Raw genomic sequence first — 54,048 nt, forward strand, 5'->3', positions numbered from 1 at the left:
GAGGCCTTGGCCTCCCGTTTGCACTGCTTCAAATCGATTTTTTAGCGTGCCAGCTTGGTCAACACCCGCTTAAGCAGACGAATACGCGGCTCTATGCTGTCCAGCAGCAGGAACTCGCTCTCCGAGTGGAAGCCGCCCCCCATGGGGCCAAAGCCATCAAGCGACGGTACCCCGGCGGCCGCGGTGAAGTTCGCATCCGAGCCGCCGCCCGCCTCTAGCCAGTTGAAGGGGATCCCCTCCTCCTGCCCGGCGGCCTCCACCAGCGCCATCAGCGCCTGGGTATCTGCGTTCGGGCGCATGGCCGGCTTGAAGGTCTGGCGCTCCACCTCGACCCGGCAACCGGCCAGGAAGGGATTCTTGGCCATGAAGCCGAGCCGGTCGTTCACGGCGGCGGCTTCCTCATTGCTCCAGAAGCGCAAGTCGACGATGGCTTCGGCAAAGTCCGGCACCACGTTGACCCCGGTGCCACCCTGCACCACCCCCACGTTCATGGTGGTGCCGGTCTCCATGTTCACCTGCTCATTGATGGCCAGCACCCAGTTCGCGAGTTCGGTGATGGCGGAAACGCCTTCGGCCAATGCAGAGCCCGCGTGGGAGGCCTTGCCGTGGAAACGGATGCGGTACTTGGCGTTGCCCTTGCGGGCGCTGATGAGATCCCCGCTCGGGCGAGCCGCCTCGGCCACCAGCACACAGGTGCTCGAGGTGGCTTTTTCCACCAGCCACTCCTTGGACCAGGGGGAGCCTATCTCCTCGTCGCAGTTGCAGCACACCAGCACCCGGAGCTTGGCCAGCACAGCCGGATCCATGCCCTTGAGCGCATACCAGGTGGAGAGCAGGCCGCTCTTCATGTCCGACACACCGGGGCCGAAGGCCTGATTGCCCTCGACTTTAAGCGGCCGCTTGGCGGCGGTCCCTTCCGGGAACACCGTATCCATGTGGCCCACCAGCATCACGTCGTAGTGAGTGGCGCCTGGGGCATTGGTGATCTCGAGGCAGGGACCGCACTCGTCGGCGAACTGGTGGCGCACCACCTGCCAGCCGATGGCCTGGTACTTCTCGGTCATGATGTCGGCGACCCTGGCGACCCCGGCCGGGGTGCGGGTGCCGCAATCGAGATTGATCAGCGGCGCGAGGTCCGCCAGATAGGCGTCCAGGGAAAAGTCGTTGCGTGAATCTGTCATCATCGTCTCCATGTCGTGGGAAGGCAGGCCTCCCATCCAATAGCCGAGTGAAAAGAGCGGACGGCCAGAGCCGTCCGCCAGCTGATTACATAAACAGCAGATAGTTGAGCGCCAGCGCCGTCACCAAGGCGCCGGCCATGGGCACGCTGGTGCGCTTCACCACCACGAAGGGGGAGACCTTGGCGATGCCGGCGCAGGCGATGAGCACGGCGGCGATAGGGGAGATGCTGCGGCCGATACTGGAGGCGAGCTGCATCGGCAGCAACATGGTCACCGCCGGTACCCCGAACTTGGCCGCCACCGCGGGGGCCAGGGTGGAGAAGCTCAGGAAGGCGGCGTTGCCGGAGCCCATGATGACCGCGGCCACCATGATGAGGCCCACCATCACCAGCGTCATCAGGCCGCTGCCGATACCGGCATTGCTGGCGGAATGCAGCAGGGTATCGATGGCGCCGATGGCCTTGAGGGACTCGGCGAACAGTTCGGCGCAGACGATGAGCGCCACTACGGGGCCGAACACCTTGCCCATGCCGTCGAGGAAGCTCGAGAGCCCCGCAAAGGAGGTGCGCACCGAGCGGCTACGCAGCAGCTCGCACAGCATGCCGATGAACACCGACAGCAGCATGGCCACCTCCACGCTCATCTTGATGTTATCCACCAGGAGCTTGGAGAAGGTCATCATCAGCACGAAGGGGATGATGGGCAGCAGGGCATACCAGGTCGGCGCCTTCACCTCGTCGGTGCCCTGCTCGTCGAGCTCCGCGTGATCGCCGCGGTGCTGGGCGGGATCCCAGCCATCCTTGCGGTCACAGTGACGCTGCCAGAAGAAGTGCAGCACCATGGTCACCAGCAGCATGGGGGCCACCAGCCAGATCTGGTAATCCACGAAGTAGCTGGTCGGATCCATGCCGGACTGGCCGGCGGAGAAGATGGCGTTGGTCTGGGTCGGGCCAATCTCGAACGCCTGAGAGGTGGCGATGACGCCACAGGCGGAGGCCGGGCTGATGCCGAGGTTGCGCATCACCGGGTACATGGTGACCATCAGCAACAGACCGAGGCCGGTGGCGGAGGTGACGAACAGGGAGACGAACACCGCCACCAGATAGCAGATGGCCAGCATCAGGTAGCTGGACTGGATGCCCGCCACCGGTTTGACCGCTACCCGCACCAGGGCCTGGGAGGCTCCGATGTGGGACATGTAGGTGGCAAAGCCCGCCACCGCCATGATGGTGAGGCCAAGCCCCGCCGCCCGGTAGGAGAAGATCCCCTTGAACACCTCGAACAAGTCGAACAGGGCAAACCCGGTGCTCTTGTCGGCGGGCAGGATGGGATGCAGCCCGAGCCAGTAGGCCAGGGTGAACAGGCTCATCCCCGCCAGCGCCAGCACGGCCTGCGGGTTGTAGTCCTTGACGATGCCGTAGACCACGGCCATCAGCACGAACAAGACGAATAAGAGTTCCAAAATGCGCTCCTGATAAGGTTATCGAGGTGCGAAATCTAGTGGCGAGGCCGGGCTTTCCCATTGATCCCTATCAATAAAGATGACTTGAACAGATACTTACAGCACAAAATTCCACTTAAATCACAAAAAATAGACTTTAAAACCACTTTATAGCCACTAGAATTCCGTTACGTAGCAGCCAAGCCAACAACCTCAACTTTTTTTGCTTTGGATCAACATCCAGCGCAGTTGAACTGGCCAAGATGCCCATCGACACAACGCGACCATTTCGCACCGGAGAGAGTTATGACAAACCTGGCCACCGTAGAGAGCACCCATTGCGACTACAAGCTGTGGGACATCCTCATCGAGTCTGCAAAGGAGCGCACCACCATTCGCTACTCCAAGCTGGCCAAACAGGCCGGGCTGGAGGGCAGCCAGGACGAGCTGCGCACCCTGCTGCAGCGCATCCGCATGTATTGCACCGAGCACGAGCTGCCGACCCTCTCCGCCATAGTCGTGGACGACGTGGGCAAGTACGCCGGCCTCTCCTCCAGCCTGCCCAACGCCCCCTGGGAGCGTGCCCGGGTATTCGATTACCAGTGGCCCCTCTCGCCATAAGCCAAAAAACCGAGCATAGATCCTACAAAACGCGCCCACCGGCGCGTTTTGTGTTTTCAGGGCCGTCTCAAGGCAGCTGAACGGACGGCAGAAAAACGCTGGCGGCGGGGCGTCGCCGTTGCCATCACGGGATCGGAATGCCAGAATCGGGGCTTCGCGTGTTGTCACGCCTTTGTATTTCGGGCTCAGGCCCCGCGATTAAGGATCCCCATGGCCACCACCCTCTATGGCATCAAGAACTGCGACACCATCAAGAAGGCCCGCAAGTGGCTGGACGAGGCAGGCGTCGACTACCGTTTTCACGATCACCGCGCCGATGGGCTAGAGCCAACGCAGCTGGATCTGTGGCTCGAACGCCTCGGCTGGGAAGCCCTGCTCAACACCCGGGGCACCACCTTTCGCGCCCTGCCGGACGAAGACAAGCAGGGACTCGACAACGGCAAGGCCCGCGCCCTGCTGCTGGCCCAGCCCGCCATGATCAAGCGCCCGCTGCTGGACAAGGACGGCGAGCTGCACCTGGGCTTCAAGGCCGATCACTATCAATCCCTCTTCCCTCGTTAAACTTTTCTGTTAAGGAACGCCGATGTCGGATGTCATCGCACTGGCCAAGGATCTGATCCGCCGCCCCTCAGTTACCCCCCTGGACGAGGGGTGCCAGACCCTGATGGCGGCGCGCCTCGAGCGTCTGGGCTTCGTCATCGAGCCCATGGTGTTTGAAGATACCACCAACCTGTGGGCTCGCCGTGGCAGCGAAGGCCCGCTGTTCTGCTTCGCCGGTCACACCGACGTGGTGCCGGCCGGGCCGCTCGACAAGTGGCACACCCCGCCGTTCGAGCCGACCATCCAGGACGGCGTGCTGTACGGCCGCGGCGCCGCCGATATGAAAGGCTCCTTGGCCGCCATGGTGGTGGCCACCGAGCGCTTCGTGGCCCAGCATCCGGATCATTCGGGCTCCATTGCGTTTCTTATCACCTCCGATGAAGAGGGTCCCTTTATCAACGGCACCACCCGGGTGATCGACACCCTCGAGGCGAGAGACGAGAAGATCCGCTGGTGCATCGTCGGCGAGCCCTCCTCCACCCAGGAAGTGGGTGACGTGGTGAAAAATGGCCGCCGCGGCTCCATCACCGGCGATCTGCTGGTGCGCGGAGTGCAGGGCCACGTGGCCTATCCCCATCTGGCGGACAACCCCATCCACCGCGCGGCGCCCGCCCTGACCGAGCTGGCCGCCACCGTCTGGGACGAGGGCAACGCCTTCTTCCCCCCCACCAGCTTCCAGATTGCGAACATCCAGGGGGGCACCGGCGCTTCCAACGTCATCCCGGGCGAGCTGCAGGTGCAGTTCAACTTCCGCTTCAGCACCGAGCTGACCGATATAGAGATCCGCCAGCGGGTCGAAGCCCTGCTCGATCGCCATGGTCTCGACTATGCGCTGAACTGGACTCTGTCCGGCCAGCCCTTCCTGACCGGCACCGGCGCCCTGCTGGAGGCAGCAGTCGGGGCCATCGAGAGTGTCAATGGCCAGCGCCCGGCCCTGCTGACCACCGGTGGCACCTCTGACGGGCGCTTTATCGCCCCCACCGGTGCCGAAGTCATCGAGCTCGGGCCCGTCAACGCCACCATCCACAAGGTGAACGAGTGTGTGAAGGCGAGCGATCTCGATCTGCTGGCCGACATGTACCAAGGGGTGCTGGAGCGGTTGCTGCCATGACTCAGGATCAACTGCTGGGGCTGGACGAGAGCCACCTCATCCTGGTGGGGCGCGGCCCCCATCGCCTGACCGTCGCCACCGCGGCGGCCTTCAACGACATGCAAGTGGCCGCCGCCTACGCCGGTCACAATCTACAGCCCGCCTCCAGCTGGCGCGGCTTCGATCGTCAGCTCGCCATCTGGAACGGCAAGTGGCGCGGCGAACGTCCGCTGCTGGACGCGGCGGGCCAGCCGCTCGACGCGCTGCAACTCAGCGAGACCGAGCGGCTGCACGCCATCCTGCGCTGGAGTGCCCTGCCCGGCACCAGCCGCCATCACTGGGGCACGGATCTGGACATCTACGATCCGGACTGTCTGCCTGCCGCCACCAAGCTGGCGCTGGAGCCCTGGGAATATGAGGAGAACGGCTGGTTTAGCGACCTGAGCGACTGGCTCGGCGATCACATGAACGACTTCGGCTTCTTCCTGCCCTACGCCAAGCCGGCGGGGGAGAGCGATGGCGTCGCCTACGAACCCTGGCACATCAGCTTCGCGCTGGAAGCCGAGGAACAGCAACTTGATCCGGATGCACTGGCGCTTTGCCTGCAGCAGGCGGATATTGAAGGCAAGTCGACCGTACTGGCCCATCTCGACGAGATCATGGCCCGTTATGTCACCCCCTGTCTCGACGCGAGGAATCGCTCATGAAGACGGGGTATATTGAAGGTAAATTGACCATGCTGACCCGGCTCGACGAGCTCCTGGTCAGTGTTGACGTCACCCCCTGCCGCGACGAGAGGAGAAACTCATGAGTCTGTGGTTATGGATAGGCCTGCCGCTGCTGTTCCTGCTCGGCCTGTTTCTCAATGCCATCAAGGACATGAAACGGCTCGAGAAGCAGTTGCCCAAATACCGGGACAAGATCCGCGAAGTCAAAGACGACGAAGACGACTAAAGGCGACTAAATCCCGCGCAGGGGCCCGCTGGCGCCCCATTGCCCTCCTCCCCGGGGAGGGCAACCTTATTCCCCCACTCCCCCTTTTTGCTCCCCTGATCGACATTTTCGCAGACCCTGGCCGCCACACTTCACTGCTCTTTTTTGACCAGGAAGCCGCGGCGGACCTGGCCAGAAAAACAGCACGTAAAATGTAAAAAACTGCAAATTAATGCACAATTAAGCCACACAAGGCGACCCAAACTGCATATAATGTGCCTGTTTTGCATTCTGCTATTATTTTGCATTCTGCTATAAGGAGCTCGCCTTTGGATGCCACCACCATCAACAATTTCTTCTTTATCGGTGCCTTGTTGGTGGGATGCAGTGTCCTGTTAAGCGCGCTCTCCTCCCGTGTCGGTATCCCCATTCTGGTTATCTTCCTCGCCGTCGGCATGCTGGCCGGTGAGGATGGTCCTGGTGGCATCCATTTTGCCGATTATTCGGTCGCCTACCTGGTGGGCAACCTGGCGCTCGCCATCATCTTGCTCGACGGCGGCATGCGCACCCGGGTCTCCTCCTTTCGGGTCGCACTCTGGCCCGCCTTGTCGCTCGCGACCGTCGGGGTGGCCATCACCACCGGCCTGACCGGCCTCGCCGCCGCCTGGCTATTTGATCTCAACCTGATGCAGGGCATGCTCATCGGCGCCATCGTCGGCTCCACCGATGCGGCGGCGGTGTTCTCCCTGCTCGGCGGGCGCAGCCTGAACGAGCGGGTCAGCGCCACCCTGGAGATAGAGTCCGGTAGCAACGATCCCATGGCGGTGTTTCTCACCGTCACCCTGATCGAGGTGCTGGCGACCCAGCAGCAGGGGCTGGACTGGACCTTCCTGCTGCTGCAACTGGTCAAGCAATTTGGGCTCGGCGCCGGCCTCGGCCTTGGCGGCGGCTGGTTGCTGTGGCGCCTCATTAACAGCGCCAAGCTGGCCCCCGGCCTCTATCCCCTGCTCACCGTCAGCGGCGGCCTGCTGATCTTCGCCATCACCACGGCGGTGGGGGGCAGCGGCATTCTCGCCATCTACCTCACCGGCCTGCTGATCGGCAACCTCTCCCTGCGCAGCCGCAGCTCCACGCTGGCGGTGCTGGACGGGCTGACCTGGCTCAGCCAGATCGGCATGTTCCTGGTGCTGGGGCTGCTCGTCACCCCGAGCAACCTGCTGCCCATCGCCCTGCCCGCACTGGCGCTGGCGATGTGGATGATCCTGTTTGCCCGCCCGGTGTCAGTCTGGATTGGCTTGCTGCCGTTTAAAAACTTCGCCCCACGCGAGCGCTGGTTCATCTCCTGGGTGGGGCTGCGCGGCGCCGTGCCCATCATCCTGGCGGTCTTCCCCATGATGGCCGGGCTACCCAACGCCCAGCTCTACTTCAACGTTGCCTTCTTCGTGGTGCTGGTCTCCCTCATCCTGCAGGGCAGCTCGCTGCCGCTGGCATCGAAGCTGGCACGGGTCGAGGTGCCGGCGCCGCCCTCTCCCATCACCCGCTCCGGGCTCGAGATCGATCTCGACAGCCAGTGGGAAACCTTCGTCTATCGCCTGAGCGCCGAGAAGTGGTGCATCGGCTCCCCCCTGCGGGAACTGCGGATGCCGGAGGGCACTCGCATCTGCGCGCTGTTCCGGGGTCAGGAGCTGCTGCACCCCTCGGGTAGTACCCGCTTGCAGTCCGATGACATCCTCTGCGTCATCGGCCACGAGCGCGATCTCCCCGCCCTCGGCCAGCTGTTCAGCCAGGCGCCCGAGCAGGATCTGGGCCCGCGCTTCTTCGGTGACTTCCTGCTGGAGGCGGCCGCCAAGCTGGTGGATCTCGCCCCGCTCTATGGGCTGGATGTGAGCGAGGCGGCGGATCAGACACTCGGTGACTTTATCGCTGGCCAGTTGGGCGATAATCTGGTGGTCGGTGACCACTTCGCCTGGCAGGGTCTGCTCTGGACGGTGGCGGAAATGGAAGAGGGTGAACCGCGCAAGATAGGGGTACGCTTCCTGGAAGAAGATCCGGTTTAAGGCGCCTGTCTGGTCCGCTTAAATCACCGCCGCCAAGAGCCTGCTGCCGACACGGGGTGAATAGCGGCGCAGTCACCGCTCTTTGTAGTGATAATAAGGTTCAAAGCAGCACATCTTTCTGATCCACGGATTTTCGCAAGACGGTGGACAGGTTTTTAGCGAGAAGGGAGTCGATTATGCCTTACCAAACCCTGTTGTCAGGTCTCACCCCTCCCTCGCCCAAACTGGGCCTGATCGAGGGCTTCTTCGGCAAAGGCTGGAGCTGGGAGGCCCGCGCCCGTTACGCCCAGTGGCTGCCCCGTCATGGCTACGGCTTCTACATCTACGCGCCAAAAGAAGATGGCTATCTGCGCAAGCACTGGGCCCAGCCCTGGCCCGCACAGCAGCTCGACGATCTGCGTCGCCTGGCCCAGCAGTGCCGCGACAACGGCCTCGCCTTCGGGGTGGGCTTAAGCCCCATGGGCGCCCATCACGACTATCCTCACAAGCGCGCCGCGCTGCTGGAGAAGGTGCGGCTCATCGACGAGGCGCTGCAACCGGACATACTGGCGGTGCTGTTTGATGACATGAAGGGGGACACCCCGGATCTCGCCCACTGGCAGCTCACCATAGCCCACGACATCGCGGCCCACAGCAAAGCCAGCCGGCTGCTGTTCTGCCCCAGCTACTACTCCACCGATCCCGTGCTGGAGAAGGTGTTCGGCGCCATGCCGCCCCACTACCTGCAGGATCTCGGTCAGGGTCTGGACAAGGGTTTTGACATCTTCTGGACCGGTCCCAAGGTCTGCTCCAGCGAGTACCCGGCGGCGCACCTCAAACAGGCCGCCGACTGGCTGCACCGCAAGCCCTTCCTGTGGGACAACTACCCGGTCAACGACGGCAGCAAGGCCAGCAGCTTCCTGCACCTGCGCGCCTTCGAGAACCGCACCGAACTCGGCGATCTGGTGGCGGGCCACGCGGTCAACCCCATGAAGCAGGCGGCGCTCTCGGTGCTGCCGCTCGCCACCCTGCCGGTGAGCTACAAGCTCGGCAAGCAGTACGATCCGGACAAGGCGCTGCACGCCTCCCTCAACGCCACCTGCGGCCCGCAGATCTCCGCCATGATCCAGGCAGACCTGCCGCTGTTCCAGGACATCGGCCTGGCCCAGCTCACCCCGGAGCAACAGACCTATCTCAAGGCTCGCTACCTGCCGTTCCAGGATCAGATCTGCGTGAGCGAGATCTTGCGCTGGCTGGCGGGGGAATATGTGTTCGATCCGGACTGTCTGACCGACTAACCAGCGCCGCCAGCCACCCACGAAAAAGGCCACCTCCCTGCCCGGCAGAGAGGTGGCCTTTTTGCATTGCTCGCGCTATCAGAAGCGGTTCACGACCTGTCACGAGAGGCAGTCAGCAAGGTGAAGAGCAGCGCAGGAACCGGAGCGTATACACATACGTGAGCCATTTGTTTCACATAGGTGAGCAGCACATGAGCCTTGATCACGGCCTCGCAGTAAGATCGTGAACAGGTTCTCAGCCGAAGGCCAGCCAGACGCCCACAAACAGCATCAGGGAGCCGGCGATGCGGTTCATCAGGGTGACGTTGCCGCTTTTGGCGAGGAAGTGGCGCAGGGTGCGGCCACCGCTCGCGTAGAGCAGCAGGCAGCTGAACTCGATGACCAGGATCAGGGTCACCAGGGCGCCTATCTGCGGCGCCATCGGCTTGGCCGCATTGATGAAGGGCGGCAACAAGGAAACCATGAAGGCCCAGCCCTTGGGGTTGGCGATGGCGGTGACAAAGCCCTGCAGTGCCAGCCCGAGCGGCTTGGTCTGCTGGCCGGCCGACAGGTCCGCCGGTATGGCCATCTTGCCCTTAGCCTGCCACATCTGGATGCCGAGCCAGACCAGGTAGGCGCCCCCCACGTATTTGAAGGCCGAGAACAGCGCCGGGTAGTTAAGCATGACGGCCGCCACCCCCACCACGGAGAGCACGGACACCAGGCCGACCCCGATGAGTTCCCCCCACATCATGTGCAGGGTACGGCGCACCCCCAGGCTCATGCCGAGGGTCATCGCCAGGGTCATGCACATGCCCGGGGTGACGGAAACGAAGAAGAACGTGGGAATAAACAGCGCCAGAATAGCGGGATCAATCCAGTGGGACACACTACACCTCCATGATAACAAGCCTTCAATCTTGCCCATCCGCCTCTTTTCACACAAGAAAAAACCTTTTCCAGCGGCGGATTTCAGTCATAACAACTCGCTCAGCCCGCCAAGGCAAGCGCCGACCGTCAGCCACTGTCACAGCGCGCCTCAAAATGGCACTTATCACCGCGCCGCGGCCATCACAGGCAAGCCCGCCTCGACATCCCCACGACAGAGCGGGCAACCCGCCACGGGTTGTCAGAAGACCGGCTGTTTTAAACGACTTTTTGGGCATTGGGCGCCATTAGGGGCTGGGCTCTATCCGCAAATATGGGTATTGTAGAGGCACGCCATTCCCCCTCACCTAGAGAACACCATGAGCCCGAAGTTCAAGAAACCCGCCTTTATCTGTCTGGGCCTGATCGCCCTGCTCTCCGCGCTCTGGCTCGACTATTACCTGCCGGAACACACCATCGCCACCATCACCGGGGTTGAGGTGAAGCGCACCGACAAGGACGGCCCCATCAGCCAGAAAAATCCGGCAGATGGCCCCACCGTGGATGTCTATTACATCTACACCGAGCGCCCCGGCGAGAAGATCCGGGTGTTCCGCAATGAAGATACCCTGTGGGGCTGGCCCTTCTACTTCAAGTTCAATGCCGCCGACGTGCAGGCCAAGGCCAAGTCCATGGAGTTCGAGAAGCGCCTGGCCATCATCACCTCCTACGGCTGGCGCGTGAACATGTTCTCCCTGTTCCCCAACGTCACCAAGATCGAGAGCACCCAACCTGACGCCTCTACCTGGAGCTTCTTCCGCTGGTTCTGGTTCGGCATCTGGGCGCTGGTGATGGGCAAGGCTGCCATCGCGACCTGGCGTTACTTCGACCGGCTGGAAGATGAGATATGAAGAAGCCGCTATGCCTCGGGGGTCACTCATGAGTGAGCCAAGCAAGACAAAATCGAGCTTCTACCGCCGGCTCTATGTCGCTCATCTGATAAGCCAAGGCACCGATACCATCCCTGCCATCATGGCAGCGACCGGTATGCCGAGGCGCACCGCCCAGGATACGCTAAGTGCCCTGGCGGAGCTCGACATCCTCTGCGGCTTCGAGCAGACCGAGGGGGCGCGCCATCTACAGGGTCACTATCGCATCAGTGACTGGGGGCCCATCAACCCGGATTGGATTGCGGCCAATCTGCCCGTCATCAAGGAAACCCTCGGCTATCCCTGAGGGTCTATCTCATCAGCTAGAGATGCAATAACGAGAGGGGAGCCATGGCTCCCCTCTCTGTTGTCTGACGGTAGATAGTTCAGCCCATCTTGTGGCTCGCCCCTATTCCGGGAACGGCTCTTCGGGCAGCGACTCCTCCATCTCCCCCTTGGTGCAATCGATAATGGAGCGTTTGGGGTTGTTGGGGTCGCGTAGCAGCAAGGGAGCCTCGCCCCGATTGTGCTTCTCCTCGTCGGTAAACTCGCTGCCATAGGCGTTGTGAGTCAGCCGTCTGGCATTGGCGATGGGGGTGTCGACAAAGAGCGCATGCACCTCGAAGGTCGACGCCGGCACGAGAAAACCGGTGATGGGCAGGCCATGCAGCTCCTGGTGGGTCTTGTACCAGGCGAAGCCATCGGTAGTCTTGTAGGGTGTGAAGGTCTTGAGCTGCGGATCTGAAGCCTCCCCGCTCTCGCTGTCGAGATAGAGATGATCCAGATCGCAGGTCGCCAGCCCCTGCCACATCCTCTCAAATGGCGTGGCACAGGCCGTCAGTTGCATACAAACCAGCAGTGCCAGCGTCTCTTTTCCCATCCCCTGCCCCCTGTCCATTCACACCCGATATCAATTAAATGCCTGCAGACGCTGCACCAGCAGATCGATAAAACCGCCCCGATCCAGCCCCAGCACCACATGGGCGTTGGCCGCATTGCCGGTCAGGCCATAGCGATCCACCACCGTCATCCCCACAGTATGCACAGCTTGCGTCTCGATGCCGACCCAGCAATCCGTCCCGTGGAACAGGGCCGGTGCCAGCAACCAGGCGATGGTGCAGGGATCGTGCAAGGGAGCACCGAGGAAACCCCACTTGGGGTCTCTGTGGTAGATCATGAAGAAATCGAGCAGCTCCGCCACGCAGCGAGCCACCGGATTGGCGATGGCGCGCACCCGCTCGATGTCCGCGTCCATCACCTGCGCCTGATGGGTCACATCCAGCCCGCACATGGTAATGGGAATACCGGATTTGAACACCATGTCGGCCGCTTCGGGATCCACATAAATGTTGAACTCCGCCGCCGGGGTCCAGTTGCCCGCCCCGGCCGCCCCGCCCATCAGCACGATGCGCCCTATCTTGGGGTGCAGCTCGGGATGGGCCGCCAGCAGCAGGGCGATATTGGTGAGCGGGCCGGTCGGCACCAGAGTGACCGGCTCCGGGCTCGCGCGCAGCGCCTTTGCCATCAGCTCAAGCGCCGTCATGGGCTGGGGGGTGAAGCCGGGATCCGGCAGCCTTGGGCCATCGAGCCCCGACTCCCCGTGCACATTGTCGGCGATGATAAGCTCGCGGGCCAAGGGCTTGGGCGCCCCCGCCGCCACCGGAATATCCTGGCGGCCGAGCAGGGTGAGGATGCGCAGGGCATTGTTGAGGGTCTTGTCCGGCGTCTGATTGCCCGCACTGGTGGTCACCGCCAGCACCCGCAGCTCGGGGCTGGCCAGCGCCAGGATGAGGGCGATGGCATCATCGTGGCCGGGATCGCAATCGAGAATGACGGGCAGTGGCATGACAGACTCCTGTACAACGGAAAAGGGAGCCATACCTTAGCAACAGGGCGTCGCTTGAACTCGGCAGACGGTCACAAAACGGACTAGGTCGGGGCGGCAACGCGCCTGTTTGCCGATAAAACCGGCAGCCGCGCCGTGCCAGATTCGCTCACCGGGGGAAAATTGGCTATCATCTGCTCCCCATTCTTCGCCAGCTCAGCACCATGTCTGCCATCGTCGACACCTTTATCGCCCCCCCTTGCCATACCGACATCGAGATCCTGCATCAGGATGCGCATCTGCTGCTGATCAACAAGCCGAGCGGCCTGCTCAGCCTCTCGGGCAAGAACCCACAGAACCTCGATTCGGTGCACTATCGGCTGGTACAGGATTTTCCCGGTTGCACCCTGGTGCATCGGCTCGACTTTGGCACCTCCGGCCTCATGGTGGTGGCCAGAAACAAGGCCATCAACGCCCTCCTGTGCCAGCAGTTCAGCCAGCGCACCGTGGCCAAGACCTACGAGGCGCTGCTCTGCGGCCATCTGGCCGAGGATGAGGGGATCATCGATGCCCCCATCGCCAAGGATCCGGCGCTGTTCCCGCTGATGAAGATCTGCGCCGCCAGCGGCAAGCCCGCCCGCTCCCGCTATCGGGTGCTGGAGCGCCTCACCCGCCAACAGGGGCAGGATGTGCCGCTGTCACTGACCCGGGTGATGCTGACGCCCGAGACCGGCCGCACCCATCAGCTGCGCATCCACTGCCAGCAGTTGGGTCATCCTATTCTCGGCTGCGATCTCTATGGCGGCCTGCTGCCACCGGGCACCGAGCGGCCCCCCAGATTGATGCTGCACGCCAGCGCCCTGGACTTCGTCCACCCAATGAGCGGCGAGCCCGTGGTAGCGAGGTGTGCCAGTCCGTTCTGATACGGCAGAAGAAATACAGGTTGGGAAAAGCAAATGGACTTAGTCCCCCCGCCGAGCGGCAAGCCCGTGGCAGCGATATATGCTGGTTATCTGTGATGCGGCAGAAGAAATGAAGGTTGGGATGCTAGAGACGGGACGAACGACGGTTACGCTGGCAAACGGCAGATAAAGATAGGGGCCGCGCTTTCGCAACGGCCCCCACCCCCCACTCGTGCTCTTGTGACAAGAGCCGCGATTAGATCAGCTTGCGGGCGGCGCCCAGCACGATCTTGATCGCATCAGATTCAGTTTTTGCCATGGTGGCCGCACTCGGGATCTCTTGCTGGGTGCGGTTGACGATGATACCCGCCACCATACCGGCACGCAGGCCCTGGCTGGCACACATGGTCAACAGGGTGGCAGACTCCATCTCGAAGTTCAGCACGCCCATGGATTGCCACTCTTTCATGGAACCCTGGAAGCGGTTAACCACACGGCCGGAGTAAGTGTCGTAACGCTCCTGACCCGGGTAGAAGGTATCGGAAGACGCGGTCACGCCCACGTGCAGCTTGGAGCCCAGCTCCTTGGCGGTCTCGACCAGTGCGGTGGTGCACTCGAAATCGGCAACGGCCGGGAATTCCATCGGTGCGAAGTGCAGGCTGGCACCGTCGAGGCGCACGGAGCCGGTGGTGACGATCACGTCGCCCACGTTCAGGTGCGGCTGGATGGCGCCGGTGGTGCCGATGCGCAGGAAGGTACGGATGCCCAGCTGAGCCAGCTCTTCCACTGCGATGGAGGTGGACGGGCCACCGATACCGGTGGAGCAAATGATGACGGCGGTGCCGCCCATCTCGCCACGCCAGGTGGTGAATTCACGATGGCTGGCCAGGTGTACCGGGTTGTCCAACAGTTCTGCGATGCGCTTCACGCGCTCGGGGTCACCAGGAACGATCGCCAGGGTGGCGCCTTGCAGATCAGCTTTCTTCAAACCCAAGTGGAAAACATCAGACATATTGGACTCCTGGTTGCGCCTCGCCACCGGGCGGCAAGGTGCAGTTAAGATGGTGCTTCGTTTACTTTCAAGCCTGCTTCCCCATCGTTTTGGGGAAGGGGGCACTATGGTCGAAAGCGCTTTCCAATTCCTTGAAGCAACTCACACTTCCACGCATTGACAGTCACTAATTCTGCGCAAAACGTTTGCTAACTTGATGAATTTAATGGAAAACGTTTTTCCATTACCCCCTCCTTCCCGGCGCTTGTCAAGCCCTCTCTCAGGGGACGCAATCAGAGCGCGATCGAGTCCACAAAGTTGCAAACCAGATACCATTGACCCCTTTTTATCTCCTCCTGTGCTGCTATGTTGACGCCCGCATACCACTTAATGGCTAATTATCGGAGTCCTCCATGGCGACATTCAAATTCTACATTCCCGCAGTCAATCTGATGGGAGCCGGCTGCCTGCAAGAGGCGGCAGCCGATATTCAGGGCTATGGCCATCGCAAGGCGCTGATCGTCACCGACCGCGTCCTCAATCAGATAGGCGTGGTGGCCCGGGTCGCCAAGCTCTTGGCGGAGCATGGCATCGAGAGCATGGTGTTCGACGAGACCAAACCCAACCCCACCATGACCAACGTGGAAGCGGGCCTGGCCATGCTCAAGGCCAACGGCTGTGACTGCGTAATTTCGCTCGGCGGTGGCTCCCCCCACGACTGCGCCAAGGGCATCGCCCTGGTGGCCGCCAACGGTGGCAGCATTCAGGATTATGAAGGGGTGGATCGCTCCGCCAAGCCGCAGTTGCCGCTGATTGCCATCAACACCACCGCCGGCACCGCCTCCGAGATGACCCGGTTTTGCATCATCACCGACGAGGCCCGTCACGTGAAGATGGCCATCGTCGACAAGCACGTCACCCCGCTGATGTCGGTCAACGACCCCGAGCTGATGCTGGCCAAGCCTGCCGGTCTCACCGCCGCCACCGGCATGGATGCCCTGACCCACGCCATCGAGGCTTATGTCTCCATCGCCGCCACCCCGGTCACCGATGCCAGCGCCATCATGGCCATCCAGCTCATCGCCAAACACCTGCGCACCGCCGTGGCACAGGGGGATGATCTGCATGCCCGCGAGCAGATGGCCTATGCCCAGTTCCTGGCCGGCATGGCGTTCAACAACGCCAGCCTCGGCTATGTGCACGCCATGGCGCACCAGCTCGGCGGCTTCTATGACCTGCCCCACGGCGTCTGCAATGCGGTGCTGCTGCCCCACGTGCAGGCCTATAACGCCCAGGTGAGCGCCGCTCGCCTCAAGGACGTGGCCCGGCACATGGGCGTGGATGTCAGCGCCATGAACGACGAGCAGGGCGCCGCCGCCGCCATCGATGCCATCAAGCAGCTGGCGCGGGATGTGAAGATCCCGGCCGGGCTGGAACAACTCGGCGTCAAGGCCGATGACTTCGATCTGCTGGCGACCAATGCGCTGAAGGATGCCTGCGGCTTCACCAACCCGAAACAGGCGAGCCACGCCGAGATCGTCGCCATCTTCCGCAGCGCCATGTAACCCTTGCGGTATTTGCCAAGGGCCGCCATGCGGCCCTTTTTATTGGTTGATGGATCAATGGCTTTTTACTTCCGCACAGGGAGTGGGTATGATTTGCCGAGCTAAAAAGACTGTATGGATGATCTGAACCCGATATGCGGATGAAACACCTGATTGCCGCGGCTCTGACCGCCCTCACCCTGTCCGGTTGCAGCCTGGTCTATCGCATCGATATTCCCCAGGGCAACTATGTGGAACAAAAACAGGTCGACAAACTGCGCCAGGGCATGACCCGCGAGCAGGTTGAATTCGTGCTGGGTTCTCCCATGCTGCGCGACGGCTTCGATCCCAACACCTGGTACTATCTCTATGAGTTCACGCCCGGGCGTGGTGACAAGGAGCGCAAGGAGCTGGCCCTGAACTTCGTTGGAGATCGGCTGGCGACGGCCACGGGCGACTTCCCGCTCCCGGCAGCCTTCACCACTCCGCTCTGATATCTCGCAAAACCGGCCAAGGCCGGTTTTGTTTTATGCGCCATTGCGGCCGATGCGTTATCAAGGTGCCGTTATCAAGGTGCAATGGCCCGTCTGTGGCGCCATGCTGAGAGACACGCATCAGCCCCAGAGGAGAGAGTCATGAGCCAAGTCCTGATCGCAGGCGCCACCGGCCTCATCGGCCGGGAGCTCGTCCGCCAGCTCGCCCCCGAGTATTCGCTGACCCTGCTCTGCCGCAAACCGGGCGCAGCGGCCCCAAACCACCACTGGCTGCCAGTCGACTTCGACCGCCTGGACGAGGTTGCGCTGCCCACCCCCATCGATATTGCCTTCTGCTGCCTTGGCACCACCCGCAAGGACGCCGGCTCCGACGCCGCCTTTCGCCGGGTCGATCTCGACTATGTGCTGGCCTTCGCCGCCCTCGCCCGTCGCCACGGTTGCCGCCGTTTTATCGTGGTCTCCAGCCTCGGCGCCAATCCCCGCTCCCCCGCCCTCTACCCCCGCACCAAGGGCGAGATGGAGCAGGCCCTGCTGGCACAGGAGTGGCAACGGCTCGCCATCCTGCGCCCCGCCATGCTGCTCGGCGATCGCCAGCCACCGCGCGCCGCCGAGCAACTCATTCAGGCCATCTACCCGCTGATAAAACCGCTGCTGCGAGGGCGATTCAGCCGCTGGCGCGCCATCGAGGCACGCCAGGTGGCCCATGCCATGCGCGTGCTCGCCCAGCAGGAGAGCGGCATTGAGACGCTGGAAAACGAGCAGTTGCTTGCGCTGTAGACACGACCCGACACGCCGACTAGCTGCTGCCCATCCAAATCCAGCAGCATGAAATAGCAAAGAGGCGCCATGGCGCCTCTTGTTTATGCTGTAAAAATGATCTCAATTAGAGCTACTCGGCATCGTCCCGCTTGCGATGCACGTCGGGCCGGCCGCCGGTGACCACGTCGGCACGGCCTTCCTCTTTCGCCTTCTCGGCCCGCTTCTTGCGCATCTCTTTCGGGTCGGCGATCAGCGGACGGTAGATCTCGATGCGATCCCCATCCTGCACCGGCTCGGCGCCCTTGACCGGACGGCTGTAGATGCCGAATTTGTTGACCGCGAGATCGATCTCCGGGTGTTTGTTCAGTATGCCGGACTGCTCGATGGCGGTCAGCACGCTGGTGCCGGGAGCAACCCGGATGCGCAGTACGGTTTGCCGCTCTGGCAGGGCATAGGCGACTTCGATATTGAGCAGATCAGACACCGTATACCACCTTGGCGCGGTTGGAGAAGGCGAGCACCATGGAGCCCACCAGATCGCGGAAGATCTGGCCAAAGGCCAGTTCGATCAGCTTGGAAGTGAACTCGAAATCGAGATCGAACTCCACCTTGCAGGCATCCACATCGAGCGGCGTGAAGGTCCACCAGCCCGCCAGGGTCTTGAAGGGACCCTCCACCAGCTCCATCTTGATCTGACGATTGGCATCGAGCAGGTTGCGGGTGGTAAAGGTCTTGGCAATGCCCGCCTTGGCCACATCGACCGAGGCCATCATGTAATCCTCGCCCGTCTCGTGGACGCGGCTACCGACACAGCCGGGCAGAAACTCGGGATAAGCGTGAACATCATTGACCAGCCTGAACATTTGTTCGGCGCTGAACATCACCAGGGCACTACGAGTAATACGGGGCATGGGCTTTCCTCATCCAATCGGCCCGATTTTACCACCTTGTCAGCCAAAATCACCGCCGAAAAGGTGCACAACACCATCCGCCGACCCATTGCTCATTTTATCACCACGCCTTGTCGCGTAGAAATCGCCCCGACCTCCCAACATCACCCCGGAACTGCTCATAAAGCCACTACTCGTATTCGAGGCTGTCCTCTTACGTTCGATTAAAACCGTCTTGCCTCCCAACATCACGCCGAAGCTGCTTATAAAACCACCGACATGGCAGTTGCATGTTTTAGCGCTGCCGCCTTATTTTCCGGTTAAAACCGCCTTGCCTCCCAAAATCATCCCGGAACTGCTCATAAAGCCACCACTCGCACCATTGTACGTTTTGCCGCTGCCGTCTCACACGGGTTAAAACCGCCCTGCCTCCCAAAATCATCCCGGAACTGCTCATAAAGCCACCACTCGAGCGGTTGCGCGTTTTACAGCCGCCGCCACCCACGTATAATGCGCCTTCATCAACATCGCCGAAGGCCCCCGTCATGAGCAAAAAGAACAGTAAAAACAAAGCCGGGTCCAGCACCATTGCACTCAACAGAGGTGCCCGCCACGAGTACTTCATCGAAGAGCGTGTGGAAGCCGGCCTGTCCCTGCAAGGGTGGGAAGTCAAATCTCTGCGGGCGGGCAAGGCCAACATCAGCGAAGCCTATGTCATCTTCCTGCAAGGCGAGGCCTTCCTGTTCGGCTCCACCTTCCTGCCGCTGAACGCCGCCTCCAGCCACGTGGTGTGTGACCCGACCCGCACCCGCAAACTGCTGCTGAGCCGCCGTGAACTCGACAAGCTCGAAAGCCTGACCGCCCGTCAGGGTTACACCATAGTGCCGCTGGCGCTCTACTGGAAAGAGTGCTGGGTCAAGGTCGAAATAGGCCTGGTGAAGGGCAAGAAAGAACACGACAAGCGGGAAGACACCAAGGCCCGTGAATGGGATCGGGAAAAAGCCCGCATCATGAAGAACAAGAACCGCGGCTGATAACAGGCCGCCGGCGCCGCCACCAAGATGAGGACGGCGCCCAATAAACCAGCAATCGACCGGCATCAGCCGGTCGATTGCCATCAACGCCTTGCCATGACAGGATTTTTGCGTACAATCGCTTTTGACAACTTGGGGCTGATTCTGGATTCGACAAGATTCACGAAACCCAAGGTGCATGCCGAGGTGCGGTAGGCCTCGTTAACAAACCGCAAAAAAATAGTCGCAAACGACGAAAACTACGCACTCGCAGCTTAATAACCTGCGCTGAGCCCTTCTACCCTAGCTTGCCTGTGTCCTAGGGAATCGGAAGGTCATCCTTCACAGGATCGTGTGGAAGTCCTGCTCGGGGCGGAAGCATTAAAACCAATCGAGCTAGTCAATGCGTGGCGTGTCTCTCCGCAGCGTGTTGGCGAATGTAAAGAGTGACTAAGCATGTAGTACCGAGGATGTAGTAATTTTGGACGGGGGTTCAAATCCCCCCAGCTCCACCAATTTAACTAGGACACCGACAGGACAACACGAGTTAAAACAGCAACTTAGCGAAACCATCGCGACAGAGGCTGGCCTGAAACAGGAACCAAAATGATCCACCGGTGATCCAAGATTTAGAAAGCCTGCAGAAATGCAGGCTTTTTTCTTTTCTCCCCTCCAAGACATAGAAAAGCCCGCTCAGTAGCGGGCCAATCCGAATCCTTCCACATCTTTACGACGCAGCAGCTTCATCGCGTAGTTTCTCTAGAATGCGCGCGATTCTATCTTCCTCCTGGGGCGTCAAATCCAATGTCTCGATAAGTTCTTCTAGTTCGGTCAGTGATGATTCCATCCAATGTCTCCCGTTCTCTCTCAACCTCTCGGCTGTGAAAATACTGTATACTCATACAGATTAATGGAAAGAAACCTACCACTTTCAGACCCATTTGGGTATCAAAAAAGGGGCCAAAGCCCCTAGATGTGATTGAGTTCAAACCTGCATCATGCGCAGAATCCGCTCTGTCAGTACCTGCTTGTTCTGCTGAGTCAGGTCAACACCGTCCAGCTCGTCCATTAAGGCGGCTAACTCTCCTTGCTGTTGGGCTGCGCTCATGCTGCCCCCTTGATCACTTTGTCCTGGGTGAGCAGGCCATCCCAGTCCTTCTTCATAGGGAGACCGCCTTTCAGATAGAGCTGATAGATGCGCACCACCACTTTCTGCAGCAACACTAGAGTAAACACGATGAACGACTCAAAGCTATGCTGCTTTTGCTAGTGCTGCTCCTCAGTGAGATACCAGTCACGGGCATAAGAGGCGGAACACCAGCGCTTGCCGAAGTGGCTTTCATTGAACAACCAACCACACGTGATTACGTGCTCAAGGAACTGAGTTACTTTTGTCAGAGGTACGCGCTCTCCTAAAGAAAAACGAAGAAGAGACGTGATCGGTGTCACTGGTCTAAATCAGCGGCCTTGTTATCCCTCCTATCAAAATGCTATCAACCGAGACCCACTCATAAGAGGTTATGATGGTAATGAACAAGGCGTTAGTTTGCGCGGGCTTAATATTATTGATGACGGGTTGTGCTCAAAACCCAAGAATTGACAGTCTTTCATCTTCCGAGAGAGCGAAGGTTGGTGAGGTAAAAATATTTAGTGGCAAACCTGATCGCTATTTCACTATTCTGGGTGAAGTTAGCGGACTATCTTGCAATAGAAACCTACATCAAGAACAAAATGTTTCCGATACTGAAGCTATGGAAGGGTTGAAAATCAAAACGGTAATGCTTGGCGGTGACGCAATAGTTAACACCCTGTGTCAGAAGAACTCAGACACTGACTGGCTTAACAACTGCTGGGCATCCGTGAAGTGCATTGGTGATGCAGCAAAACTGCAATGATTGCCAGCGTATCAAGCTAAGGGGGTAAGCCACATTTCATGTGGTTTACCCAAACACGGAGAAAACTGGGCTGGTGATGGCCCACACACCCAAGAAGCTCTCTGATCTGGCGAGCAGCATTGATGATAAACCAATCCCCCTCCGAATATGCGCGGTTATTACCAGTTATCCCGGTTGTGATTGACGGCTTGGTACACGAGGCCATTCTTATGTGCCAGCAACTCATCAATCCGACGGCGCTTTTCCTCAGACTCCAAAGTCTTGTCACGTTGAATCAGGTCAATCTTGTTGCGAACTACCCGCACCTGCTGCTGTGTGCTGCTCAGGTTGCGACGCGACTTAAGGATCCCTCCCTGTTCTTCCAGCAACTCGCTGGCTTTATCTGTCAGTCCCTCGCTACGATACTGGTCCACTGTACGCTTGAGTTGATTCACCTCGCTCAGCATCCGGTAAAACTCTTCCATGTGCTAAGTGGACTTGGCTAGCCCGGTGCCGCGATACACAGCCTTCACTAGAGGGATTTCGTCAGCACGCCAGGCAGTTGACTCTCCTGGCTTGGCGGCTCGGATCAGGCCGTCAGCTGCAGCCATCACATAGCTTCCCATAGTGCCGGTATAGCCGAACAGCAGATGCTTGGGTGACAACCCTGAAAGCTCTCCCAACTCGCACATCAGCAGGCTAGTCTGCTCGTTGTAGCGAGCCTCCGCTTTGACGGCCAGTTCCTGCGGGCCGTCGATGGGGCCACCGCGGAAATTGTCGTAGTTGAAGGCAGCCTCCACCACAGATTTGACGATCTGTGGTGTCGGGTTCAGAGCGAATGTATCCCCGAACTGCACGCCCTACTGGGCGCCAAAGGACTGCGCTAGCTCGATAAGGTCGCGCATCTCCCGCACAATCATCTTGGAGGTGGACTTACCCAGCACCACGAAGCCGGTACCGTCGATGTTCGGTACCACGTCTTGCTGATACAGAGCGGCGCTGAGGACATGCTTCCAGTCCTCCTTAGCGAGCTTTCGCCCGTGCCAGCTCACCTGCTCGGCGATATCGGTGAGACACGCCCAAAACATACTGTTCTGGGCCAGGGAACGGGTCATCTCCTTAATTTCGATGACCAGCGGCTTGTCCTGATCAACCGGCAAGCCAGCGACCAACTGGCAAGCTCGGGAGCGGATTTCAGGGCTTCGGAGGAAATACTTGGGGTAGGCGTTCAAATTGCGCCCTCCCCTAGCAGTTTATGGAACAGCTCAGTCTGCTCGGGGCTGAACTGAGGGGGATAGGTTTTATACTGTGGATGCTGGCACAGCCGCGCGGGCGTACTGCGGATAGATCTCGGGTATGTGGTTTGGTCATGGTCTGGGTCCTTTTAATCATACACAGCCGGGTGGTCTAGGTCCGGCACTGACTATGGTACCTACTATCGATAATTTCTGTCACACGCCGAAACACTATTTAATTAGACTCGATTTTCTACAAATCTATTGAGTAATAAACACAAGTAGGAAAAATCGTCTTCTCTAGACACCTAATTTTCATGAGCCATAAAAATAAAAGCCCCCGAGTAGTTATCTACTCGGGGATTTTGAGTTTCTAATGCATGTGCATGGTTTATTCAGACGACTACATTTGACTTATTTACAAAGCACGGAAAATCCCAGAGCATGAATACTTAATGCTGAAAATAATCTCATCTATGGTTTACTAAATCGTTCAATTAACTGTCCGCATCCAAATCTAAGGTCACTGGCTCACTCCGCTTACTTTTCAAGGTAGAAAGGTAAACAAGAATAGCAATCGCCACAAGCAATGCAATCGAGGCTGTATAGCGGCTCAGCTCCAACCCGCCCTTGCTAATCGGCTTATCCAAGAAATCTCCAACAACAGCCCCAAGAGGACGCGTAATGATGAAAGCAGCCCAGAATAGCAAAGTCCTAGATATCTTGGTCCACAGATAAGCAGCCACGATGACAAGCAAGATGCCACCAAACACCACCGAACTACCTGCATAACCAAAGCCAGCATTATCCGCAGTCCAATCACCTAGAGCGGTACCAAGGGTTTGCGAAAACATGATGGTAATCCAGTAGAACATCTCCGTCCTAGGTGAAGAGATCACACTGGACGATATCTCTCCCTGAGCTCGGTACCACACCCCAAACGAACCAAGTAACAAGAGGAACAGCATCAGCGAGCCACCCGCGTAACCAATCCCCAAAGAGCGGTCAGCGAAATCGGCCAGAGTCGTACCGACTGTTGTGGTTGCAATGATGGTGGTCCAGTACAGCGCCGGGTTATAGGTCTTGGCTGATATCTGGGCACTTACAGCAACAAAAAAAATGACAGCAAAGATAGCTGTGCCCACCAGATACCCAAGATCCATGGACATGGAGACTGCATCTCCACCGGTTTCACCCAGTGTCGTCGCAAGTATTTTAATGACCCAAAATGCTAGCGTGAGTTCAGGCACTTTGCTTACTGCACTACTGGTGTTATTCATCATGATTCACCATATCCTGTGGTTAGACGAATTGCCGTCCAACATAGAATGTGGAATCTTTATTAAGAAACACTTAAGTTGGATACCTCCTCAAAAAATTATTCTGCGCCTAGTTCCAACACCTATTGAGAGGTATGTGCAACTTGAGAGTTGTTTAATTTATTTCGATGATACCCAGCTATACCGTGGCTTTAGAATATTAATCACGGCCCCATCGTTTGATAACAAGACATATATCATGACTGATTTTTCTTACTAGACAGAGATTTCGGCGGCTCCGGCTTACCCCCCTTGTTCGAGGAATCAAGCGCGAGTGCATAGCGCATTGATTTCACATCAATTTTATTGTGTAGCGAAAAACTCACCACCACACAACTGATATCTTTATCAGCTTGCTTTTTGAGCCAATGTGCATAGGTTGATTAGGCGTAGTAATTACGTTAGTTTTTTGGCTCAAGACACAGAACTTGTTCAAGTCCTTATAATTTTGGAGAAATAATCAAAATGATTGCTGACAGCTCCGTACCCATTAAGTCTAAACCTATTGAGGCTGGACAGGTTCCAACTTTGACGCTGAAGCTGCTCACTGGCAGTCAAACTGATGGCGGCCGCGCAGCTGGCATCTTTACTGCCGACGACCTAATCAAAATCTTGCTGTATGTCCGCGCTGCCAGGAAGCTACCGCAGAACCTAGAACAGTTTACGAAAGAAATTGGCAGTGACAGCACAGGCATTCCTGGGCTTGAGCCTAAAGAAATCATTGATTTGTACCAAAAGATCACTGGCCATGCTAACCGCTGGACACCAGTCGAAAGTCTGGTGAAGAAGCAAGCCGCTAGCCTCGAAGTCGCATCGGAAGACATCGTTAGAATTGGTGGCCAAGTCATCAAGGCCATCAACCAGATGGATATCATAGAGCAGCTGAAAACCATCAAAGACTCGACTTTAACAATCCCAATTTCTAGTGACAAAGACACCAAAATTCAAAAGGCGTTGCCAGAAGTCATCGCGAGGTTAAAGGAAATCTGCATCAAACAGCAGGAAAAGACGCTCGAGGTGCTAAGGGCAGTGCGTGACTACAAGACCGAGATATCTGGTGGCACTCTGTCAAACAACCAAGCAGTGACGGGTCTTGAGCCAGCGATCGCAGACAAGAAAGAGCGAGCAAAGAAAGCCAATTTGGATGGTCAGATCAAAGAACTCCAAGACAGTATTGATGACCTTCAAAAGGATATCGATCAACTGAAGAAAGACTACGACAAGTATGTCGGGCTTGCATTCACTGGTGCCGCAGGTGGAATCATTGGTCTCGCCATTACAGGTGGCATTTTTGGCGACAAGGCTGAGAAGGCTCGGAAAGAGAGGAACTCAAAAATCCAGGAAAAGGATGAGAAGTCCAAAGACCTCAAGAGGAAACAGCAGGTACAGGGCATTCTCAATCAGTTTGCAACCCAATTTACAGATATTGGAATGCGATTATTGGATGCTGAGCAGTCCCTAGAGCACCTCGACTTCTTGTGGACCGACATCATCGTAAGAATTGATCAATCGGTTGATAAGTGGAAGCAAGTCAAAGACAGCGATATGTTGCTGTCCTTTGTTACTGACCTTGAAGGAATCGTCAAACCGTGGAGTGAAGTGGGCAACATGAGCACCGGGCTCGAGAAAGTCTTTGACAAGGCTTATGAAGAGTTCAAAAAAACCTACGGCTCCTAGTGAAAGCTCACCTCGATAAATTTTCGAGCACAGCCACGCTTTCCAAGCACTTTTCAAACATGCGATAAGGTCATCATCACTATGCAGCTTTCCAATTCTACAGCTAATATCCCGAACTTTGAGTCTGTGGCACATTCTGTCACAACTATTAAGCGAAGCGTTCCTGCGACAAGCGATGGAGCATATTCCTACTTTACAGATCGTCTTAAGCTCGCTGCTACTGTGGCAGACAACCTTAATCAAGAGATCAGCAACGCTCTTACCTTGCTGCCAACCTCGTTGAACAACATGAAGGCAGTCCAACCACTTCAACAAAAAAGTGGTGAGATTGACGAAGCCCAACGCACGGGCAAAATTACTACTGTGCAGGCCAACGCCGCACGGGCACAGTTGCAAGGCAAGCTGGGTACTACAGTCTCATCCACCCTCACAGACTTTGACAATGCTGCGACTAAGCTTTCTGAGTCTGCCGATCGCCTCTCAACATTTGGGAAAGAAACCGAGGTGCGACTTAAGGATGCCTTAGCCACCGAGACAGCAAACCATGAGCGCCTAAAGCAGGACGTTGATCGTGAGTCTGCTCGTCTCAAAATCCTCAAAGAGCGCTACGAAACCTTAGCTGCAGCCGTTGATGAAGCGCGGGGTGGGCCTACTGAAGACCTTGTTGGACTCCTGCCAGATGAAAAGGAGCTGTCGAGCCTTCTTGATGCTGAACCGGAGGATGCTGCGGCTCCAGAGGTTGGAGCCGCGAAGAAGGCAATCGAGCTATCCGTAAAGCAAATTAAGAAAATATTGGCGGCTGTTGACAAGACCATTAAGTTCGAGCAACTCACCCAAATGCGCGATGAAGTCTCCAAGGCGGTAACGAAGCAGACCAGTGTGGTAGAGGCCTTTCAAACAAGGCTGCGGGCGGAGAACGCGACACTAGCGCTGCTAGACACTATTGGAACTGCGGGAACGTCCATGACAGCGCTTGCTACGGAAACTACTAAGCTGTCCACAGAATTCTCTAGTTTTGTGGCAACGCTTCGGGATTTAAACAATCAGGCCGTCACGACGGATAACTTAATGGAAATCATTAACTACATGGAGTTTTATGTGAAGCAAGCTCGTGATGCTCGTAGCAAAGTCATCCTTTCTTAAATTGTTGCTCCGAACACGAGCGCTCATTGTATAAGTGCGATCGCCGTTATCACCTGACACCGGCCTCAGGCCGGTGTCTCTCTCCTCCCCCTCTTGAACAACGCCTTGAGGCTTGCAACCCCTCGTTGCCCCGTCTCCTGGTAGAACTCCGGGCTGTGCTGGATCTGGTCCCTAGTCGGTAGCCCCTTCAGTACCTCAGCACCCAAATCCTCTCCCGCAACCACTCGCCGTAGTAACTGAGCATACGCCTGCTCGAACACCAGCCGGTAGGCATCCAAGCTCAGTGTCTGCCGCTCCCAGCTTGTTGTCTTTGCTGCGAGCTCAACGGCAGGGTGTGTAAATCGGCGGGTGCGCACTTCGACCAGCGCGGTATCCAGCGTCGGCAATCCCAATGATTCGGGGGTGACCTGGCACCACTTGATAAACCTGCTGGTGCTCGGAAACCACTCTCCTCCCTGGCTGCGTGCTGTACGCATTCCCTGGCTCAGCTGATCACGACTGGTGCAGTTGGCCTCGACCAGCGCCACAGTCCATTCTCGCAATGCCCTGGCTTGCATTTCGGGATTGGGGAAGGCCCTCTGCCAAGCAGGGAAGATCACCTTGAGCTGCTCGAACAGCATGGCGACCACCTGGGTATCCTGTTCGGTTACCACTGCAGTAACCTGGCGAACCGGCACGGGCGTGATCTTGCTCGGCATGTTGGCCAGCACCTCGCTCAAGAACTACGAGCTGAACTACCGGGAAATCAGCGGCAGCACCTTGTTGTTGATAGCACAGCACCCCGAGCTCTCAGCCCACTTCACCTGGCTGACGACTGGCCAGGGTGAACTTCCGGCCATAGCCGCCTGAATGTAGAGGGACTCTCCATGAAGCAACTGACCGAAGTCCAGGTGATGGGCTTTCGCGGCTCAATACCGCCTCGCACTGCGACCCGCCGCGCTATCAAGGTCGACCACGAACATCGTGCCCTCCTGGTTGAAATGGAGCTTTAGCCATGAATGAAAACACCCTGCTAGCCCTGCTCGAAAGCCAAGAAGCTGAGGCCAACGCCAAGGCCGAGTGGATCGCTGCGTGGACTGAGGCCAGCCTCCCACTACTGCTGACCGGTGAGCTCGATACTGATGCGGCCACCCTGCTCGCCGAGGTGGATGCAGACCGGACCGCACAATTCAATCAGTCAATCTTCCCGATGGATACAGGTGGTTTTCACTGAACGACTCGCTGACCTCATCGATGACTCTCGGGGCTGTCTAACGGGGCTGCCCCTCACATTCAATCAAACATCCATTCAGTCCATCAGGACCACACAACTCTTCACCAGCCTGAAATGAGATAGATCCCTGTCGCTGATGGCATCAGGTATTCATTACTTGTCATTTCACTCTCGAGCTGGCTCATCGTACTATCGTTAAAATAATGAATTAAAATGGAATTTCATCATGAGCAATGGAGAAGGGCATGGCCGGATGGCCATTACTCTGGCGGCGCTTGGGGTAGTTTACGGTGACATCGGCACCAGTCCACTCTATGCCTTGAAGCAGAGTTTTGCGGGGCATATGGGATTGCAGCCCGGCAAAGAGGAGATCTACTCGATTGTGTCTCTCTTCTTCTGGACCCTCATGATTGTCGTGTCGCTCAAATACGTGCTGCTGGTACTCAGGGCCGACAACAAGGGCGAAGGTGGCATACTGACATTGGCCTCCCTCGCCGAGCGGCGCCTCTCTGCACGTGCTCGTACTGTGGTGATGCTGCTGGGGCTGACCGGGGTGGGGCTATTTATCGGGGATGCGGTGATCACCCCGGCGATCTCCGTGCTCTCCGCCGTAGAGGGGCTGCAAATTGTGGCCCCGGATCTTGCCCCCTTCGTGCTCCCCATCGCTCTGGTCGTGCTGGTGGTGCTGTTCGGCGTCCAGCACTACGGCACCGCCGGGATTGGGCGCTGGTTCGGGCCCATCATGCTGCTCTGGTTCATCACCCTGGCACTGCTCGGCGTGCTCGAAATAGCACAGAACCCCGCGATCCTGCGGGCCATCAATCCGCTCTATGCCGTTGATTTTCTGCTGGCCAGGCCGGGAACGGCGTTTGTCGTGCTGGGCGCCGTGGTGCTATGCGTGACCGGGGCCGAGGCACTCTATGCCGACATGGGGCACTTTGGACGTGGCGCTATCCAGCTAGCGTGGGGGAGCCTGGTGATGCCTGCCCTGTTGCTCAACTACTTCGGTCAGGGCGCCTTGCTGCTGCGTCACCCCGAGGCCATCGAGAATCCATTCTATCTGCTGGCACCATCCTGGATGACCTTGCCTCTGATTGTGATGGCAACCCTGGCGACCGTCATTGCCTCCCAGGCGGTCATTTCCGGTACTTACTCCCTGGTTCGACAGGCTATCTTGCTCGGGTTTCTGCCGCGTCAGGAGATCCGCTACACCTCTGAACACGAGAAGGGCCAGATCTATCTTCCCCTGGTCAATTGGCTGCTGTTAGGAGGGATAGTGCTGGTGATCTTCTGGTTCAAGAGTTCAAGCAATCTGGCTGCTGCGTACGGCATTGCCGTGACAGGTACCATGGTGATCACCACGCTGCTGCTCATGGTGGTTGCATTCCATCGCTGGAAACAGCCCCTCTGGCTGATTGGCTTGGTGGGAGCCCCACTGCTACTGATGGACCTGGCCTTCTTCAGCGCCAATACCACCAAGTTCTTATCTGGCGGTTGGTTGCCCGTCTCGTTCGCCCTGTTGGCCATCATGGTGATGACCACCTGGAAGCGCGGACGCGAGCTGGTGCTCGACAAGCTCGAGAACAAGTCGTTGGCACTGCAGTCTTTCGTCGATGATATGCAGCTTCATCCCCCCCTGCTGGTGCCGGGTACCGCGGTTTTTCTTTCCAAGTCGAACAAGGTCGTGCCCCATGCCATTTTGCATAACCTCAAGCACAACAAGGTGCTGCATGAGCGGGTGATTTTTCTGACCATTCGGGTAAAGGATGAGCCCTGGTTGCCACCCGAGGAGCGGCTGGAGCTGGCTCAGCTCGGGCAGGGATTCTGGCAGGTCGTCGCCCATTTTGGTTATCAGGAGACACCCTCCATGAAGGAGATCTTCCAGGCTTGCACCGAGCATGACCTGGTAGTGAGGCTCAGCAATACCTCCTTCTTCCTCTCCTATGAGTACCTCATCAGCACGGATCTGCCGGGCATGGCGCGCTGGCGTGAAGGGCTATTTATCTGGATGAACCGCAACTCTTCCCGAGCAACCGACTTCTTCCAGATCCCGGCCAACCGAGTGGTGGAACTTGGTGTGCAGCTTGAGCTGTAAAGATCCCTTCAGCCCCTTGAGCAAGGCGAGTGACGAGGCGCCTGCTCAAGGGGCCATTCCGATACCGGCACAGTGCCACCACCGCTGGCTCCATGCCATAGCGATAGGACGCTAGCCACCCGCGGCCAGCACCAGCCTGCGCCAGGGCCCGGTGATCTCGCAGTGGCCCGTCTCATCGGTATTTTGCCAACCCAGCCGATGATAAAAGGCCAGCGCCGTGGTGTTGCTGGTAGCCACCTTGAGGGAGGCCGGTCTGGCATGATCCGCCAGTCCTTGCGTCAACAAGGCCCGTCCCATGCCCTGCCCGTGCCAGTCGGCCGTGACGTACAGATGATGCACAAAACTCTCTGCCCCCCAGATGGAGATAAAGCCACAGGGGGTACCACCTTGCTCGGCCACCCAGATTTGCTCGCCCCGGGTCTGCTCGGCAAAATCGCTCAATAGAAACAGAGAGGGCTCGACCCAGTCAAAGGCCTGCCGCCTCCCTTTGAGAAACAGCTGTGCCAGCGTGGGAGCATCCGTGTCTCGCATCATTCTGATCATGAAGAGATCCTTATTTTCCTTGGCCATCAATGCCCACTTTCCAATGGATCCCGCTGCCATGTCAAATAACGAGAATGGACCCAGTCGAACATAGCCATGTGTGACCTATGACTGCCTATTTTATCGCCTGAGGGGCTATACTGCCTGAGTTCCATCCATGACTGATTTGAGGTTCACTGATTTATGGATAGCAAACAGATTGAAGGCAATATCCTGGTGCCCGCTCACATTGACGACGTCTGGCGAGCCTGGACCACCGAGAGCGGTCTGCGCAGTTTTCTGGCTCCCGAGTGCCTGATGGTGCCAGAGCCCAACGGACCTTTCGAAATCTATTTCAGACCCGATGCGCCACTGGGTGAACGTGGCACCGAAGGCTGCCGGGTGATGGCGGTCATGCCCCATGACTTGCTCAGCTTCAGCTGGAATTTCCCCCCCCAATTCCCTCATATCCGCCAGCAGAAGACTCTCATCAGCCTGCGTTTCGTGCCGGAGGGTCAGGGAACCCGGCTTTATTTCCTGCAAACCGGCTGGGCCAACGATCCGGACTGGGATCAGGGCTATGCCTATTTCAAAGAAGAGTGGCTGGAGCTGAGCCTGCCTAGGTTGCAATACCGCTTCACCCACGGCCCCATCGACTGGAACAATCCGCCGGGCAAGCTGCAATTAAAATCCCTCGCACAGTAGGTTGAGCACTAGTGCTCACCCTGCGGCACAGGCCCGTCCTCTCCTGACCAGATGGGAGGCAACCGAGAGTGACTCCCTTACAGGGACTCGCTCATCCATACAAACAATGAGGTTTATTAACCAAAACAATGAGATAGACTTAAAAAGCCCTCAGGGCGGCTGATTTCATGCGATGATCGCGGCTGGTAGAAGATGCCTTCTCTGTACAGCAACGATATACACACAATAACAACCGCGCCCCAGCACCCATGCTGGGAACATGAGGTAGCCATGTTGATCGAGAAAACACTGCTTGAGCAATTCAACATCAATGAGATCGAAATCCAACGCCGAATGGAGCTGTTCAAGCTGACGCAGGCTGAGCTGGATCTGCTCGCACAGCAGCAGCCCATCATAGAGCAGCACCTCGACAGCCTCGTCGCCAAGTTTTACGACAAGCAGACCCAGTTTGACGAGATTGCCCTGCTGATCGGCGATGCCGACACCTTGCAGCGACTGCGCAACGCCCAGCGCCGCTATATCCAGGAGCTGTTCTCCGGCCACTACGACAACGCCTATGTCAACAGCCGGCTGCGTATCGGTCTGGTGCACAAGCGGATCGGGGTCGAGCCCAAGCTGTACCTCTCCGCCAGCTGTACCCTCAAGTACCTGATTGAAGATGTGTTGATCGAACACATGGCCAATCAATCGGAAGTCCCCCAGGTGCTGCGGGCCCTCGACAAGCTGATCAGTTTCGATACAGCACTGGTGTTCGATACCTATATCGGCACCCTACTGAGCGCGGTGGAAAATGCCAAGAAGCGGATGGAGACCTATGCTCGCGAGCTGGAGGAGAAGTCCAAGATCCTGAGCGCCCATGCGGAGCGCGATCCCCTCACCGAGCTGTACAACAAGCGGGCGATGCAGCGCACCATCATGCGTGAACTCAATGCCGCCATACGCCGCAAGAACTACCTGTCGGTGATCTACATCGACGTCAACAAGTTCAAGTTCATCAATGACACCTTCGGTCATGCGAAAGGTGACGAGGTCCTGCAAACCCTGGGACAGGCGATCACCGAGAGCTGCCGCACCTCGGACTTCCCATGCCGGATCGGCGGGGACGAGTTTTGTGTGATCCTGCCGGAGGCGAGCAGGGCCACCGCCTTGCACATCAGCGATCGCATCGAGGCGGCCTTCACCACCCCTACCCGGAGTACTCCATCAGCATCGGCATCTGTGTGACCGGCAATGAAAAATTTGTCAGTGCCAACGAGCTGATCGAAGGGGCCGACAAAGCGATGTACGAAGCCAAACAGCACTCCTGAGTGCGCCAGACTTACGCCTAGAAAGCACAATGCCGCTCACCCTGAGGTGAACGGCATTGTCAGGTAGCAGAGGGTTTCCCGCAGAGGGGTCGCGTTACTCTTCTTCCACCTCGTCAAACAGCGGGTGATAAAGCACCTCGCCCTGCAGGCCTTCGAGACCACCGGGTTGCAGCTCCATCGCCATGAAACAATCGGCCGGCACCTCGTAGATGCAGTTCAGACCGAAATCGCTGGCAGGCCGGAAGCCAAAACGGCTGTAGTAAGCCGGATCGCCCAGCACCACCACCGCCTTCCAGTCCATCTCCAGCGCCGTATCGAGCCCCTCTCGTACCAGATCCGAGCCGATGCCCTGTCCCTGCCAATCCGGATGCACCGCGACCGGCGCCAGACCGAGCCAGGGGCCGTCCTGTCCGTTAATGGTGATCGGGCTCAGCAACAGGTGTCCCATGAACTCGTACTCTTCCTCTTCGACCATGGTCACCACGGCGGCGCCACACTCGCGCAGGCGATTGACCAGCTCGGCCTCGTCGCTACGGCCAAAGGCGGCGCTCACCAGCTCATAGACCGGCAACATGTCGCCGGGGCGCTCGGTTCTCAGCATACAGCGTTACTCCTCGTACAGCAGAGCAGGCATTATTTCACAGAAGCAGCGGCGGGTTTGAATGCCTTTCGTTGAAAATGGGAGGGCGAGCTCAGGAAAACGCGTTACGCGCTCATAAAATACCGTCAGAACGCCCTCATCACGGCGCTGGCATGAGGGCGCTAGCGCTCACCTGTACGCTCGACTATGTGCTCACGAAGCAAGCGCAGCAGGTAGGCGAGCCCCCGCTCACCGCGCTCCTTGAGCAGTGCGCCCCCCCGATGCGAGGGCTGCAAAATACTGCCGCCCTCCAGCCAGCAGAGCGGATGATAACGGGCCACCAGCTCGGTCCCTGCCAGCCACCGCGTCTCGCTGCCCGTGCGCCCGTCGTCCATCATAAAGAGCGCCAGCTCCAGCACGCCGCCATATTCTCCTCGGGCCCAGGGGCCATGCAGGATGATCACCGCCACATGGGGATCCTCTAGCCAGGGCGCCAACCCGGCCAGCATGCCATCCGCCAGGACGGGGCTGCGATCCAGCCGCCAGTAGCTCACCTCAGCGGGATGGCTATCCGTCCCCTTGCGCCGCCCACAGTAGTGCATGCCGAGCTTGGCCATCACCCGGCCGGAGGCCAGATTGTCAGGCATGTGACGGGCACTGAGTGCCGGCAGCCGTTGCTGCTCGAAGGCAAAGGCTCTGACCAGTCGCCCCGCCCGGGTGGCAAGTCCCCTGTTCTGCCAGGGTACTCCCACCCACCAGGCCAGCTCACCGTTCCAGTGCAGGGAAATCACCCCAAGTAAGGGCGCCGTATCTCCCTCCGATGGCAGCGTCAGGGCCCAGGTCCAGCCCATGCCCAGCGCCGTCTTGCGCTCGCTCATGGCCAGCCAGTCGCGGGCACAATCCGGCGAATAGGGATGAGGAATATTGAGGGTGTAGCGCGCAAGCGCCTCGTCCGAGCAGTAGCGCACGATGTCTGCCTCGTCGGTGGGCAGCAGTGGTCGCAGCACCAGGGCAGGCGCGTCAGCCACTGGCTGCTCGTACAAGGTGGGAATATTCAGGCGCCGACCTAGCAGCCGTTGCAGCACCAGGGCCAGATCGTCATCTGCGGCCAGGGGGAGATCCGCGCCGCGAGGCCCCAGGGTGAGCAGGCCGCTCTCCTTGGCCAGGGTCAGCAGGACCGAGGAGGCGCTGATCAGGATCCGCTGACTCGCACAGGCTTGCTCGGCGGGTGCCTGTTCCTCGTCCAGCCAGGTGGCGAGCAAGACGCTGGCCGTGAGGGTGCCATCGGGCGGACAATCTGCCCAAGGCGCAGTCAGGCGCCCGGGCTGACGTTCGGCCCGCTTGCTCAGCAGCAGTTGCCAGCGGTGCCCCTGCCCTTGCCAAGCCAGCAATACCCCCTGCCAGTGGGGCTGCCAGAGAGCCGCCTCAATCAACAATTCCATTCTTTCCTCCGTCATACCTATCGCCGACTCACACCACAGACGCTGGCCAGCCACGGCTCGGAATGCACGCGCCCGGCGCTGGTTCACAGGCGGTATCCTCGCAAAAAGGCAGGATCCTGTGAGCAAGTGGCAACCAATTGTTAATCCCTGTTTTTAGCGTGGTTAAACGGCATACCCCATGAAAAAATGCCATATGGCCAGCTTGATGAACGTCACATTAATGGCGCCCCTCCCTTTCTATCATTTCCCCATCATGCATCCGCCAGCGCGGTCATGACAGCCAATGCATAACAAGAGATAACATCATGCAGCACACCAGTCCCCTCAAAACGGTCGTGGTCAGTACCCTGGCTACCGCCCTGCTGATCTTCGTGGCCCAGTATCTGATTGGGAAGCAAGAGATCAAGATAGGCATCGCCATCATTCCCATCCTGCCCATGCTTTTTGCCGTCATCATCGGCATGGCCGTCTCGGCCAAACCCATCAAGGATCGCATCCCCGGCTGGAAGACGCTCTTTACCGCCAAGGAAGAGGGTTTTTGCGGCAAGATGGTGGGCTTTAGCCTGCTGATCCTCGGCACCCAGTATGCCGGCATGATCATCCCCAACCTGAAAATGATCCTGAGTGTCGGGGTGCCGCTGTTCCTGCAGGAAATCGGCAACCTGCTGCCCATCTTCATCGCCATCCCGCTGGCGGTGAAGTTCGGCTTCGGTCGCCGCGCCATCGGGGCCTGCTCCTCCATCAGCCGTGAGCCTTCCATCGCGGTCATTCAGGGCAAATTCGGTACCGGCTCTCAGGAGTACATCGGCGTGCTCGCCATCTACCTGTGCGGTTCCGTCATCGGCACCCTCTGGTTCAGCGTGCTCGGTAGCATTGCCCCCCTCACCGGTCTGCACCCGCTGGCCCTGGCCGCCGGCTCTGGCGTCGGTTCTGGCTCCATGCTGAGCGCCGCCTCCGGTGCCCTCATCAACGGCCTGGACGAGGCACTGGCCCAGCAGGTACTGAGTATCGCCGCCGCCTCCAACCTGCTCTCCTCCGCCCTCGGTGCGCTCTCCCTGACCTATCTGGGACTGCCACTCGCCGAGAAGATCTTCGCCCTCTCTTCCAAAGGAGAACAGGTATGAAAAGCATCGTGATGGATATGCGCTTCGTCTTTCTGGCGATCCTGCTGGCCATGTTTACCCAGACCCTGACCACCGGCCTGCCGCTCTGGCTGATGGGGGACAGCTTCGTCGCCATGTCGCTGGTGGTGTTCGTCTCCCTGGTCGCCAAGCGCTACCTGCCCTCCTCCCTGCCGACCTTTGCCTATGCCACCATCATCGGCATTCTCATCTGCCTGCCGGAGACCCCGGTGCGCGGCCTGTTTATTGACGCGGTGGCGAAGATCTCCTTCCTCTCCTGCTGCGTGCCACTGCTGGCCTTCGCCGGCCTCTCCGTCGGCGGTCAGCTCGAAGAGCTCAAGAAGATGTCGTGGAAGGTGATCCTCATCTTCATGATCGTCTCCACCTGCTGCTTCTTCGGCGCCTCGCTGGTTGCCCAACTCGGCTTCTCCATTCAAGGGATCATCTGATGCACAACTACCACATCGAACCTGACCTGCTTGCCCTACGTGACTTCAGCCACGAGGTGCGCCACCACCTGCACCGCATCCCGGAATACTCGGGCGCCGAGTTCAAGACCTCGGCCTACTGCCGCGCGCTGATGGAAGAGTTTGGCTACCAGATCACCGACTACCCCGGCTTCACCGGTTTTCATGGCGATCTGAACATAGACCCCAGCCTGCCCACCATCGCGTTTCGCGCCGACATGGACGGCCTCGAGATGCACGACATGAGCGAGGTGGCCTTCAAATCCACTCACGAGGGGATGGCCCACAACTGCGGCCACGACTCCCACATGGCGATCGCGCTGACCACAGCCCGGTTCCTGGCTGCTCACCAGGAGCGGCTGCAATACAACGTGCGCATCATCTTCCAGATGGCGGAAGAGGACATGCGGGTACCGGGCGCCGAGAAGATGGTAGAGCTCGGCTGCATGAAGGGGGTGGACGAGATCTACGCGCTGCACAACGACGGCGCCATGGAGACCGGCACCATCAAGTTCAATCAGGGGGTCATGTCTTCCTGGGGCTCGGCCTGGACGCTGGAGGTGCGCGGCATCTCCGCCCACGGCTCGACCCCTCACAAGGGGCTGGATGCCATCCGCGAGGCGGTGCGCATCATCGAGGACATGGATTATATCGTCGCCAAGCGCACCAGTCCGTTCAGCCCGGCGGTGTTTGGCTGCGGCATGATCAACGGCGGCACCATCCCCAATGCGGTGGCCGATCACGTGCAGGCCCGTGGCACCATCCGCGCCATGGACGCCGAGACCGATCAGATCCTGAAAAACAGCTTCAAGGACATAGTCTCTCAAAGCGAGCTGCGCGGCTTCAAGACCAGCATGGTTTATGCCGGTTACCCGGCGGTGGAGAACCACGCAGCGGCCTGCCAACGCCTGCAACAGGCCGCCGCCAGTGTGCTGCCCGCCGAGGGCATCAACGGTCAGGGCCAGCCCATGACCGGTAGCGAGGATTTCAGCTACATGATCAACGCCACCCCGGGCCGCAAGGGCGCCATGTTCTTCCTCGGCAGCGGCTGCCAGGCCAAGGGGATCTGCAACTACCTGCATGCGAATCCCTACTACCTGGACGACGACTGCCTGCTGATCGGCGCCCAGATCTTTGTCAATCTGGCGACCCAGGCGGATTAAGCAGCGTCATCGACAAGGGGGGTGAGAAAGAGCGCATTCCCCGGCTCACTGGATGACGACATCTGCCGTTCAGTATCCGGATCGTCGTCAATCTGATGACCCAGGCATATTAAACACTGCCATAAAGCGAAAAGAGAGGCCAATGGCCTCTCTTTTTTCTATTCAAGGCAGTGATTATATCCACTGTAAGGCTGCCACCCTCACAGCCAGGGCAGGGTCGCCGGATTGATCGCCAGCGGCTGATTGATAAGCGACAGTTGCACCGTCTCCCGGCTCACGTGCGGCGCATAGAGATGGATGAAGTCATACATGTAGTCGCGCAGGTGAACGTGCCGGCGCAGGCAGACATGGGCCACGCTCGAGGCGATCAGATGATCGATGTTGAGCGCAACGAGATTCTCTTTGTCCCCCTCGTCGAAGGCGGCGGAGGCGATTACCCCCACCCCCATGCCGAGGCGCACATAGTGCTTGATGATGTCGGTGTCGGTGGCGGTCAGCACGATGCGCGGGCTGAGGCCGTGACGGCCGAACGCCTTGTCCATCTTGGAGCGACCGGTGAAGCCGAACACATAGGTGATAAGGGGATAACGGGCCAGATCCGCCATGGAGAGCGGCTGGCACGCGAGCAACGGGTGACCGTGAGGCACCACCACGCTACGCCCCCAGCGATAGCAGGGCACGGTCGCCAGCTCGTCGAACAGGTGCATGGACTCGGTGGCGATGGCCATCTCCACATCGCCGTTTTGCACCATCTGGGCGAGCTGGGCCGGCGCGCCCTGATGCAGATGAATACTGACCTCGGGGTAGCGGCGCGAGAAGGCGGTGATCACCGCCGGCAACTTGTAGCGCGCCATGGTGTGGGTGGTGGCGATGCGCAGCACCCCGCTGGTGGCGAGCTGCTCGCTCGCCGAGAGCTGGCCTAGCTGGTCGACCTGAGCCACCACCCCCTTGGCCAGCTCCATCACCTGTTCCCCCATGGGGGTCAGGCCAATCAGGTTCTTGCCCTTGCGGGTGAACAGCGCCAGTCCCAGCTCATCTTCCAGCATCTTCATCTGTTTGCTGAGGGTCGGTTGGGAGGTATAGAGCTTCTCCGCCGTCGCCGAGATGTTGAAGTTGTTCTTCACTATCTCGGTGAAGTTCTTGAGCCGGGCGATGTTCATCAGGGGGCCAGCCGCTCGATGTGCCAGCCTTCCCCTTCCCGGCTGTAGTAGAAGCGATCGTGCAACCGATGCTCGCCTCCCTGCCAAAACTCCACGGTGTCGATGACGACTCTGTAGCCGCCCCAGAAGCTCGGTAGCGGCACCTCACCATTGGCGAACTTCTGCTTGAGCTCGAGGAACTTGGCCTCCAGCACGCCGCGGGCCGAGATGCGCGACGACTGCTGGGAGACCCAGGCCGCGATCTGGCTGTCTTTCGGGCGGCTGTGGAAGTACTTCATCACCTCCAGGGCGCCGAGTTTTTCCACCCGGCCGGTGACATGCACCTGGCGGTCCAGGGTGTGCCAGGGAAAATGCAGGCTGATGCGGGGATTGCCGTCCAGCTGCGTCGCCTTGCGGCTGCCCATGTTGGTGTAAAACACCATGCCCTGGGCATCGTAGTGTTTGAGCAGCACGGTGCGCTGCCAGGGCTGCCCCTCGGCATCCACGGTCGCTATCACCATGGCGGTCGGATCGGAGAGGCGCGCCTCGCACGCTTGGGCCAGCCACTTCTCGAACAGATCCAGTGGCAAGGCCGGCAGATCGGCCCGGTGCAACCCGCCTTTGTTGTATTCACGGCGCAGGTCGGCAACATCCATCATCTTGATTTTCCTTCTCTCTTTGCCGCCGAGGCGGCTATGCATTGAGGTATTGTGCGACGAGCCGGCCATGGGTACAAGCCCGGGTCAACGCGAATGCAGGGGCCAAAAAAATGAAGGGAGGCCTTGGCCTCCCTCGGGTGCAGTGAAACCCGGCGCACTCACTGCTCGCGCACCGGCGCCGGTGGGCAGTGCGCCAGCATGCGCTGGTTGTACTCGGCGGCATAGCTGCTGAGTTTGGCGTGTTGTTCCTTTTGCTCGGGCCTTATCACATCCCCCAAGCCATCAAGGTAGCGCACGCCGCAGCGCGCCTTGGCCTCCCCTTGCGCCTCGGCCGGGATGCCGGGCGCCACCTCACCGCGCCCCGCCCGCACGATCAACCGGTAATCCTGCAGAGCCAGACTCTGCTCCACCGCCTGCTCCAGTGTGCCGGCATCCGCCTGACAACCCGCCAGCAGCGTCAGCAACAGGGCGTAACCGGCTCTCATGCCTGTCTCCGTTGCCAGCCCAGCAGGGCCAGGGCCAGGGTCCAGAGGCCGAGTGCACCGCCACCGCCGCCACCGCTCTCCTCCACCCGCTGGGTAACAGACAACTTGACCGGGCTGATGGCGAAGAACAGATTGTCGCTGCAGGCCACTTTCAAGCGGCCGGTGCCCTCGTCGCCGGCGGGAATGGTCACATTCGCCGATCCCGAGTTGGGCAGGCTGCTGGCGAGCAGCGTCCAGCTCACCCCTTCGTCCCGGGTCATGGACAACTCCACCTTGCTGCAGTTGATAGGCGCGGCATCGGTGCCCGCCACATCCCAGCCGATGCTCTGGGTATGACCCGATGCCAGCGGTGTCACCAGCGGGCTGGTCAGGCGGAACGCCTTGCCGGTATTGACCACCTGGATCCGCATCTCATCGCTGGCGACCCCGCCCTTGCCATCACGCGCCGTGAGGCGGAAATTGAGATCCCGGTTGGTGGTGGGCCAAGCCTCCCCCTTCGCCAGGGTGTTGGTCAGCAAAGAAGGCAGGCTGGGCAGGGTGCGCTCCGCTGTGCTGGTCGGCGCCACGAAGCGAAACAGCGGACGAGTGCCATCGTCCACCATGCTGGCCAGGCTGAAAGACTCGGTACCCAGATCGATCTGCTCCCAGGTGTAGGTCAGCGGATCGTTATCCAGATCGGCTCCGGCGCCCTTGAGCACGAACGGCGTGTTGGCCGGGATAGCATAGTCGCTGCCGGCAGCGACCTGGGGCGCGTTGTTGGTCAGGCCCAGGCTGATACCGCAATTGGGCACAGTCGCCATGTGCGCCCGCATCTGCTCGATGGACTTGCTGTGGAAGTAGGGCTGGCTGTTGGCTTGCAGATTCTCTTCACCGCAGATGCCGGCATAGGCCATGATGGAGCTGCCACTGCCCGGCTCCCAGGCCTGGCCAGCGGAGCGGTTGCCACCGCCGCAGCTGCCGGTGGTGCCGTTGAAGGTGTGCTCGGCGCCGAACTGGTGGCCGATCTCGTGGGATACATAGTCGATAAAGAAAGCATCCCCCACCGGGTTGGGGGAGCCCGTCATCCCGGCCGATCGTTCACTGCCCCCGCACAGGGAATTCAATTGGGCCAAGCCACCGCCCCCGGTGTTGACCACGTGGCCGATGTCGAAGAGACCCAGCTTGGCGCCCGCCTGAGTCAGGGCGGCTTGCTGCACGATGACGTTGGCATCGATGTCGCTGTCATTGTTCTTGAACGGATCATTGGCGGTATCGGTGAAGATGATGGTGTCGTTGCCGCTGGCGAGCTGGAACTCGGCGGCGACATCACGCTGGTACACCTCGTTCACCCGGTTGAGCATGGTGGTGATGGCCGCCAGCCCGGCCGCGACTGTGCCGCCGTGGTACTGGGTGTACTCCCCCGCCGCCGAGACGGCTATCACGTAGCGCTTGCGCAGGTTGCCATCCACCAGCACCTGGCGCGACAGCTTCCTGGCAGCGCCGCCGATCACCTTGTCCGCTTCTTCTTCCAGCCGACTGTGGGCATCCTGCTGGTAGTAGATGGCGTAGCCTTCGCCATTGCGCAGAGGATCGACGAACACCATCTTGCCCTCATGGCTGAATATGGCGTGGAAACCCTGCGGCCCGAGATCGAAGCGGCCCGTGTCGGTCGGCGATAATTTGTTCTGCCCTTTAAAGGTTCGAATATCGGGATATTTTGCCGCCAGGTCTGCAGGCAGCAGATCATAGGGCTCAAGGGTGAAAATAACCTCATTGCCGTCCGGCAGAGGCAGGGTCAGCTCGCGTTCCCCGGCCTGCAGAGCGGCGAAGTGATCGGCGGGGACGGTGGCAACCCGATATTGGCTGGCACGGACCTCGTAGCCATCCGCCGCGCCGCCGCGTGCCAGCACGGTGTTCCACTCCTTGGCGGCGAGGCCGGAGGAAGCCAGCAGACCGGCCACCATCAGGGCCAGCGGGGAATATGTCATCAACTGCATCTTTTTTTATTCCTTTTTAATGCGTTAACCCGAACTGCTTTGGCATCATTTTCCTACTACGGCGATAAGTCCAGCGCCTTCCGCGGTACATTCCCCGAATGGGGACGGTTGCACCAACGCGGTCTAGCCCCTATCATTGCGCGGATTTGTCCGTTTCAGAACCCCCTCCGCGATGGGGCCGGTTCATCCCTTTTTGGCCAAGGTTAATCTCATGCTTAAGTCCCCACTGTTGCCCCGTTCCGGGGATCTAGTCGTTGCCATCGTTGACGATGTATTGGCTCAGGGTCTCACCCTCGACCGAGCCTATGCCCGCCACTTCTCCGGTATCGAGCTCAAACCGCAAGAACAGGCAAGGATTGCCCTGGTCACCGGCGATCTGTTGCGCCGCCTCAGCCTCTATTGTGCCCTGACCGGCATCCAGGTGCGTCAGGCCGCCAAGAACGTCTGGCCGCTGCTGCACAGCTGGCACGCCTTCCACAAGATAGCTCAGTCCAATCACCCGACGCTGGATCGTTTCAACGAAGAAGCCTTCCGCCGCCGCCTCGCCGAAGCCAAGAAGAATCCGGTGCTGATGGACGGTTGCCCGAGCTGGCTGGAAAAGCTGGGTAGCGAGCAGCTCGGCGACGCCTGGCCTGCCGAGCGCGCCGCCCTGGCCTGGATGCCCAAGCGCTATCTGCGGGTCAATACCCTCAAGGGTACCCGCGAAGAGCTGCAAGCCGTGCTGGCCAAGGAACATGTCTCTACTATTCCGGTCGAAGGTGTCGCCACCGCCCTGCAGGTCACCACTGACGCCGCGCTGTTTCGTACCAAGGCGTTCGCCGATGGCTGGTTCGAGCAGCAGGATGCCGGCTCCCAGCTGGTCGCTGCGGCGCTGGAAGTCACCCCTGGCATGCGCGTCATCGATGCCTGCGCCGGTGCCGGTGGCAAGACCCTGCACATCGCCGCCATGATGAGCGGCAAGGGCCGCCTGCTGGCGATGGACGTGGAAGAGTGGAAGCTGGAGAACCTCAAGCAGCGTGCCCGCCGCGCCGGTGCCCACAACGTGGAGACCCGCGTCATCGAGAGCAGCAAGACAGTCAAGCGCCTCAAGGGCACCGCCGACCGGGTGCTGCTGGATGTGCCCTGCTCCGGTTTGGGCGTACTCAAGCGCAATCCGGATGCCAAGTGGCGCGACACCGCCGAGCGCCTGCCGGTGCTGGTTGCCCTGCAAGAAGAGATCCTGCAGCGCTACAGCCAGATGGTGAAGGTCGGTGGTCTGCTGGTCTATGCAACCTGCTCCATCCTGCCCCAGGAGAACCGCCAGCAGGTGGACAAATTCCTGGCCGCCAATGACAACTACCGGTTGCGCGACGATCACACCGTCAGCCCATCCGAGACCGGCTTCGACGGTTTCTACATGGCGCGCATTGAGCGCATCGGCTGATCTTGTCAGACGGAATAAAAAAGGGGGAGCCATTGGCTCCCCCTTTTGCTTGATGCTGCTGCGACCTTATTCGGCGGCAGCCTCATCTTGTTTGTGCTTGGCGGCCACTTCCTTGATCAGGGTCTGCAGCTCACCTGCCTGGAACATCTCGATCATGATGTCGCAGCCACCGACCAGCTCCCCTTCCACCCACAGCTGGGGGAAAGTAGGCCAGTTGGCAAACTTCGGCAACTCGGCACGGATGTCCGGGTTTTGCAGGATGTCGACGTAAGCAAAGGGCTCACCGCAGGACATCATGGCCTGGGAAGCCTGGGCAGAGAAACCGCAGCTCGGAAGCTTGGGGGATCCCTTCATGTACAGGATGATGGGATTATCAGCCAGTTGCTGTTTGATCTTTTCGATAGTTTCCATAGATGCCTCACTAGAGCGATTTCGGCGGCCATTCTACTGCAAACCGGGCAGACCACAAACTGGCAAACCGTGCGAAGTGCAAGAAGAGATGGGTCAATAAGCGGCAGCTTGATCCAAGTCATGGCGAGAATCAAGAGTTGTTAGCCCATCTTTGATACTGCTACAATCGATGGGCTTTGGGCCATCCGGCCCCCAATTTTAACAACAATTCTTTTCAAAATAGAAAAGAGTCAGCAATGTCTTGCAACCGTCGCTTTCGCACGGTCCAGCCAATGGAGAGTAGAAAATGGCATTCGAACTTCCCGCTCTGCCCTATGCAATCAATGCACTGGAACCGCACATCTCCCAGGAAACCCTGGAATACCATCACGGCAAGCACCACAACACCTACGTGGTCAACCTGAACAACCTGGTGCCGGGTACCGAGTTTGAAGGCAAGTCTCTGGAAGAGATCATCAAGACCTCCACCGGTGGTGTCTTCAACAACGCCGCCCAGATCTGGAACCACACCTTCTACTGGCACTGCCTCTCCCCGAACGGCGGTGGCGAGCCGACTGGCGCCCTGGCCGATGCCATTAACAAGGCATTCGGCTCCTTCGCCGAATTCAAGGATGCGTTCACCAAGTCTGCCATCGGCAACTTCGGCTCTAGCTGGACCTGGTTGGTGAAAAAGGCCGATGGCTCCCTGGCCATCGTCAACACCTCCAACGCCGGCTGCCCGCTGACCGAAGCCGGGACTACCCCGCTGCTGACCGTCGACCTGTGGGAGCACGCCTACTACATCGATTTCCGCAACATGCGTCCGAAGTACATGGAAACCTTCTGGACCCTGGTCAACTGGGAATTCGTTGCCAAAAACCTGGCTGCCTAATCAGCCTTGTCTTGCCAAAACGCCCCGCATCGCGGGGCGTTTTTTTATGGCCGCTCGCCAACAAGAAGGGCGCCCACTGGCGCCCTTTTTATTCACATGCAGCTAACGCTTACTGGTCTATCTCGTCCAGATATTCGTCCAGATTGCTGTCATCTTGCTGGCCCTTCTGCTGCTTGAGCTCAGGCTGGCGACCACTCACCTTGCCATCGTTGTACTGCAGATAGAAGTCCTTGGTCAGGGCATAAGGGTCGAGCGCGTTGTCGATGATCCGCTCCTGATCGATCAGCTTGGAGCGCGTCCCCAATCCATCCAGCGCCCAGTGCACCACCCGCAACGGGAAGGTCAGCAAGGCATAGGGGAAGTAGATGGTATCGATGGTATCCCCCACCAACTCACGGGTGGTGGTCGGGCCGTAAATCGGCACCATCACATAGGCACCGTCGCCGATGTCCGCCTTGCCGAGGACGGTATCCATCTCCAGCATGTTGCGCTCGAGGCCGGCATGCTTGGCCACATCGAAGATCCCGAGCAGGCCTATGGTGGTGTTGATGGTGAAGCGGCCCAGGTTGGTACCCGCTCCCGGCAGATCCCCCACCAGCAGGTGGTTGACCATGCTGCTCGGCTCATCGAAGTTTTCCACCAGATTGTCGATGCCGTCCTTCACTCCCTGCGGCACATAGCGGGCATAGCCGTGCACTACGGGACGTGCCACATAGGGTTCCAGCACATCGTAGTTGACCGCCCACATGGCACGGTTGGCACCCTGGAAGGGGTCACGAGAATCACTGGCCGTGCTGGTCGCCTCGGGGCGATGAGGGGTTTCTTCGAGATCCAGGCTCTCTGGGCCCGGCTTGGGAGGGCCACCCGCACAGCCCCCCAATAGCAGCGCCACTGCCAATGCTCCTGAACGCAGATACATATGAAAGTCCTAAGCTTTTTATTGTGAATCAGTATGAATTATAGGTGGCCCGCCCCGTCCTGGGGTCGGGCCAAAGGAGTATTAGAGGGCGTGATCGATGCGGATGTCAATCGGCGCTGTCGGAATAGAGGTGGTGGGAACTGTGACGGAGACCCCTTCGAAGGCCCCCTCTTTGTTCATGACGTTGCCACCACGAGACAAGCGTGCCTTGAATTGCAGCTCGGGATACGCCGCCAGCTTGCTGCCTTCCATCATGGCATCACCGTCCCCGAGGGACAGGGTCAGCGGGAAGCCGGGTCCCGGGATGCGTTTGACGGCAATCGGCATGGGTGGGCCATTGGGGATCACCGCAAACACGAACAGGTGGGCATCTTCCGGCAGCTGAATACCCGGCGCCAGGGTGATGTGGAGCGGAAACTCCCCCTCTTTCACCGTCAGTGCCTGAGCCGGAGCCTGTGTACCGGCCTGCTCGCCTTGTGCAGTCGGTGCCGCGGTCACGGCGATGCCGCGCTGGCGCAGTTGCTGCTCGGCATACTCGATGGAACGCTCCACCATGGTCCTGCGGGTCGACCCCTGCTCCAGCAGCGGCAGCATCGCCTGCCAGCGACTCAGCGCGGTCTGGAAGTCCTCTTTTTGCAATGCCATGAAGGCATAGACAGAGCGCGCCTCGATATTGGCAGGATCCTGGGCGATGGCCGCCTGCAGCAGCTGATCGGCCTGGGCTTCCGCTCCCGTCATCATCAGCGCCTGGGCATAGGGCACCGCCACCATGGCTTTTTGCGGAGCCAGATCATAGGCCCGCTCCAGCGCCTCGCGCGCCATCTCGGGATCGTTGCCATCCAGAGTCAGCCGCCCCAGCAGCAGCCAGCCACGATAGTCGTTCGGCTCATCTTTGAGGCGAGTGCGCAACGCCAGCGTGAAGTCCAGCAGATCCTGCTCGGTCACCTCGCTGTTGCGCTCCACCAGGATGCGATTACTGAGCTCACCCAGTCGGCTGCTGGCATCCTGCCAGCGCTGCACCTCTTGCCAGGCACCCAGCTTGTAGTAGAGACCGAGGCTCACCACCACCAGCACCAGCACCCCCGGGATCCACACCAGACTCTTGCCACCACGGGCGGTCTGCTCCACGTCGGGAATGTCGTCGAGCAGGCTGCGCTGCAGCTCCACCAGAGATTCCGACTCCTCCGCCAGCACGCCCTGATCACGCTCCTCACCTATCTCCAGCACCCGCTGGCGATAGAGTTGCTTGTTGAGCGCCGAGCGGCTGATGCTGTGGCTGCCCTCGCCGCGCCACAGCGGCAGGATCAGGGCCAGACTCACCAACACCAGTAGGGCCGCGATCACTATCCAAAATGCGGTCATTGTTTCTCTTCCTCGTTGAGCAGGGCGGCCAGCCGGGCCTGCTCTGCGGCGCTCAGGGCGCCCTCAGTCTGCTTGGCGGCGGGGGGACGACGGCGACTGCGTGCCACCAGGGTCACGACACCGATGACGATGACCAGCAAGGGGCCGAGCCAGAGGATCAGGGTCGAGGCCATCAGCGGCGGATCATACAAGATGAAGTTGCCGTAGCGGGCCACCATGTAGTCCACCACCTGCTGTTTGTCCTTGCCCTCGCGCACCATCTGGTAGGTCTTGTCACGCAAGTCCTTGGCGAGGCCGGCGTTGGAGTCGGCGATGTCCTGGTTCTGACACTTGGGACAGCGCAGCTCCTTGGTCAGCTCGCGGAACGTCTGCTCCTGGGCATCGCTGTCGAAGGTATAAACGTCGATGGCGGCGCGAGCCTGACCGGCACCAAACAGTCCCGCCAACAGCAGCAGGGAAGCAATAAGCGTTTTCATCGGTCGCTCCCTTATTTCATGGCGTCATAGATGGGTTTGAGGGTCGAGGCCCAGACGTCGGGATTCACATCCCCCACGTGGCGATAGCGGATGATGCCCTGGCTGTCGATGAAGAAGGTCTCGGGGGCGCCGTAGACGCCGAGATCCAGCCCCAGCATGCCATCGGGATCGTAGAGGTTGACCTGATAAGGGTTGCCAAGCTCCGCCAGCCACTTGATGGCCTTGTCACGCTCGTCCTTGTAGTTCATGCCGACGATATAGATGCCCTGCCCCGCCAGTTGCTTGAGGTAGGTGTGCTCGCCATAGCAGGTCGGGCACCAGGTCGCCCAGACGTTGAGCAGCATGGGGCGTCCCTTGAGGATGCTCCTGTCATGCTGCTTGTTGAGGTCATAAATGTCCTGCAGGGTGAACACTGGCACCTCCTTGTCCACCATCACGGATTCGAGCTTGGTCGGATCGGAATAGAGCCCCTTGAACAGGAACACGGCGCCCATCAGGAAGATGATAAACGGCAGCAGAAATAACCAGGTTTTACGGCTCATGCCTTGGATCCCTCTGCACGGCAGCCATGAAGGCAGCACTTCTCATCAAAAAAGGTCAGAAACAAACACGTTTTACGATGATTCACGGCTTGGATCCCTCTGCACGGCAACCATGAAGGCAGCGCTTGTCATCAAAAAAGGTCAGAAACAAACCGGTTTTACGATGATTCATGGCTTGGATTCCTCTTCTCTGCGACCGAAACGATAGCGCTTGTCCAGCATCGCCAGCACGCCGCCGATGGCCATGAAGACGCCGCCGAACCAGATCCAGCGCACGAATGGCTTGTAGTAGATCCGCACCGCCCAGGCACCGTTGTCGAGCTGCTCGCCAAGGGCCGCATAGAGATCCCGGGTGATGCCCGCATCGATGGCCGCTTCGGTCATCGGCATGCGGCTCACCTTGTACATCCGCTTCTCGGGCTTGAGCAGAGCGACCTGCTTGCCGTCTTTATGCACTTCCAGCACGCCCTTGAAGCCGTCGTAGTTGGGGCCGTTCTTCTCCTTGATGCCGGTGAAGACAAACTCGTAGTCGGCGAACTGCACCCGATCGCCGGCCTGCATGCGCAAGTCCTTCTCGATGCTGTAGTTCTGGGTGCAGGCGATGCCGATGATGCTGACCGCCAGTCCCACGTGACCGAGGATCATGGCCCAGTGGCTGTTGCCGAGCTTGCGTACCCCGGTGGCGAAGCTGTGCTTGTGGGTGGCGCGCACCCAGGTCTCCTGCACGCTGGTGATGATGATCCAGGTCCCCAGACCAATACCGAGCGCGGCCCAGGGTTTGAACTCCCCGGCCAGCAGCAGCGGTAGCAGGAAGGCGGCGGCCAGGCTCAGCACCAGCGCCAATACCACCTTGAGTTTGAGCTCACCCAGCTCCTGGCGACGCCAGCGGAACAAGGGGCCCAGCCCCATCAACAAGGCGAAGGGGATGATGAGCCAGCTGTAGATGTGGTTGAAGAAGGGGGTACCGATGGAGATGCTGCCGAGCCCCAGCTCCTTGTGCACCAGCGGCAACAGGGTGCCGAGCAGCACGGTCAAGAGACCCGCCACCAGCAGGATGTTGTTGCCAAGCAGCAGGGTCTCGCGGCTCCACAGCTCATGCTTGCCGTGGCTCTTGACCTGGGAGCCCTTGAAGGCGAACAGCAGCAAGGAGGAGCCGATCACCGCCAGCAGGAAGCCGAGGATGAACAGACCGCGGGTCGGATCGGAGGCGAAGGCATGCACCGACACCAGCACCCCGGAGCGCACCAGGAAGGTACCGAGCAGACTCAAGGAAAACGCAGACAGCGCCAACAGCACAGTCCAGGCCTTGAAGCTGGCGCGCTTCTCGCTCACTGACAGCGAATGCAGCAGCGCCGTGCCCGCCAGCCAGGGCATGAAGGAGGCGTTTTCTACCGGATCCCAGAACCACCAACCGCCCCAGCCGAGCTCGTAATAGGCCCACCAGGAGCCAAGCACTATGCCGAGCGTCAGGAACACCCAGGCCGCCATGGTCCAGGGGCGCGACCAGCGCGCCCAGGTGGCATCGAGCCGACCCGTCATCAGGGAGGCGATGGCGAAGGCAAAGGCCACCGAGAAGCCCACATAGCCCATGTAGAGCATGGGCGGATGGAAGATGAGACCGGGATCCTGCAACAGCGGGTTCAAGTCGCGCCCATCCACCGGGAAGTACGGCAGGGTGCGAGTGAAGGGATCCGAGGTGAACAGCACGAAGGCGGTGAAGCCGACCGAGATGAGGCCCAGCACGCCGAGCACCCGCGCCACCGCATCGAGCGGCAGGCGACGGCTGAACAGCGCCACGGCGGCGGTCCAGCCGCCCAGGGTCAGAACCCACAGCAGCAGAGAGCCCTCGTGGGCACCCCATACCGCCGAGATGCGATAGGCAAGGGGCAGCAGGCTGTTGGAGTTGGTGGCCACATACTGCACGGTGAAGTCGTTGTCCACAAAGGCCCAAGTCAGGCAGAGGAATGACAACAGCAGCAGCAGGAACTGGGTATAGGCCAGCGGGCGGGCCGCGGACATCATGCCAAGGCGGCCCAATTTGGCGCCAAGCAGCGGGTAGCTGCCCAGCAGTAGCGCGCTGGCAAACGCCAGGATCAGTGCGAATTGCCCTAATTCAGGGATCATGAACGATTTCCTTTCGATGGCGCTGCCGCAGCAAGGGCAAGCTGCGGTGAACAGGGGGCGAGCACAACCGGGATCATTGCTGAACCCCCTTCAACTGCGCCTCGGTGTATTCCGGTTTGAAGTGCATGCCGTTGGTGGCATCGGCCACTTCCGGCGGCATGTAGTTCTCATCGTGCTTGGCCAGCACCTCGAAAGCGGCGACCGTGCTGGCATCCTTGAGAGTGCCCTGCGCGACTATGCCCTGCCCCTCGCGGAACAGGTCCGGCAGTATGCCGTCAAATTCCACCGTCACCAGATGGCCGCCATTGTCCACCAGCTTGAAGGAGACTTTAAGACTCTGGGGATCCCGCGCCACCGAGCCCGGTACCACCAGGCCGCCGATGCGCAGACGTTGTCCCTCTTCCGGCTTGATCTTGTCCGGCCCCTTGCCTTCCACCAGCTCGCTTGGGGTATAGAAGAGGTCGATGTTCTGGCTGAGGGCATAGAGCACCAGGCCGGTCACGGTGGCGAGGCCGAGGCTTATCGCCAGTATGATGGTGAGGCGTTGTTTGCGTCTCGGGGTCATAGGGTGTTCTCCATCTGCTGGGCCGCCTTGCGACGCGCCTCGCGTACCTGCTTGCTGCGCAATTCATTGAGCAGGCTGCGGGTTTTCAACCGGGTGGAAATGACGATGCCGACCAGGCAGAGCCCGGTCAGACCGAAGGAGAGCCAGACATAGAAGGCGTAGCCACCCATCGCCATGAAATCACTGAATGAGGCAAAGTGCATGCTTACTTCTCCTGCCTGGCAAGATCGATGACCCAGGGGCGATGCCACTCTCGCATCAGCAGCTCATTTCTAAACCGCATCAGAGTCAGGGCGCCGAGGAAGGTTGCAAACGCCAGGATCATGATGAGCAGGGGCCACAACATCTCGGGGGAGATGGAGGGTTTGTCGAACTTGGTGATGGAGGCGCCCTGATGCAGGGTATTCCACCACTCGACCGAGTAATGGATGATGGGCAGGTTGATCACCCCCACCAGCGCCAAGATGCCGGCGGCGCGCCCCGCTACCACCTTGTCACTGAAGGCGTTGTAGAGCGCGATGACACCCAAGTAGAGGAACAGCAAGATAAGCTCGGAGGTGAGACGGGCATCCCAGACCCACCAGGTGCCCCACATGGGCTTGCCCCAGGCGGCGCCGGTGAAGAGCGCGATGAAGGTAAACACCGCGCCCACAGGGGCAACGGCGGCCACCGTCATGTCGGCCATGCGCAGCTGCCACACCAGGCCAATGAAGGCCGCCACCGCCATGGTGGAGTAGGCCCCCATGGAGAGGATGGCGGCGGGCACATGGATGTAGATGATCCTGAAAGAGTCCCCCTGCTGATAGTCCGAGGGGGCAAACGCCAACCCCCAGACGGTGCCTATGATGAAGGCGAGCAGACTGATTACCGCAAACCAGGGCAGCAAGGACCCGGCAAGCCGATAGGCTCGCTCGGGTTTGGCATAAGGGTGCAACCATTTCCACATAGCTCACAAAACCTTTCAGTTATTAATTTTATAGTGGCGAGGCTTACCATACTCACTGCCGGAAAACATCATATCCCCCGAAAGCAGTAAGCAGCCATCCCCTTGATCTATCTCAACTATACATTCTTAAAAAAGGCCTCAAAAAGGGCTTTTTGAATAATTAATCAGTTAACGCTGACCCGCAGCGCCGCCGAGATGGCCAATGGCGTCAGGGTCAGCGCCCCGACCAGCATGGCTCCCAGGATCGCGAGCTGCCCCGCATAGGGCAACCCCATGCCGGCCGCATCGATGGCGGAGGTGGCGAAGATAAGCACCGGGATGTAGAGCGGCAGCAGCAGCAGGCTGAGCAGTACCCCCCCCTTGCGCAGGCCCGCCGTCAGCGCGACCCCGACCGCCCCGAGCAGACTCAGCACCGGGGTACCGAGTGCCAGGGTTGCCACCACCGCCAGGTAGGTGTTCATGTCCAGGGAGAGCAAGATGGCGAGCAAAGGGGAGATCAGCAGCAGCGGCAAACCGGTCAGCAGCCAGTGAGCGACCACTTTCGCCAGCGCCAGCAGCCCGAGCGGATGGGGCATCAACATCATCTGCTCGAGGGCACCGTCGCTGAAGTCATCGCGAAACAACCGCTCCAGTGACAGCATGGCCGCCAGCAACGCCGCCACCCAGATGATGCCCGGGGCGATGCGGGCCAATAGCTTGGGCTCGGGGCCGATGCCGAGCGGGAACAGGGTGATGACGATGAGGAAGAACCAGAGCGGGTTGAAGATGTCGGCGCGCTGGCGCAGGGCCATCAGCAGTTCCCGCTGGATCAGGGTCAATACGGCGCTCAGCATTGCGTTGTTCCTGCCATCAGCTGGATGAGAACGGAGGTTTTCAGGGTGATCTGTAGCAGATCCTGTTTGGCGCTCGGCATCGACTCACTCCTGCAATAAGGGGGTCAGGGAGAGCGTCTGCAGGCGCCCCTGCATCAGGGTCAAGTCCTGATGAGTGGTGAGAACAACCATGCCGCCTCGCTCTGCATGGGTCAGGAACAACCGCTCAAGCACCTTGACCCCCTGCTTGTCGATGGCGGTAAAGGGCTCATCCAGGATCCAGAGTGCGGGCCTGTCCGACAGCCAGAGCCGTGCCAGTGCCACGCGCCGCTGCTGACCGGCCGAGAGCTGGCCAGCGGGATAGTCCTCAAAACCGGCGAGACCGACCTGTGCCAGCACCTGCCACAAGTCCACGGCAGAGGCCGCCGTACTGTGCAGCTTCTGGTAGAAATCGAGATTCTCGAGGGGGGTCAGGGTCGCCTTGACGCCGGGCTGGTGCCCCAGATAGAGCAAGTTGGCGTGATAGTCATCACGGCAACGACGGATATCCTCCCCATTCCAACACACCTCGCCGGCAAAGGGCTGGGACAACCCGGTCAGCAGCCGCAGCAGGCTGGTTTTACCTACCCCGTTGGGGCCCTCAATCTGCACCAGATCGCCAGGCGCCACCATGAAGGAGAGGTGTTCAAACAGGGTGCGATCTTCACGCACGCAGCTCAGATTGTTGGCTTGAAGCAGCATGAGGATTTAATCAGTAAAAAGAGGCGGTCTGCATGTTAACACAGGATCTGAGAGCGTCTTTTCAAAGATGCCAATAATCAACAGGATTTGTGGGGGAGATCGCGTCAGGGGACGGAATTTTATGGCAGGGAAAACAGGGGAAGCGGGTGCCTCCCCTTTGGCTCATCGGCTGGGATCAGGAACGCCCCTTGCGCAATGAGATCAGCAACTCGGCTTCGGCCTGCGGCAACTCGCATTCGCTCATGACCTCGTCGAGATCGGCGCCCAGCTCCACCATCTTGGCGGCACGGCTGTAAAGGCGACGCTCCGGATCCTGCAGCGTCAGCTCCTGCTGGCGATCGTGGATCTGCTGCATGGCCCCCTCTGTCGACTGTAGGCGCTGGCCCATGCCGATGGCGCCGGTGTGCAGCTCCATCATCTGCTTGCGCAGACTCTCGAGCTGCTCTTGCAGCGTCGTTATCCTGGCCTCGGACTCTCGTTTGCTCCGGCGGCTGCCAAATACCCCGACCAGGGCCAGCACCAGCGCCAACAAGGACAACCCCAAGGCTGCGAGTTCAATCATCAAACCATCACCTTCCTATCGCAGGGAATCCATACTGTCATCCTGCTCTTTATATCACCATCACAGGGAACCGATATCGTCCCACTCTTCGTCTGACAGCAATTTGTTGAGATCCACCAGGATCAGCAGCTGGCCATCACGGTTGCTCACCCCCTGGATGAACTTGGCGCTCTCCTCGGTGCCCACCGCCGGCGCGGCATCGATCTCGGAGGAGCGCAGATAGACCACCTCGGCCACGCTGTCGACCATGATGCCGATCACCTGCTTCTCCGCCTCGATGATGACGATACGGGAGTTCTCGCTCACATCCCCGGCCGGCAGGCCGAAGCGGGAACGGGTGTCGATCACGGTCACCACGTTGCCACGCAGGTTGATGATGCCCAGCACATAGTCGGGTGCGCCCGGTACCGGTGCTATCTCGGTGTAGCGCAACACCTCCTGCACCTGCATCACGTTGATGCCATAGGTCTCGTTTTCCAGCTGGAAGGTCACCCACTGCAGCACTTCATCTTCGGCCAGATTCTGTGCAATATTGCGCTTTTCTGTCATGTTCTTAATCCTTTGATGAACCCGTCAACGGGTAAAATTAGCAATAAAACCACCGGAGTGCCGATGTTATCAGCGACCTTCTATGTTCACGCCACGCCCCAACAGCAGTAGCAGCTCTTTGACGTGCAGCAGGGCACACATCTTCTCCTTGACCATACCCGCCAGCCAGGGGCGTTTGCCCTCCTGATGACGCCATTTGACCTGATCCCGGCGCAGCAGTTCGGTGCCCT

65 protein-coding genes and 1 other RNA gene (1 of these 66 cut by a window edge) are annotated in these 54,048 nt (G+C 59.5%); 30 read left to right on the forward strand and 36 right to left on the reverse strand.

The features are described 5' to 3' along the window. Positions 1–41 precede the first annotated feature (41 nt). The gene (locus BN1137_RS14910) at positions 42–1,181 is read right to left on the reverse strand and encodes a M20 family metallopeptidase (protein ID WP_050719356.1); all 1,140 of its coding nucleotides are present in this window, start codon (positions 1,179–1,181) and stop codon (positions 42–44) included. 85 nt (positions 1,182–1,266) lie between these two features. Further along, on the reverse strand, positions 1,267–2,643 hold the full coding sequence (gene dcuC, locus BN1137_RS14915; protein WP_050719357.1) for a C4-dicarboxylate transporter DcuC: 1,377 nt from the start codon (positions 2,641–2,643) through the stop codon (positions 1,267–1,269). 285 nt (positions 2,644–2,928) lie between these two features. Between dcuC and BN1137_RS14920 the strand changes: the two genes are divergently transcribed. The 7 genes from BN1137_RS14920 to BN1137_RS14945 all read left to right on the forward strand — a co-directional run bounded on the left by BN1137_RS14920 (position 2,929) and on the right by BN1137_RS14945 (position 9,200). Beyond that, positions 2,929–3,243 (forward strand): hypothetical protein, encoded by a 315-nt coding sequence (locus tag BN1137_RS14920; protein ID WP_050719358.1) that lies wholly within the window; start codon positions 2,929–2,931, stop codon positions 3,241–3,243. 210 nt (positions 3,244–3,453) lie between these two features. After that, positions 3,454–3,804, forward strand: coding sequence for an ArsC family reductase (locus BN1137_RS14925; protein WP_050719359.1), 351 nt, complete (start codon positions 3,454–3,456; stop codon positions 3,802–3,804). Between the two features lie 22 nt (positions 3,805–3,826). Further along, positions 3,827–4,954 (forward strand): succinyl-diaminopimelate desuccinylase, encoded by a 1,128-nt coding sequence (gene dapE, locus BN1137_RS14930; RefSeq protein WP_050719360.1) that lies wholly within the window; start codon positions 3,827–3,829, stop codon positions 4,952–4,954. Next, positions 4,951–5,640 (forward strand): M15 family metallopeptidase, encoded by a 690-nt coding sequence (locus tag BN1137_RS14935; RefSeq protein ID WP_050719361.1) that lies wholly within the window; start codon positions 4,951–4,953, stop codon positions 5,638–5,640. Before dapE ends, BN1137_RS14935 begins: the two co-directional genes overlap by 4 nt. Before the next feature lie 100 nt (positions 5,641–5,740). Further along, positions 5,741–5,887, forward strand: a complete 147-nt coding sequence (locus tag BN1137_RS22490) for a hypothetical protein (RefSeq protein WP_156128293.1) — start codon at positions 5,741–5,743, stop codon at positions 5,885–5,887. 308 nt (positions 5,888–6,195) lie between these two features. Next, complete coding sequence (locus BN1137_RS14940) at positions 6,196–7,923, forward strand: potassium/proton antiporter (protein WP_050719362.1); 1,728 nt, start codon at positions 6,196–6,198, stop codon at positions 7,921–7,923. Between the two features lie 176 nt (positions 7,924–8,099). Continuing rightward, the gene (locus tag BN1137_RS14945; protein ID WP_050719363.1) at positions 8,100–9,200 is read left to right on the forward strand and encodes a beta-N-acetylglucosaminidase domain-containing protein; all 1,101 of its coding nucleotides are present in this window, start codon (positions 8,100–8,102) and stop codon (positions 9,198–9,200) included. A 235-nt stretch (positions 9,201–9,435) separates the two neighbouring features. Here the strand turns inward: BN1137_RS14945 and BN1137_RS14950 are convergent, their stop codons facing one another. Then, complete coding sequence (locus BN1137_RS14950; protein ID WP_050719364.1) at positions 9,436–10,068, reverse strand: LysE family translocator; 633 nt, start codon at positions 10,066–10,068, stop codon at positions 9,436–9,438. A gap of 358 nt (positions 10,069–10,426) precedes the next feature. On the opposite strand from BN1137_RS14950, the gene BN1137_RS14955 reads away from it, so the two are divergent. Together BN1137_RS14955 and BN1137_RS14960 are read left to right on the forward strand one after the other, a co-directional pair. Then, positions 10,427–10,957 carry a DUF1523 family protein gene (locus tag BN1137_RS14955; RefSeq protein ID WP_050719365.1) on the forward strand — a complete coding sequence of 177 codons (531 nt, stop codon included), beginning with the start codon at positions 10,427–10,429 and terminating at the stop codon, positions 10,955–10,957. Positions 10,958–10,985: 28 nt separating this feature from the next. Then, complete coding sequence (locus BN1137_RS14960; protein ID WP_050719366.1) at positions 10,986–11,282, forward strand: winged helix-turn-helix domain-containing protein; 297 nt, start codon at positions 10,986–10,988, stop codon at positions 11,280–11,282. 102 nt (positions 11,283–11,384) lie between these two features. Here BN1137_RS14960 and BN1137_RS14965 read toward each other — a convergent pair whose 3' ends face one another. Beyond that, positions 11,385–11,855, reverse strand: a complete 471-nt coding sequence (locus tag BN1137_RS14965) for a hypothetical protein (protein ID WP_050719367.1) — start codon at positions 11,853–11,855, stop codon at positions 11,385–11,387. Between the two features lie 30 nt (positions 11,856–11,885). Beyond that, positions 11,886–12,821 (reverse strand): pyrimidine-specific ribonucleoside hydrolase RihA, encoded by a 936-nt coding sequence (rihA, locus tag BN1137_RS14970; RefSeq protein ID WP_050719368.1) that lies wholly within the window; start codon positions 12,819–12,821, stop codon positions 11,886–11,888. A 203-nt stretch (positions 12,822–13,024) separates the two neighbouring features. Here rihA and BN1137_RS14975 point away from each other — a divergent pair, with 203 nt between their 5' ends. Continuing rightward, positions 13,025–13,723 (forward strand): RluA family pseudouridine synthase, encoded by a 699-nt coding sequence (locus BN1137_RS14975; protein WP_050719369.1) that lies wholly within the window; start codon positions 13,025–13,027, stop codon positions 13,721–13,723. Between the two features lie 235 nt (positions 13,724–13,958). Here BN1137_RS14975 and udp read toward each other — a convergent pair whose 3' ends face one another. Continuing rightward, positions 13,959–14,714, reverse strand: a complete 756-nt coding sequence (gene udp / locus BN1137_RS14980; RefSeq protein ID WP_050719370.1) for a uridine phosphorylase — start codon at positions 14,712–14,714, stop codon at positions 13,959–13,961. Positions 14,715–15,106: 392 nt separating this feature from the next. Between udp and yiaY the strand changes: the two genes are divergently transcribed. The 3 genes from yiaY (at position 15,107) to BN1137_RS14995 (ending at position 17,508) form a co-directional block, all read left to right on the forward strand. Then, positions 15,107–16,258, forward strand: a complete 1,152-nt coding sequence (yiaY, locus tag BN1137_RS14985) for an L-threonine dehydrogenase (RefSeq protein ID WP_050719371.1) — start codon at positions 15,107–15,109, stop codon at positions 16,256–16,258. Between the two features lie 134 nt (positions 16,259–16,392). Next, positions 16,393–16,731 (forward strand): outer membrane protein assembly factor BamE, encoded by a 339-nt coding sequence (locus BN1137_RS14990; RefSeq protein ID WP_050719372.1) that lies wholly within the window; start codon positions 16,393–16,395, stop codon positions 16,729–16,731. Between the two features lie 141 nt (positions 16,732–16,872). Then, positions 16,873–17,508, forward strand: a complete 636-nt coding sequence (locus BN1137_RS14995) for an NAD(P)H-binding protein (protein WP_050719373.1) — start codon at positions 16,873–16,875, stop codon at positions 17,506–17,508. 112 nt (positions 17,509–17,620) lie between these two features. Here the strand turns inward: BN1137_RS14995 and BN1137_RS15000 are convergent, their stop codons facing one another. Both BN1137_RS15000 and BN1137_RS15005 read right to left on the reverse strand, forming a co-directional pair. Further along, positions 17,621–17,974 carry an RnfH family protein gene (locus BN1137_RS15000; protein ID WP_050719374.1) on the reverse strand — a complete coding sequence of 118 codons (354 nt, stop codon included), beginning with the start codon at positions 17,972–17,974 and terminating at the stop codon, positions 17,621–17,623. Next, positions 17,967–18,401 (reverse strand): SRPBCC family protein, encoded by a 435-nt coding sequence (locus tag BN1137_RS15005; protein ID WP_050719375.1) that lies wholly within the window; start codon positions 18,399–18,401, stop codon positions 17,967–17,969. Before BN1137_RS15005 ends, BN1137_RS15000 begins: the two co-directional genes overlap by 8 nt. A gap of 524 nt (positions 18,402–18,925) precedes the next feature. Between BN1137_RS15005 and smpB the strand changes: the two genes are divergently transcribed. Both smpB and ssrA read left to right on the forward strand, forming a co-directional pair. After that, positions 18,926–19,414, forward strand: a complete 489-nt coding sequence (smpB, locus tag BN1137_RS15010; protein WP_042652537.1) for an SsrA-binding protein SmpB — start codon at positions 18,926–18,928, stop codon at positions 19,412–19,414. 134 nt (positions 19,415–19,548) lie between these two features. Then, positions 19,549–19,908: a transfer-messenger RNA gene (ssrA, locus tag BN1137_RS22060) on the forward strand. 470 nt (positions 19,909–20,378) lie between these two features. On the opposite strand, the gene BN1137_RS23055 is transcribed toward ssrA, so the two are convergent. Together BN1137_RS23055 and BN1137_RS23060 are read right to left on the reverse strand one after the other, a co-directional pair. Continuing rightward, a complete protein-coding gene (locus tag BN1137_RS23055; RefSeq protein ID WP_269745128.1) occupies positions 20,379–20,501 on the reverse strand; it encodes a hypothetical protein in 123 nt (40 codons plus the stop codon). Continuing rightward, entirely contained in the window at positions 20,498–20,629 is a 132-nt protein-coding gene (locus BN1137_RS23060; RefSeq protein ID WP_269745129.1) for a hypothetical protein, read from the reverse strand. Before BN1137_RS23060 ends, BN1137_RS23055 begins: the two co-directional genes overlap by 4 nt. A 287-nt stretch (positions 20,630–20,916) precedes the next feature. Here BN1137_RS23060 and BN1137_RS22495 point away from each other — a divergent pair, with 287 nt between their 5' ends. Further along, positions 20,917–21,288, forward strand: coding sequence for a hypothetical protein (locus BN1137_RS22495; protein ID WP_198150653.1), 372 nt, complete (start codon positions 20,917–20,919; stop codon positions 21,286–21,288). Positions 21,289–21,446: 158 nt separating this feature from the next. On the opposite strand, the gene BN1137_RS22890 is transcribed toward BN1137_RS22495, so the two are convergent. The 4 genes from BN1137_RS22890 to BN1137_RS15030 form a co-directional block, all read right to left on the reverse strand. Further along, on the reverse strand, positions 21,447–21,752 hold the full coding sequence (locus BN1137_RS22890) for a hypothetical protein (protein WP_232306951.1): 306 nt from the start codon (positions 21,750–21,752) through the stop codon (positions 21,447–21,449). Between the two features lie 3 nt (positions 21,753–21,755). After that, complete coding sequence (locus BN1137_RS22895) at positions 21,756–22,124, reverse strand: LPD38 domain-containing protein (RefSeq protein ID WP_050719377.1); 369 nt, start codon at positions 22,122–22,124, stop codon at positions 21,756–21,758. Between the two features lie 3 nt (positions 22,125–22,127). Then, on the reverse strand, positions 22,128–22,499 hold the full coding sequence (locus BN1137_RS22500) for a recombination protein NinB (RefSeq protein ID WP_198150654.1): 372 nt from the start codon (positions 22,497–22,499) through the stop codon (positions 22,128–22,130). 500 nt (positions 22,500–22,999) lie between these two features. Continuing rightward, positions 23,000–23,785, reverse strand: coding sequence for a COG4705 family protein (locus tag BN1137_RS15030; RefSeq protein ID WP_050719378.1), 786 nt, complete (start codon positions 23,783–23,785; stop codon positions 23,000–23,002). Positions 23,786–24,286: 501 nt separating this feature from the next. Here BN1137_RS15030 and BN1137_RS15035 point away from each other — a divergent pair. Next, positions 24,287–25,498 carry an alpha-xenorhabdolysin family binary toxin subunit A gene (locus tag BN1137_RS15035; protein ID WP_050719379.1) on the forward strand — a complete coding sequence of 404 codons (1,212 nt, stop codon included), beginning with the start codon at positions 24,287–24,289 and terminating at the stop codon, positions 25,496–25,498. A gap of 81 nt (positions 25,499–25,579) precedes the next feature. Continuing rightward, a complete protein-coding gene (locus tag BN1137_RS15040; RefSeq protein ID WP_050719380.1) occupies positions 25,580–26,641 on the forward strand; it encodes an alpha-xenorhabdolysin family binary toxin subunit B in 1,062 nt (353 codons plus the stop codon). A 65-nt stretch (positions 26,642–26,706) separates the two neighbouring features. Here the strand turns inward: BN1137_RS15040 and BN1137_RS15045 are convergent, their stop codons facing one another. After that, complete coding sequence (locus BN1137_RS15045) at positions 26,707–27,339, reverse strand: replication protein P (RefSeq protein ID WP_157433784.1); 633 nt, start codon at positions 27,337–27,339, stop codon at positions 26,707–26,709. Between BN1137_RS15045 and BN1137_RS22505 the strand changes: the two genes are divergently transcribed. The 4 genes from BN1137_RS22505 (at position 27,338) to BN1137_RS15060 (ending at position 29,949) form a co-directional block, all read left to right on the forward strand. Then, positions 27,338–27,490 (forward strand): hypothetical protein, encoded by a 153-nt coding sequence (locus BN1137_RS22505; RefSeq protein ID WP_408605550.1) that lies wholly within the window; start codon positions 27,338–27,340, stop codon positions 27,488–27,490. The two genes, BN1137_RS15045 and BN1137_RS22505, sit on opposite strands and share 2 nt — an antisense overlap. Positions 27,491–27,507: 17 nt before the next feature. Next, positions 27,508–27,633, forward strand: coding sequence for a hypothetical protein (locus tag BN1137_RS23065; protein WP_269745130.1), 126 nt, complete (start codon positions 27,508–27,510; stop codon positions 27,631–27,633). Between the two features lie 2 nt (positions 27,634–27,635). Then, a complete protein-coding gene (locus BN1137_RS15055; RefSeq protein WP_050719382.1) occupies positions 27,636–27,854 on the forward strand; it encodes a hypothetical protein in 219 nt (72 codons plus the stop codon). Between the two features lie 226 nt (positions 27,855–28,080). Next, positions 28,081–29,949 (forward strand): potassium transporter Kup, encoded by a 1,869-nt coding sequence (locus BN1137_RS15060; protein ID WP_050719383.1) that lies wholly within the window; start codon positions 28,081–28,083, stop codon positions 29,947–29,949. 111 nt (positions 29,950–30,060) lie between these two features. Here the strand turns inward: BN1137_RS15060 and BN1137_RS15065 are convergent, their stop codons facing one another. Then, positions 30,061–30,492: a GNAT family N-acetyltransferase gene (locus BN1137_RS15065; protein ID WP_050719763.1), complete on the reverse strand. Its 432-nt coding sequence runs from the start codon at positions 30,490–30,492 to the stop codon at positions 30,061–30,063. A gap of 183 nt (positions 30,493–30,675) precedes the next feature. Between BN1137_RS15065 and BN1137_RS15070 the strand changes: the two genes are divergently transcribed. The 3 genes from BN1137_RS15070 to BN1137_RS23190 all read left to right on the forward strand — a co-directional run bounded on the left by BN1137_RS15070 (position 30,676) and on the right by BN1137_RS23190 (position 32,483). Beyond that, positions 30,676–31,176, forward strand: a complete 501-nt coding sequence (locus BN1137_RS15070; protein WP_050719384.1) for an SRPBCC family protein — start codon at positions 30,676–30,678, stop codon at positions 31,174–31,176. Positions 31,177–31,446: 270 nt separating this feature from the next. Next, the gene (locus tag BN1137_RS15075) at positions 31,447–32,400 is read left to right on the forward strand and encodes a GGDEF domain-containing protein (RefSeq protein WP_050719385.1); all 954 of its coding nucleotides are present in this window, start codon (positions 31,447–31,449) and stop codon (positions 32,398–32,400) included. Continuing rightward, on the forward strand, positions 32,397–32,483 hold the full coding sequence (locus BN1137_RS23190; RefSeq protein ID WP_408605553.1) for a hypothetical protein: 87 nt from the start codon (positions 32,397–32,399) through the stop codon (positions 32,481–32,483). Before BN1137_RS15075 ends, BN1137_RS23190 begins: the two co-directional genes overlap by 4 nt. A 94-nt stretch (positions 32,484–32,577) precedes the next feature. Here the strand turns inward: BN1137_RS23190 and BN1137_RS15080 are convergent, their stop codons facing one another. Together BN1137_RS15080 and BN1137_RS15085 are read right to left on the reverse strand one after the other, a co-directional pair. Then, the gene (locus tag BN1137_RS15080; protein ID WP_050719386.1) at positions 32,578–33,084 is read right to left on the reverse strand and encodes a GNAT family N-acetyltransferase; all 507 of its coding nucleotides are present in this window, start codon (positions 33,082–33,084) and stop codon (positions 32,578–32,580) included. A 161-nt stretch (positions 33,085–33,245) separates the two neighbouring features. Further along, a complete protein-coding gene (locus BN1137_RS15085; RefSeq protein WP_050719387.1) occupies positions 33,246–34,505 on the reverse strand; it encodes a GNAT family N-acetyltransferase in 1,260 nt (419 codons plus the stop codon). A gap of 305 nt (positions 34,506–34,810) precedes the next feature. Here BN1137_RS15085 and BN1137_RS15090 point away from each other — a divergent pair, with 305 nt between their 5' ends. Genes BN1137_RS15090 through BN1137_RS15100 form a run of 3 tightly spaced genes read left to right on the forward strand, consistent with a single transcriptional unit; the run spans position 34,811 to position 37,256 of the window. Next, positions 34,811–35,629, forward strand: a complete 819-nt coding sequence (locus BN1137_RS15090) for a DUF3100 domain-containing protein (RefSeq protein ID WP_050719388.1) — start codon at positions 34,811–34,813, stop codon at positions 35,627–35,629. Further along, positions 35,626–36,075, forward strand: coding sequence for a hypothetical protein (locus BN1137_RS15095; RefSeq protein ID WP_050719389.1), 450 nt, complete (start codon positions 35,626–35,628; stop codon positions 36,073–36,075). Before BN1137_RS15090 ends, BN1137_RS15095 begins: the two co-directional genes overlap by 4 nt. Beyond that, on the forward strand, positions 36,075–37,256 hold the full coding sequence (locus BN1137_RS15100; RefSeq protein ID WP_050719390.1) for a M20 metallopeptidase family protein: 1,182 nt from the start codon (positions 36,075–36,077) through the stop codon (positions 37,254–37,256). Before BN1137_RS15095 ends, BN1137_RS15100 begins: the two co-directional genes overlap by 1 nt. Before the next feature lie 200 nt (positions 37,257–37,456). Here BN1137_RS15100 and BN1137_RS15105 read toward each other — a convergent pair whose 3' ends face one another. The 4 genes from BN1137_RS15105 to BN1137_RS15120 all read right to left on the reverse strand — a co-directional run bounded on the left by BN1137_RS15105 (position 37,457) and on the right by BN1137_RS15120 (position 41,515). Beyond that, positions 37,457–38,416, reverse strand: coding sequence for a LysR substrate-binding domain-containing protein (locus tag BN1137_RS15105; protein ID WP_050719391.1), 960 nt, complete (start codon positions 38,414–38,416; stop codon positions 37,457–37,459). Further along, a complete protein-coding gene (gene pdxH / locus BN1137_RS15110) occupies positions 38,416–39,054 on the reverse strand; it encodes a pyridoxamine 5'-phosphate oxidase (protein WP_050719392.1) in 639 nt (212 codons plus the stop codon). Before pdxH ends, BN1137_RS15105 begins: the two co-directional genes overlap by 1 nt. A 158-nt stretch (positions 39,055–39,212) precedes the next feature. Further along, positions 39,213–39,539 (reverse strand): hypothetical protein, encoded by a 327-nt coding sequence (locus BN1137_RS15115; RefSeq protein WP_050719393.1) that lies wholly within the window; start codon positions 39,537–39,539, stop codon positions 39,213–39,215. Beyond that, positions 39,536–41,515 carry a reprolysin-like metallopeptidase gene (locus BN1137_RS15120; RefSeq protein ID WP_050719394.1) on the reverse strand — a complete coding sequence of 660 codons (1,980 nt, stop codon included), beginning with the start codon at positions 41,513–41,515 and terminating at the stop codon, positions 39,536–39,538. The genes BN1137_RS15115 and BN1137_RS15120 overlap by 4 nt, the downstream gene beginning before the upstream one ends. 211 nt (positions 41,516–41,726) lie before the next feature. Here BN1137_RS15120 and BN1137_RS15125 point away from each other — a divergent pair, with 211 nt between their 5' ends. After that, on the forward strand, positions 41,727–42,938 hold the full coding sequence (locus tag BN1137_RS15125) for an RsmB/NOP family class I SAM-dependent RNA methyltransferase (RefSeq protein WP_050719395.1): 1,212 nt from the start codon (positions 41,727–41,729) through the stop codon (positions 42,936–42,938). 66 nt (positions 42,939–43,004) lie between these two features. On the opposite strand, the gene BN1137_RS15130 is transcribed toward BN1137_RS15125, so the two are convergent. Further along, complete coding sequence (locus BN1137_RS15130) at positions 43,005–43,349, reverse strand: Grx4 family monothiol glutaredoxin (protein WP_042642206.1); 345 nt, start codon at positions 43,347–43,349, stop codon at positions 43,005–43,007. Between the two features lie 286 nt (positions 43,350–43,635). Here BN1137_RS15130 and sodB point away from each other — a divergent pair, with 286 nt between their 5' ends. Beyond that, positions 43,636–44,220, forward strand: a complete 585-nt coding sequence (sodB, locus tag BN1137_RS15135; protein WP_050719396.1) for a superoxide dismutase [Fe] — start codon at positions 43,636–43,638, stop codon at positions 44,218–44,220. A gap of 109 nt (positions 44,221–44,329) precedes the next feature. Here sodB and BN1137_RS15140 read toward each other — a convergent pair whose 3' ends face one another. From BN1137_RS15140 to BN1137_RS15200, 13 genes are all read right to left on the reverse strand, one after another. Then, complete coding sequence (locus BN1137_RS15140) at positions 44,330–45,139, reverse strand: MlaA family lipoprotein (RefSeq protein ID WP_050719397.1); 810 nt, start codon at positions 45,137–45,139, stop codon at positions 44,330–44,332. 81 nt (positions 45,140–45,220) lie between these two features. Next, the gene (ccmI, locus tag BN1137_RS15145) at positions 45,221–46,501 is read right to left on the reverse strand and encodes a c-type cytochrome biogenesis protein CcmI (protein WP_050719398.1); all 1,281 of its coding nucleotides are present in this window, start codon (positions 46,499–46,501) and stop codon (positions 45,221–45,223) included. Next, entirely contained in the window at positions 46,498–46,977 is a 480-nt protein-coding gene (locus BN1137_RS15150) for a cytochrome c-type biogenesis protein (RefSeq protein WP_050719399.1), read from the reverse strand. The genes ccmI and BN1137_RS15150 overlap by 4 nt, the downstream gene beginning before the upstream one ends. 11 nt (positions 46,978–46,988) lie before the next feature. Then, positions 46,989–47,519 (reverse strand): DsbE family thiol:disulfide interchange protein, encoded by a 531-nt coding sequence (locus BN1137_RS15155; protein WP_050719400.1) that lies wholly within the window; start codon positions 47,517–47,519, stop codon positions 46,989–46,991. Positions 47,520–47,687: 168 nt separating this feature from the next. Then, the gene (locus BN1137_RS15160) at positions 47,688–49,643 is read right to left on the reverse strand and encodes a heme lyase CcmF/NrfE family subunit (RefSeq protein WP_050719401.1); all 1,956 of its coding nucleotides are present in this window, start codon (positions 49,641–49,643) and stop codon (positions 47,688–47,690) included. Between the two features lie 73 nt (positions 49,644–49,716). Beyond that, a complete protein-coding gene (ccmE, locus tag BN1137_RS15165; protein ID WP_050719402.1) occupies positions 49,717–50,208 on the reverse strand; it encodes a cytochrome c maturation protein CcmE in 492 nt (163 codons plus the stop codon). Then, on the reverse strand, positions 50,205–50,411 hold the full coding sequence (ccmD, locus tag BN1137_RS15170) for a heme exporter protein CcmD (protein WP_050719403.1): 207 nt from the start codon (positions 50,409–50,411) through the stop codon (positions 50,205–50,207). Before ccmD ends, ccmE begins: the two co-directional genes overlap by 4 nt. A gap of 2 nt (positions 50,412–50,413) precedes the next feature. Beyond that, the gene (locus BN1137_RS15175) at positions 50,414–51,154 is read right to left on the reverse strand and encodes a heme ABC transporter permease (protein WP_050719404.1); all 741 of its coding nucleotides are present in this window, start codon (positions 51,152–51,154) and stop codon (positions 50,414–50,416) included. Between the two features lie 164 nt (positions 51,155–51,318). Then, positions 51,319–51,987: a heme exporter protein CcmB gene (gene ccmB / locus BN1137_RS15180; protein ID WP_050719405.1), complete on the reverse strand. Its 669-nt coding sequence runs from the start codon at positions 51,985–51,987 to the stop codon at positions 51,319–51,321. 84 nt (positions 51,988–52,071) lie between these two features. Then, entirely contained in the window at positions 52,072–52,707 is a 636-nt protein-coding gene (gene ccmA / locus BN1137_RS15185; protein ID WP_050719406.1) for a cytochrome c biogenesis heme-transporting ATPase CcmA, read from the reverse strand. A gap of 175 nt (positions 52,708–52,882) precedes the next feature. Beyond that, complete coding sequence (locus tag BN1137_RS15190) at positions 52,883–53,269, reverse strand: DUF2802 domain-containing protein (RefSeq protein WP_050719407.1); 387 nt, start codon at positions 53,267–53,269, stop codon at positions 52,883–52,885. 60 nt (positions 53,270–53,329) lie between these two features. Further along, positions 53,330–53,818 (reverse strand): chemotaxis protein CheW, encoded by a 489-nt coding sequence (locus BN1137_RS15195; RefSeq protein WP_005333026.1) that lies wholly within the window; start codon positions 53,816–53,818, stop codon positions 53,330–53,332. A gap of 69 nt (positions 53,819–53,887) precedes the next feature. After that, a protein-coding gene (locus tag BN1137_RS15200) for a chemotaxis protein CheW (protein ID WP_050719408.1) crosses the window boundary here: on the reverse strand, positions 53,888–54,048 show its 3' portion. 718 nt of this gene lie beyond the right edge of the window; only the last 161 of its 879 coding nucleotides appear in the window; the start codon falls outside the window, past its right edge; the stop codon is at positions 53,888–53,890.

Origin of the sequence: Aeromonas tecta (assembly GCF_000820185.1) — a bacterium.
GTDB lineage: Bacteria > Pseudomonadota > Gammaproteobacteria > Enterobacterales > Aeromonadaceae > Aeromonas > Aeromonas tecta.

Bases quoted from the DNA above. Each gene is read 5' to 3' on its own strand.
- BN1137_RS14910 (WP_050719356.1), bottom strand. From the start codon at position 1,181: ATGACAGATTCACGCAACGACTTTTCCCTGGACGCCTATCTGGCGGAC.
- BN1137_RS14920 (WP_050719358.1), top strand. From the start codon at position 2,929: ATGACAAACCTGGCCACCGTAGAGAGCACCCATTGCGACTACAAGCTG.
- BN1137_RS14925 (WP_050719359.1), top strand. From the start codon at position 3,454: ATGGCCACCACCCTCTATGGCATCAAGAACTGCGACACCATCAAGAAG.
- dapE (WP_050719360.1), top strand. From the start codon at position 3,827: ATGTCGGATGTCATCGCACTGGCCAAGGATCTGATCCGCCGCCCCTCA.
- BN1137_RS14935 (WP_050719361.1), top strand. From the start codon at position 4,951: ATGACTCAGGATCAACTGCTGGGGCTGGACGAGAGCCACCTCATCCTG.
- BN1137_RS22490 (WP_156128293.1), top strand. From the start codon at position 5,741: ATGAGTCTGTGGTTATGGATAGGCCTGCCGCTGCTGTTCCTGCTCGGC.
- BN1137_RS14945 (WP_050719363.1), top strand. From the start codon at position 8,100: ATGCCTTACCAAACCCTGTTGTCAGGTCTCACCCCTCCCTCGCCCAAA.
- BN1137_RS14955 (WP_050719365.1), top strand. From the start codon at position 10,427: ATGAGCCCGAAGTTCAAGAAACCCGCCTTTATCTGTCTGGGCCTGATC.
- BN1137_RS14960 (WP_050719366.1), top strand. From the start codon at position 10,986: ATGAGTGAGCCAAGCAAGACAAAATCGAGCTTCTACCGCCGGCTCTAT.
- BN1137_RS14965 (WP_050719367.1), bottom strand. From the start codon at position 11,855: ATGGGAAAAGAGACGCTGGCACTGCTGGTTTGTATGCAACTGACGGCC.
- rihA (WP_050719368.1), bottom strand. From the start codon at position 12,821: ATGCCACTGCCCGTCATTCTCGATTGCGATCCCGGCCACGATGATGCC.
- BN1137_RS14975 (WP_050719369.1), top strand. From the start codon at position 13,025: ATGTCTGCCATCGTCGACACCTTTATCGCCCCCCCTTGCCATACCGAC.
- udp (WP_050719370.1), bottom strand. From the start codon at position 14,714: ATGTCTGATGTTTTCCACTTGGGTTTGAAGAAAGCTGATCTGCAAGGC.
- yiaY (WP_050719371.1), top strand. From the start codon at position 15,107: ATGGCGACATTCAAATTCTACATTCCCGCAGTCAATCTGATGGGAGCC.
- BN1137_RS14990 (WP_050719372.1), top strand. From the start codon at position 16,393: ATGCGGATGAAACACCTGATTGCCGCGGCTCTGACCGCCCTCACCCTG.
- BN1137_RS14995 (WP_050719373.1), top strand. From the start codon at position 16,873: ATGAGCCAAGTCCTGATCGCAGGCGCCACCGGCCTCATCGGCCGGGAG.
- BN1137_RS15005 (WP_050719375.1), bottom strand. From the start codon at position 18,401: ATGCCCCGTATTACTCGTAGTGCCCTGGTGATGTTCAGCGCCGAACAA.
- smpB (WP_042652537.1), top strand. From the start codon at position 18,926: ATGAGCAAAAAGAACAGTAAAAACAAAGCCGGGTCCAGCACCATTGCA.
- BN1137_RS23055 (WP_269745128.1), bottom strand. From the start codon at position 20,501: ATGAGCGCAGCCCAACAGCAAGGAGAGTTAGCCGCCTTAATGGACGAG.
- BN1137_RS22495 (WP_198150653.1), top strand. From the start codon at position 20,917: ATGGTAATGAACAAGGCGTTAGTTTGCGCGGGCTTAATATTATTGATG.
- BN1137_RS22890 (WP_232306951.1), bottom strand. From the start codon at position 21,752: ATGGAAGAGTTTTACCGGATGCTGAGCGAGGTGAATCAACTCAAGCGT.
- BN1137_RS15030 (WP_050719378.1), bottom strand. From the start codon at position 23,785: ATGATGAATAACACCAGTAGTGCAGTAAGCAAAGTGCCTGAACTCACG.
- BN1137_RS15035 (WP_050719379.1), top strand. From the start codon at position 24,287: ATGATTGCTGACAGCTCCGTACCCATTAAGTCTAAACCTATTGAGGCT.
- BN1137_RS15040 (WP_050719380.1), top strand. From the start codon at position 25,580: ATGCAGCTTTCCAATTCTACAGCTAATATCCCGAACTTTGAGTCTGTG.
- BN1137_RS22505 (WP_408605550.1), top strand. From the start codon at position 27,338: ATGTTGGCCAGCACCTCGCTCAAGAACTACGAGCTGAACTACCGGGAA.
- BN1137_RS15045 (WP_157433784.1), bottom strand. From the start codon at position 27,339: ATGCCGAGCAAGATCACGCCCGTGCCGGTTCGCCAGGTTACTGCAGTG.
- BN1137_RS23065 (WP_269745130.1), top strand. From the start codon at position 27,508: ATGAAGCAACTGACCGAAGTCCAGGTGATGGGCTTTCGCGGCTCAATA.
- BN1137_RS15055 (WP_050719382.1), top strand. From the start codon at position 27,636: ATGAATGAAAACACCCTGCTAGCCCTGCTCGAAAGCCAAGAAGCTGAG.
- BN1137_RS15060 (WP_050719383.1), top strand. From the start codon at position 28,081: ATGAGCAATGGAGAAGGGCATGGCCGGATGGCCATTACTCTGGCGGCG.
- BN1137_RS15065 (WP_050719763.1), bottom strand. From the start codon at position 30,492: ATGATCAGAATGATGCGAGACACGGATGCTCCCACGCTGGCACAGCTG.
- BN1137_RS15070 (WP_050719384.1), top strand. From the start codon at position 30,676: ATGGATAGCAAACAGATTGAAGGCAATATCCTGGTGCCCGCTCACATT.
- BN1137_RS15075 (WP_050719385.1), top strand. From the start codon at position 31,447: ATGTTGATCGAGAAAACACTGCTTGAGCAATTCAACATCAATGAGATC.
- BN1137_RS15080 (WP_050719386.1), bottom strand. From the start codon at position 33,084: ATGCTGAGAACCGAGCGCCCCGGCGACATGTTGCCGGTCTATGAGCTG.
- BN1137_RS15085 (WP_050719387.1), bottom strand. From the start codon at position 34,505: ATGGAATTGTTGATTGAGGCGGCTCTCTGGCAGCCCCACTGGCAGGGG.
- BN1137_RS15090 (WP_050719388.1), top strand. From the start codon at position 34,811: ATGCAGCACACCAGTCCCCTCAAAACGGTCGTGGTCAGTACCCTGGCT.
- BN1137_RS15095 (WP_050719389.1), top strand. From the start codon at position 35,626: ATGAAAAGCATCGTGATGGATATGCGCTTCGTCTTTCTGGCGATCCTG.
- BN1137_RS15100 (WP_050719390.1), top strand. From the start codon at position 36,075: ATGCACAACTACCACATCGAACCTGACCTGCTTGCCCTACGTGACTTC.
- BN1137_RS15105 (WP_050719391.1), bottom strand. From the start codon at position 38,416: ATGAACATCGCCCGGCTCAAGAACTTCACCGAGATAGTGAAGAACAAC.
- pdxH (WP_050719392.1), bottom strand. From the start codon at position 39,054: ATGATGGATGTTGCCGACCTGCGCCGTGAATACAACAAAGGCGGGTTG.
- BN1137_RS15115 (WP_050719393.1), bottom strand. From the start codon at position 39,539: ATGAGAGCCGGTTACGCCCTGTTGCTGACGCTGCTGGCGGGTTGTCAG.
- BN1137_RS15120 (WP_050719394.1), bottom strand. From the start codon at position 41,515: ATGCAGTTGATGACATATTCCCCGCTGGCCCTGATGGTGGCCGGTCTG.
- BN1137_RS15125 (WP_050719395.1), top strand. From the start codon at position 41,727: ATGCTTAAGTCCCCACTGTTGCCCCGTTCCGGGGATCTAGTCGTTGCC.
- BN1137_RS15130 (WP_042642206.1), bottom strand. From the start codon at position 43,349: ATGGAAACTATCGAAAAGATCAAACAGCAACTGGCTGATAATCCCATC.
- sodB (WP_050719396.1), top strand. From the start codon at position 43,636: ATGGCATTCGAACTTCCCGCTCTGCCCTATGCAATCAATGCACTGGAA.
- BN1137_RS15140 (WP_050719397.1), bottom strand. From the start codon at position 45,139: ATGTATCTGCGTTCAGGAGCATTGGCAGTGGCGCTGCTATTGGGGGGC.
- ccmI (WP_050719398.1), bottom strand. From the start codon at position 46,501: ATGACCGCATTTTGGATAGTGATCGCGGCCCTACTGGTGTTGGTGAGT.
- BN1137_RS15150 (WP_050719399.1), bottom strand. From the start codon at position 46,977: ATGAAAACGCTTATTGCTTCCCTGCTGCTGTTGGCGGGACTGTTTGGT.
- BN1137_RS15155 (WP_050719400.1), bottom strand. From the start codon at position 47,519: ATGAGCCGTAAAACCTGGTTATTTCTGCTGCCGTTTATCATCTTCCTG.
- BN1137_RS15160 (WP_050719401.1), bottom strand. From the start codon at position 49,643: ATGATCCCTGAATTAGGGCAATTCGCACTGATCCTGGCGTTTGCCAGC.
- ccmE (WP_050719402.1), bottom strand. From the start codon at position 50,208: ATGACCCCGAGACGCAAACAACGCCTCACCATCATACTGGCGATAAGC.
- ccmD (WP_050719403.1), bottom strand. From the start codon at position 50,411: ATGCACTTTGCCTCATTCAGTGATTTCATGGCGATGGGTGGCTACGCC.
- BN1137_RS15175 (WP_050719404.1), bottom strand. From the start codon at position 51,154: ATGTGGAAATGGTTGCACCCTTATGCCAAACCCGAGCGAGCCTATCGG.
- ccmB (WP_050719405.1), bottom strand. From the start codon at position 51,987: ATGCTGAGCGCCGTATTGACCCTGATCCAGCGGGAACTGCTGATGGCC.
- ccmA (WP_050719406.1), bottom strand. From the start codon at position 52,707: ATGCTGCTTCAAGCCAACAATCTGAGCTGCGTGCGTGAAGATCGCACC.
- BN1137_RS15190 (WP_050719407.1), bottom strand. From the start codon at position 53,269: ATGATTGAACTCGCAGCCTTGGGGTTGTCCTTGTTGGCGCTGGTGCTG.
- BN1137_RS15195 (WP_005333026.1), bottom strand. From the start codon at position 53,818: ATGACAGAAAAGCGCAATATTGCACAGAATCTGGCCGAAGATGAAGTG.